The organism is Mycobacterium sp. NGS39 (assembly GCF_059812765.1).
Map to the genome: position 1 here is coordinate 1 of NZ_JCALDH010000013.1, position 57,671 is coordinate 57,671.

Consider the following 57,671-nt stretch of genomic DNA (forward strand, 5'->3'; position numbering starts at 1 on the left):
TACTCCGTCCGTTAGAGGCTTGAGCCAGCAGCTCAATAGGCATGAGAACACGGGGGCAGTTGCTCCTGTGGAGATACTCCAGGACGGCACGGGTGTTCCGTTGTGCTGTATCCATGACGGTCTAGGGCTCAGTTGGTCATATGCGTCATTAGGGCGTTATCTCGATTGCCCGATTATCGGAATCAACCAAGTCAACCGTGACGGCGAAGCTGACCCAAGATCAATCAACGCCATGGCGGCTCGCTACGCGGACAGGCTCCAAGCGGTGCACCCTTCGCCCGCATACAAGCTTCTGGGCTGGTCGTTCGGAGGTGTCGTGGCGCACGCACTTGCCGTCGAGCTGCAACGCCGGGGATGCACGGTCGAACGTCTGCTTTTGCTGGACCCGTCTTTCCCGGGCAAACGGATTTTGGCAGGGAATCAAGGCGCGGATGAAAGTCGAATCCTTGACCACATCTTGCGAAGTAACGGCATCGTGATCCCGAAGGACGTCCGACCGCTCACTTACGAGAAAGCGCAGCAACTACTTTCAGGGCAGGCAGCACTCGATTCCGCACTTCCGCCCCGTCACTTGGTGGAGTTCATGGTCGACAATATGAAAGCGAATCAACGCCATCTGCTCAGGCACAGACCGCCTCGCTTCGACGGTGACATGGTGATCTTCTCCGCATCGCGCATTCCCCGGGTGAGTGCGAGGTTCCCCGAGCTGCGAGCCAAACTCGCGATGCGTGCCCATCTGCAGAGGTGGCGGCGTCATGTTGCCGGCGAGATCACGACATACTCTGTCGACTGCACACATTACGAGATGCTCAACGCCACATCACTGACGATGTACGGCGAACGACTCAAGCGTGCATTAGAGACCTAGCGATCGAGCTCAATCTGACTGCTCAGAAGCTCCGCCCGCTTCAGTGGTCAAAGCTTGCTTATACCTTGAAGTATCAGCGACACCCCGACCAATAGGCAGATACCAAGAAGAATGCGGCGACGGTTCGCCAGCACCCAGTCGTGTACCCGGCGCAGTACCGCTTCTGTTCTCTCCGGTGCGATCAGGTATCCGACGAGGATCAGCTCGGCGACCGAATACATCACGAGGGCAAACGCGATTGCGCCGGCAACCTGCGTGCCGATCGCGACTCCGGAGGAGGCGATCATCGCAACGACAAACAGAGTGCCGTCCAATGGCATGGTCCAGAAGCCGATGAAAAACGCGATCCACAGAGAGCCGTTCTCCCATGCATTGCGGGCGCGACCGAGCAACCGCCGCATAGCAGATGCGCCGTCCAGCGTCTCGTCATGGGGGCGGCCAAGAATCCGCAAGATCGGAATCTGCCTGTGCGATTCGAGCGTCAGGGTAGAAGTGTTGGCTGCATGTGCCGGAACGGTTGTCCGCTGAGCAGCAAGGAAGCGCACGATGAGCAGTGCGGTGATGACCAGGGTCATAGATCCGAGGCCGATCTGAATGTGGGGGACAATCGAGCCCTTAGCGGGACTCGACAAATACTGCTCAAACGAGCGAAATGTCGGCATGAAATGCAGCAACATCAGTGGTACCAGCGAGTCGAACAGACAGACCGTCATGCTGCCCAGCCAGTAGGCGAGCAGGTTCTGCACAGGACGCGGCCGAGAAATCATCAGTAGCACCAGGCCGAGGCGTACTGGATTGAGCGCGGCAAGACATGCGAACCCCAGCACGGAACCCCACATGTCTAGCACCCTACCGTCTCCGGAGCATCCTTTTGCTGTTTTGGGGTCGGGCAGGGGTTCCAGGCCTGGTGCGGCAGTGGTTCGTAAAGATGGTGAGCGCTGGGCTCGAGCAGCGTACTGGAGCCTGTAGAACCGCACAAGCCAGTCTGCGGTGGCTGTACGGGGGTTCGTTCAGCGCTGCCGCGATGAAAGATGGTGATCGGTCAATCGAGGCAAAGGCACAGCTAGAACACTTATCAAGCTGATCAAAGCTAGTGGCTCCGCCAGGTCTGCGCCATGAGCGGTATAAACGTGTCCGCAAGACTTGTTGCGGCCTCAAATGAGTCGTAGGCTGCACCGCCTAGCTCGCGTGCGCCCCTCGCAACCGGCAGAGGTCCACGGTGGCGCTGGTGGGTGACCTTTGCTGACGGTTGAAGCGAAAGAGCCTCCGTAGGCGCTGCGAACCTACTCAGAACCAGGTCGGTCACCGACAAACCAGTCGGCCATCGCCACGGTCCACCCCGGCGACAACACAGCCGCACTGGGCCTGCCAACCGATGGCGTGAAGAATGGCCGCTAGTACAAAAAATTAGGTTCAAAACTAACCGAACCATCGTTTCCTCCTGCCATACTCCGGTGTATGACAGCAAATGCGCGTGTTGCTGGCCGTCCGACCGGAAAGTTCCGGGAAAAGGCGGTGACATTAATCCAGAAGGGCATGACCCGCACCCAGAAGTACATCTATCCCATCGTCACTCGCCGGTATGCCGGGGATGACATCTTGTTCATCAACTACGGGTACGAAGAAGACCCGCCCATGAACTTGCCGCTGGACCCTGCCGACGAGCGCAACCGGTACGCGATCCAGATGTACTACGCCACGGCAACGCAGGTCGACATTTCTGGCAAGCGGGTGCTGGAGGTCGGTTGCGGCCACGGGGGAGGCGCCTCGTTCATCATGCGAACCCTGCACCCGGCCTCGTACACAGGCCTCGACCTGAACCCGGCCGGCATCGAGTTCTGTCGGCGGAAGCATCAAATCGATGGCCTCGACTTCGTTCAAGGCGACGCCCAGAACCTGCCGTTCCCCGACGAATCGTTCGACGCGGTCATCAACATCGAATCCTCACAGCACTATCCCGACTTCCCACGTTTCCTTGCCGAGGTAGCCCGCGTGCTCAAACCCGGTGGGCACCTGCTCTACACCGATGCCCGCGGACCCGTAGGCCTTCCCAAGTGGGAGGCCGACCTGGCGGCCGCGCCGCTGCGGATCGTCTCGCAACGAGACATCAGCACCGAGGTCGCGCGCGCCATGGAACGAAACTGGCAGCAGGCGCAGGACGACGTCGACAAGCGGCTGCCGAAGCTTGTTCGCCCCATCAGCCACTCGATGCACCGCAAGATCTACGAGGGCTTCAAAACCGGTCAAACCCCGTACCGCATGTACTGCCTGGCCAAGGACTGAGCAGGCGGTTATCTCGCCGCGGGCGCGAAACCGCCTGCGCTCAGCCGGTTTTCGCTGGCGCCAGCTTCTCGCACAGTTGCCCCGCCAAATCCCGAATCGTCGTCGACATGTCGGTGGCACTGATGCGCACGCCCGTCTCGGTCTCGATGCGGGTACGTAGCTCCAGCGCACCCAGCGAGTCCATCCCGTACTCCGCGAGCGGACGGTCCGGGTCGATGCTGCGACGCAGGATCAGGCTCACCTGATCGGAGATCAGACGCCGCAGCCGGGTCGGCCACTCGTCGAGGGGCAGCTCGTCCAGCTCAGCACGCAGTTTGCTTGTGCCCGAACCTTTTTGGCCGGTGTCGCGGAACGCCTCGGCGAACGGGCTCTGCTGAGCGAACGCCGACAACCACGGCGCGTCGGTGATCGGCGCATAGCCGGTGTAGGCCCGCTCGTGGCGCAACAGCGTTTCGAACGCGTACGCCCCCTCATCGGGCGCAATCGCCGTACCCATTCCCTCGGCCAGCGCCGTGCCTACCCCGATCTGGCCCCAGGCGCCCCACGCGATCGCGGTGGCCGGAAGACCCTGAGCCCGCCGCCACAACGTGAAAGCGTCCAGCCAGCTGTTGGCCGCCGCGTACGCGCCCTGTCCCGGGGAGCCCACCAGTGCGGCCGCCGAGGAGAACGCGCAGAACCAATCCAACGGCTGGCCGTCGGTGGCGGCGTGCAGATTCCACGCACCGTACACCTTTGGCGCCCAATCTCTTTCGACCAGCTCGTCGGTGATGTTGGCCAGTGTCGCGTCCTCGATCACCGCGGCTGCGTGCAATACGCCTCGCAGCGGAAGACCCGTGTCCGTCGCCACCGACACCAAGCGCTCCGCCGTCGACGGTTCGGCGATATCGCCGCACTCCACCACCACGTCGGAGCCCATCGAGCGGATCATCTCGATGGTCTCCTGCGTCTTCTGATCCGGCTGGGAACGCGACGAGAGCACAATCCGACCGGCACCGCCCGAGGCCATCTTCTCGGCGAGGAACAAACCCAAGCCGCCCAGGCCGCCGGTGACGATGTAGGAACCGTCGGCGCGGAACACCGGAACCTGCTCCGGCGGCACCACAACCGTGCTCTGACCCGAACGCGGAACGTCCAGGATCAGCTTTCCGGTGTGCTGGGCGCCGCTCATCATCCGAATCGCGGTGGCGGCGTCGGCAAGCGGATAGTGCGTGGTCTCCGGCATCGGCAGCTTGCCCTGGGCGGTGAGCTCATAGACCGTCTTGAGCAGTTCGCGCACCCGATCGGGATGGCTCACTGACATCAACGCCAGGTCGACGGCATAGAACGACAGATTGCGCCGGAACGGGAACAAGCCCAACCGGCTGTCGCCGTAGATGTCGCGCTTACCGATCTCGATGAATCGCCCACCGAATGCCAGCAGCTCCAGGCCCGCGCGCTGGGCGGCACCGGTCACCGAGTTGAGCACGATGTCCACGCCGTACCCGTCGGTGTCGCGGCGGATCCCGTCGGCGAACTCCAGGCTGCGCGAATCGTAGACATGCTCGATTCCCATGTCCCGCAGCAACTGTCGACGCTGTTCGCTGCCGGCGGTCGCGAAGATTTCCGCGCCGGCGGCGCGAGCGATCGCAATCGCCGCCTTGCCCACACCGCCGGTGGCGGAATGGATCAGCACCTTGTCGCCGGCCCTGATGCGGGCCATATCGTTCAGCCCGTACCAGGCCGTGGCGGTCGCGATCGTCAGCGCGGCCGCCTCGGCGTCGCCCAGACCGTCGGGCAATGTGACGGCGAGGTTCGCGTCGCACGTGATGAACGTGCCCCAGCAGCCGTTGGCGGACAGACCGCCAACGCGGTCGCCGACCTTGTGGTCGGTCACGCCGGGCCCGACCGCGGTCACCACTCCGGCGAAGTCGATGCCAAGCTGTGGCAGCCGACCGTCGAAAGCGGGGTAACGGCCGAACGCCACCAGCACGTCGGCGAAGTTGATGCTCGACGCGGTGACCGCAACCTCGATCTCACCCGGCCCGGGCGGAACGCGGTCGCAGGCCACCAGTTCCAGCGACTCGAGGTCACCCGGCGTGCGGATCTGCAGCCGCATCCCGTCGCGCTCGTTGTCGGCGACCGCCGTCTTACGCTCCTCCGGGGACAGGGGAGTGGGGTACAGCCGCGCGGTGAACCACTCACCGCCACGCCAGGCGGTCTCGTCTTCTTCGGACTCGCTGATCAGCTGATGCGCCAGCTGCTCGGCGTCGCTGTCGTCGTCCAGGTCGATCTGAGTGGGACGCAAGTGCGCCTGCTCGGTGCCCATCACCCGGATCAACCCGCGCAGTCCGGCCTGCTCGAGGTTGGGCTGCTCGCCGGGCAGCACAGCTTGGGCATTTCGGGTGACGACGAACAAGCGGGGCGGCTCACCTGCAATCTCCGGCAGTTCACGCATGATGCGCACCAGATGCTGCACATACTCACGGCCGAGCGAAGGCGCTTCACTGTCCGCGTCGCCGTTCTTCGGTCCGGTGAGCACCACCACCCCGGTGAAGCCGCCGCCGCGCAGATGCGCCGCGAGCTGCTCGGTGTTGGCGGCGTGGTCGGCATTCAACGGCCAGCACATCGAGGTGCACTGCCCGCCAAGGTTTTTCAGCGCATCGGTCAACGCGGTGGCCACGTGGTCGGTGTTGACGGTGCTGATCAGCAACCACGATCCGGCCTCGGCGTGCTCGATCTCCGGCAGCTGTCGGTGCTGCCATTCGATGGTCAGCAACCGCTCGGCCAGCACCCGGTCGCGGCGGCCCTCCTCGGACACCGAGGTACCCAAGCGCAGCCCCTGCACCGACAGCAGCACGGCGCCGTGTTCGTCGAGCACGTCGATGTCGGCCTCGATACCGGAAGCGTCCGCCTTCGTCACCCGCGTGCAGCAGTAGTGCGCGTTGCGGGCAGCGGTGTAGGACCGCAGCCGGCGAATTCCCAACGGCAAGCCGAGCACCCCTTCACCCAACGCGCGAACCGCCGGATGGGCCTCGACCGACTGGAAGCAGGCATCCAGTAGCGCGGGGTGCACGGTGTAGGCGTCTTGCTGCGAGCGGATCTGGCGCGGCAGAGCGACCTCGGCCAGCACCACATCGGTCTGGTCGTCGCCGGTGTGGACCGCACCCAGTCCGCTGAATGCCAGGCCGTAATGCATACCCCGCTCGTCCATGCGCCGGCGGACCTCGTCGCCGTCTTCGCGTTCGGGGTTCTTCGCGAGAAGAGCGGCGATGTCGTGCGCAGAAGGCTGCTGGTCTTCGGCGACCGTGAGGGTCGCGCTGGCCTGCCGCGCAGTCTCCCCGCCCTGACTTGTCTCGACCGTGAACTCGACGACACCGGGTGCCGACGATGACGCCGACGCGCCGACGGTGGTCTGCTCGTCGAGCAGCAGCGCCTGCTCGAAACGGATGTCGCGAACTTCCGACGACTCGCCCAGCACCGCTCGTGCGGCCTCCAGCGCCATCTCGCAGTAGGCGGCGCCCGGCAGCACCGCGACGTTGCGAATCTGGTGATCGCCCAGCCACGGATGGGCGGCGGTACCGACTTCGCCCTGCCAGACGTGCCGTTCGGGTTCCTCCTGCAGGCGCACATGCGCACCGAGCAGCGGGTGGACCGTCAACGTGTAAGCGCCGTGCATCGGGGCGTCCTGCCCACCGCCGCTCAACCACAGGTGACGGTGCGTCCAGCTGGGCAGCGGCGCGTCCACCAGGCGGCCCGTCGGATACAGCACGGAGAAGTCGATCCGGGCGCCTGCGCTGTGCAGGTCCGCGACGACGCCACGCAGCCCGTGCGGCATGTTCTGTTCGCGGCGCATGCTCGCCACCGCAGCCAGCGGCACGTCGACGCTGCGAGCGATCTGGTCAAGCGCGCGGGTGAGCAGCGGATGCGGAGACACTTCCGCGAACACGCGGTACCCGTCCTCGAGCGCGGCCTGCACTGCCGTGGCGAACCGCACCATGCGGCGCACATTGTCGGCCCAGTAGCCGGCATCGAACACCGGCTCTTCGCGGGGGTCGAACAGGGTCGCCGAGTAGAACGGGACCTCAGGCTTGCGCGGCTGCAGATCCTTCAGGGCGTCGGTCAGATCGCCGAGGATCGGATCCACCTGCGGCGAGTGGAACGCGACGTCGGTGGGGACCTCGCGGGCCATCACGTCGCGCTGCTCCCACACCGCGATCATCTCGCGGACCTTCTGGGCGTCGCCGGCGATCACTGTGGACTGTGGCGAGGCCACCACCGCCACCACCACGTCGTTGATGCCGCGGGCCATCAGCTCTGAAAGCACTTGCTGTGCAGGCAATTCCACCGACGCCGTCGCGCCGTTGCCGGCGATGCGGTTCATCATCCGGGACCGGCGGCAGATGACCCGCAACCCGTCTTCCAGCGACAGCGCGCCCGCCGCGACGGCCGCCGCGGCCTCACCGAGGGAATGCCCGATCACCGCACCCGGCCGCACCCCGTATGACTTCAAGGTCTCGGCCATGGCGATCTGCATGGTGAACAGGGTCGGCTGGATGCGCTCCTGGCCGGTCACCACCTCTGGTGACGTCATCGCCTCAGTCACCGAGAACCCGGACTCGCTGGCGATCACCGGCTCGGCCTTGGCGACGGTCGCGGCGAACACCGGCTCCGTCGCGAGGAGCTGTGCTCCCATCGACTTCCACTGCGACCCTTGGCCGGAGAACACCCACACCGGGCCGCGATCGTCGTGGCCGACCGCGGGCTCATAGGGCGCGTCGCCCTCGGCGACCTCCCGCAGGGCCTCGACGAGCTCGGATTGGCTGCTCGCGATCACGCCGGTGCGCACCGGTCGGTGCACGCGGCGCCGCGAGAGCGTGTAGCCGAGATCCGGCAACGAAACATCGTGCGTTTGAACCCAGTTGGCGAGCCGGCCGGCGGTGCGGCGCAGCTCGTCGGGCGAGGTGGACGACAACGGGAACAGCAAAGACTCCGCCGACGGCTCGGTCTGCGGTGCCTGCGCAGCGGTCTCGGCCGTCTCCGGGGCCTGCTCCAGGATCGCGTGCACATTGGTGCCCGAAATGCCGTACGCCGACACGGCCGCGCGCCGCGGCCCCCGGCCGTTCGTCGGCCAGGGCGTATTCTCTTGCGGCACAAACAGATTGGTTTCGATCGTCGCCATCTTGTCAGGCAGGCGATTGAAGTGGAGGTTCTGCGGAACCACACCGTGCTGCAGGGCGAGCACGGCCTTCATCAGTCCCAGGGCGCCGGAGGCCGACTGGGTATGCCCGAAATTCGTCTTCGACGAGGCGAGGGCGCAGGGCCCGTCGACCCCGTATACCTCGGCGAGGCTGGCGTATTCGACGGGGTCGCCGGTGGGCGTTCCGGTGCCGTGCGCCTCCACCATGCCGACGCTCGCCGGGTCCACGTCCGCCGCAGCCAGCGCCTCCCGGTACGCCGCGACCTGGGCGGCCCGCGACGGGGTCGCGATGTTCACCGTGCGGCCATCCTGGTTGGCCGCGGTGCCGCGGATCACCGCCAGGATCCGGTCGCCGTCGCGCTGCGCATCCGCCAAGCGCTTGAGCAGCACGACGACGCAGCCCTCGCCGCCCACGAACCCGTCGGCGTCGACGTCGAACGCGTGGCAGCGGCCGGTGGGCGACAACATGCCCTCGGCCGAGCCGGCCGACCACTTGCGGGGGTCCAGCGCCAGCGTCACACCACCGGCCAGCGCGAGGTTGCTCTCGCCTTCGTGCAGGCTGCGGCAGGCCAGGTGCACCGCGGTCAGGCCTGACGAGCAGGCGGTGTCGACCGTCAGCGCGGGACCGTGCAGCCCGAGGACATACGCGATCCGCCCGGACGCCAAGCTGAAGCTGTTGCCGGTGAAGCCGTACGGCTGCTCGACGGCGTTGGCGTCGGCGGCCAGCAGCTGGTAGTCGCCGTGCGTGAGCCCCACGAATACGCCGGTGAGGGAGTCGGCCATCCGCTCGCGGGTCAGTCCCGCGTGTTCCATGGCCTCCCACGAGGTTTCCAGCAAGATCCGGTGCTGCGGGTCGGCGGCGGTGGCTTCGCGCTCGTTGATGCCGAAGAAGTCGGCGTCGAAACCGGCGACGTCGTCGAGGAAGGCGCCCCATTTGGAGACGGACCGGCCGGGCACCCCCGGTTCGGGGTCGTAGAAGTCGTCGGCGTCCCAGCGGTCGGCCGGGATCTCGGTGACCAGATCCTCGCCGCGCAGCAATGCGTCCCACAGCTTGTCCGGGGAGTCGATACCGCCGGGCAGCCGGCACGCCATGCCGATCACGGCGATCGGAGTGACCGGTGTGGTGCGCCCCGTCGACGACGTTACGGCTGACTCCGAGCCCGACGAATCATGCCCGGTCCCGACCGAAGCCATGTGCCCTCCTCATAGCAAACATTGAGTTGCCGTTGCCCCCCGCCAGGCTCGATACCCCCGCCCGCGCAAGATGGCCAAGATACCCGCGTTGCGATGGTCCCTTGCTCACCTCAGCAGCTTCGGGCGCGCCTCAGCAGGCAGTCACAACCGCCCACGTTAATTTCGCGCATGCCGAGTTGTCCCGAAATCCACCGAATCCGTCCCGGAAGTGACACTAGCAAAATGCCGTCGCTGTGTTTGCTGGACGGCGGTTTCTCGTGGCTACACGGTACGGGCTAGGCGCTGCGCGAGCAGGCCGGCGAACTTCGCCGGGTCTTCGGGGATGTCGCCTTCGGCGAGAAGAGCTGTGCCGTAGAGCAACTCCGCCGTCTCGGCCAGCTCCGACTGGTCAACGCCCGCCTTGTGCGCCTCGTGCAGACCCGTCACCAACGGATGGTTCGGGTTGAGTTCCAGGATTCGCTTGCCGACGGGCACCGACTGGCCGGATGCGCGGTACATGCGCGCCAGCGCCGGGGTGATGCCGAAGGTCGGAGTGATCAGGCATGCCGGTGACTCCGTCAGCCGCGAGGACAACCGCACTTCGGACACGTGCTCGCTCAGGGTTTCCTTCAGCCACGTCAGCAGGTCGGCGAACTCGCGCTGCTGCTCTTGGCGCTCGGCCTCGTGGGCCGCCTTCTCCTCCTCGGAGTCGAGGTCCACCTCGCCCTTGGCCACCGACTGCAGCGGCTTGCCGTCGAACTCGGGCACCGACCCCACCCACAGTTCGTCGACCGGGTCGGTCAGCAGCAGCACCTCATAGCCCTTGGCCTTGAACGCTTCCAGGTGCGGCGATTTCAGCAGCTGCTCGCGCGAGAGCCCGGTGGCGTAGAAGATCTGCGTCTGGCCGTCCTTCATCCGCTCCACGTATTCGGCCAGCGTGGTTAATTCCTCCTCGCTGTGCGTCGAGGCGAACGACGAGATGCGCAGCAGCGTGTCGCGGTTGTCGACGTCGGACATCAGGCCTTCTTTGACGACCGCGCCGAACTGCGTCCAGAACGTGCGGTAGTCATCCGGCCGCTCCGCCTGCATGTGCTGAATGGTCGACAGCACCTTCTTGGTCAGCCGCCGACGGATGGCCGTCACCTGCCGGTCCTGCTGCAGGATCTCCCGAGAAACGTTGAGCGACATGTCTTCTGCGTCCACCACGCCCTTGACGAAGCGCAGGTATCGCGGCATGAGCTGGTCGCAGTCAGCCATCACGAACACCCGCTTGACGTAGAGCTGCACCCCGATCTTGGCGTCCCGGGTGAACAGGTCGAACGGGGCGTGCGACGGAATGAAGAGCAGGGCCTGGTACTCGAAGGTGCCCTCGCCCTTCATCGCGATGATCTCGAGCGGATCGTCCCACGCGTGCGCGATGTGCTTGTAGAACTCCTTGTACTCCTCGTCGGAGACCTCGTCTTTGGGCTTGGCCCACAACGCCTTCATCGAATTCAGCGTCTGCGTTTCGACGGTGACGGTCTCTTCGCCGCCCTCCTCGGTGGCCGGGCTGCGCCGCTCCACCTGCATTCGGATCGGCCAGGAGATGAAGTCCGAGTACTTCTTCACCAGCTCCCGGATCTTCCACTCCGCGGTGTAGTCGTGCAGCTGGTCTTCTTTGTCTTCGGGCTTGAGGTACAGGGTGACCGACGTGCCCTGCGGAGCGTCCTCGACCGATTCGATGGTGTACGTGCCGTCCCCGCTGGACACCCACCGGGTGGCTTCGCTTTCGCCGGCCTTGCGGGTGAGCAGCTCCACTTTGTCGGCCACCATGAACGTCGAGTAGAAGCCGATGCCGAACTGACCGATCAATTCCGCTGAGGCGCTGGCATTTTGGGCCTCGCGCAGCCGCTGGCGCACTTCGGCGGTGCCCGACTTGGCCAGGGTGCCGATCAGGTCCACCACCTCCGCGCGCGTCATACCGATGCCGTTGTCGCGAACGGTGAGCGTGCGCGGATCCTTGCCCACCTCGATCTCGATGTGGAGGTCAGAGGTGTCGACGTCGAGGTCCTTGTTCCGCATCGCTTCAAGACGAAGTTTGTCCAGCGCGTCGGAGGCGTTGGAGATCAACTCGCGAAGAAAAGAATCCTTGTCGGAGTAGACCGAGTGCACCAATAAATCCAGCAGCTGGCGTGCCTCGGCCTGAAACTCCAATTGCTCGGCGTGTGCAGGCATGCGATTCCCCCACAACAGAAGTGTCGGTACCGCAACGAATAATACCGAGCGTCATTGATCGGCCGGACGCCGCCCGAGCCGCGGCTCGGCCCCTGCCGCCGCTTGCGCACGCAGGGCAGCCGGGCGCCGGGGCGACGGCAACTAAGGTAGCCAACTTGACTTTGCTGCCGGTTCCCGAGTGCACCGGCAACGGCCACTGTAGCCTGATACACGTGACACAGACTTCCCTCACTGACGTGCTGCGCGAGCGCGCCAGTCTGCAGCCCAATGAGAAGGCGTTCACGTACATCGACTACGACCAGGACTGGGAAGGCGTTGCCCAAACCCTGACCTGGTCGCAGTTGTATCGGCGTGTGCTGAATGTGGCGCGGGCGCTCGACGAGCACGGATCGCCTGGTGACAGGGTGCTGATCCTGGCACCTCAGGGCTTGGAGTACATCGTGTCGTTCTTCGGCGCCCTGCAGGCGGGCCAGATCGCGGTTCCGCTCGCGGTTCCGCTGGGCGGCGCCGCCGACGACCGCGTCGACTCCGTGATGCAGGACGCGTCGCCGTCGGTGGTCCTCACCACGTCGTCAGTCGCCGGGATCGTCACCGAACACCTCAAGGCGGTAGGCGGTCAATCCGCTCCGGCGGTCATCGAGGTGGATTTGCTGGATCTCGACGGGCCGACAGGGTCGGTCTCCCGCAAAGCCGACTACCCGGAGACCGCCTATTTGCAGTACACCTCCGGGTCCACCCGTTCGCCCGCGGGCGTCATGATGTCGCACAGAAATGTGCTGGCGAATTTCGAGCAAGTGATGTCCGACTACTTCGGCCATTACGGAAAAATTGCGCCGCCGGATACCACCATTGTGTCGTGGCTGCCGTTCTACCACGACATGGGTTTGTATTTGGGAGTCTGCGGGCCGGTGCTCTCCGGAATTCACGCGGTGCTCACCAGCCCGGTGGCCTTCTTGCAGCGGCCGGCGCGATGGATTCAATTGCTCGCCCGCAACAGCAAGGCCTACACGGCCGCACCGAACTTCGCGTTCGAGCTCGCGGCCAAGAAGACCTCCGACGACGACATGGCCGGCCTCGATCTGAGCGACGTGCTCGTCATCGCCACCGGCAGTGAGCGGGTACATCCGGCCACGCTTCGGCGCTTCACTCAGCGGTTCTCTCGCTTCAACCTGCCCGAGGCCGCGATCCGGCCGTCATACGGTCTGGCAGAGGCGACGGTGTATGTAGCCACGCGCGACGCAACCCAACCGCCGGCCATCGTGCGGTTCGACACCGAGAAGCTGACCGCCGGCAACGCTCAGCGCAGCGAAAACGGCGGTGGCACACCGCTTGTCAGCTACGGGGTGCCGCGCTCGCCGATGGTCCGCATCGTCGATCCGGACAAGCACACCGAGTGCGCGGCTGGAACTGTCGGCGAAATCTGGGTGTACGGCGACAACGTCGCGTTGGGCTACTGGGGCAAGCCGCAGGAGACCGAGAACACGTTCCGCGGAAACATCGTCGCTCCGTCGGCCGGCACGCCGGAGGGTCCGTGGCTGCGCACCGGCGACTCGGGTTTCCTCTTCGAAGACGAGTTGTTCGTCATCGGCCGGATCAAAGACCTCTTGATCGTCTACGGCCGCAACCACTCTCCGGACGACATCGAGGCGACCATCCAGGAGATCACCCGCGGCCGCTGCGCGGCGATCGCGGTTCCGGACAGTCACACCGAAAAGCTGGTCGTGATCATCGAGGCCAAGAAGCGAGGGGAGACGCCCGACGAGGTCGCCGAGCAGCTCGACTCGATCAAGCGGGAAGTCACGTCGGCGATCTCGAACTCCCACGGGCTTGCCGTCGCGGATCTGGTCCTCGTGGCGCCGGGCTCCATTCCGATCACCACCAGCGGCAAGGTGCGGCGGGCCACCTGCGTCGAGCATTACCGGCACGGCCAGTTCGAGCGGTTGGACGCGTAGCGCCTGCTCGCCCTCAGGGCTTCGGAAGGTGCTCAGCGCGACGCGCTGGTGAACCACTTCGTCTTGATGCGCCACGAGTGCGCCGACGCCAACGCGAAACCGGCGCCGCAGATGCACGCGAACAACCACACCAGTGTGCCGCCTTCGATGGACTGAAGCGGCGTCACGTACGCGGTGGTGATGCGCACGAGGCACGCCACGATGCCACTGGCCGACGCGGCGAGGTACACGTTGGCGATGCGGCGGGAACGCGGATCCTCGCGCAGCACCAACAGGGCCCGCGAGCCGTACGCGAGCAGGTAGATCAGCGTGCCGCACAGCAGCAGCCAGTAGGTGTCGAGCCAGAAATCGGTGGGCACCTCGAAGAAGTCGGCCCGGTAGATTGCGGCACCGTTGCCTATGGAGAACGTGGCCAGCAGCAGCGGGATGCACAGCGTGGCCGGGCGCTCGACGTACTGCTTGAACGAGGCCTGCATGGCGTCGTCGTCTTGCAGCCGCCCCAGCGCGTTGTAGACGATGGCCGATGCCGCGACGATGTAGCAGTCGTGGCCGATGTAGTCCTCGAGATTCCACTTGCCGGTCAGCGCGTGCAGGGCATGGCCGAGGGTGGCCGAGGCAAGCGGAGACATCAGTAGCACGGCGAGGCCCTGCAACGCGATGTTGAGGGTTGCCGCGACCTCCCAGCGGCATGACCAGGTGAGGCGGCGAATCCACAGACTCCAAGAAATGCACGCCAGCGTGATCGTGATGAGCGTTGCTAATGCCATGGGCTCTTGCCTTTGTGCCGGGCCAGTGTCAGCGAATGCTACAGCTAACCGGCGCTACAGCGGGGGTGCATCGGCGCGCGGTTTCAATTCAGACAGCTTCGGGCGCCGCCGAGTGGGGGGCGCCTGTCGCACGGTGGCAACTTGGAAAGGAGTGGACTGCAGGTAGCTGGCCACCTCGTCATGGCTCATCAACCCGAACCTGATCTGCAGATCTGGGTAGCTCAGGTGAAACCTGTCAGCCACGCGGCGCAGCTCCTCGGCGTCGGGGTAGTCGTCCTCCTTGATCCGCCGGTAGTAGGTGCTGCTGGAGATGCCGAGCGCGTCGTAGATTTCCTTGGCGTCGACATCCCCGTCGAGGAGGTAGCTGAGCAGGGCCTTCAATTGCCTGCCGTTCTCGTCTGTCCGTGGCACTCCCTCACGATAGACGCTTGGACCTCTTTTGGGCAGCCCCCAGCAAACATCGGACGGTGTTCTCGTTATTGACGCTGCCGTTGGAGTTTTGGCACAGGACTCCCAATTTTGGGACAGTGGCGTACGGTAAGCCCCATGTCTGAGATCTCCGTCGACAGCACTTTGCAGATCGCCGATCACGACGTTGCTGGCGCGGCCCGCCCCGAAGACTTGGCAAAGCTTTGCGCTCCGTTGACCAGCATGGTGACGGCAGAGCTCGACGAGGCCCAGAGCTATCTGTGCCTGAGAACCGACGAGCTACTGATCGCGGCGTTGGGCCGCGCCATCGCCAGAACGTTCGGAGACGGCGAGGTGGGCGTCGACGTCTTCGGCCTCGGTTCCTCGATTGCACTGGCCTGCCCGGCCGACCGGGAGCTGGACGCCACCAAGCTGCTGCGGAGCGTTCAGCGCGCGCTCGCGGGAGCGCCGCGCCGGATCGCGCCGCGGGCCGCGGTCTTCTTCTCCAACGTGGGCTTTGCGAATGTCAGTGCCTCGGCCGAATCGTCGTTCGCCGAGCTGCCGCCCGCCGAGACCCTTTCCGACACCGGTCACACACTGGCGCTTCGGGTGTACCGCAGCAACGATGTGCTGCAGATGGATTGGTGGTATGACAGTCGCCGGCTGGACGCAGCGACTGTCGAAGAGCTCGCCGAGCAGTTCCCGCTGGCGCTGATCGAGCTGACGTCGGAAGCGACGCCGCCACTTCACCGGGACAGCCAGCTGGCCATGGCCTGAACCGCGCACTGCGCGGATCAGCCGGCTCGGTAGAATCGGCCCAACGGCGTCGATCCGGCCATCACCGGGGAGCCTTCGGAAGAACAGCCCAGCAGGCCCAGTAGAACCGAACGGGTAGGCCCGTCACAGCCCACAACGAAGCGGCCACACCTCAACGTGGCAAGCGGGGTGGTACCGCGGCGCTCGCGCACCGGCGCGTCGTCGTCCCCGTGCCTAACGATCGACCATCGGGCACAGGAGAACACGCACCCGTGAGCCAATCCGCTTATCCGCGTACCGAACTCGGCGCTGACCAACGCGGCGGATCGCCCGACTTCCCGGCGCTCGAAAAGCAGGTGCTCGACTACTGGGCGGCCGACGACACATTTCGCGCCAGCATCGCCCGCCGCGACGGCGCACCCGAGTACGTCTTCTACGACGGGCCGCCCTTCGCCAACGGCCTGCCGCACTACGGCCACCTGCTCACCGGCTACGTCAAAGACATCGTGCCGCGCTATCGCACGATGCGCGGCTACAAAGTCGACCGCCGGTTCGGCTGGGACACCCACGGGTTACCGGCTGAACTCGAGGTCGAGCGACAGCTCGGCATCACCGACAAGTCGCAGATCGATGCGATGGGCATCGCCGAGTTCAACGACGCCTGCCGCGAGTCGGTGCTGCGCTACACCGACGAATGGCGCGAGTACGTCACCCGGCAAGCGCGCTGGGTGGACTTCGACAACGACTACAAGACGCTGGATCTAACGTTCATGGAGTCGGTGATCTGGGCGTTCAAGCAGCTGTGGGACAAGGGCCTGGCGTACGAAGGCTATCGGGTGCTGCCGTATTGCTGGCGCGACGAGACCCCGCTGTCCAACCACGAGCTACGCATGGACGACGACGTGTACCAGAGCCGGCAAGACCCGGCGCTGACCGTCGGGTTCAAGATCGTCGACGGTGGCGAGCTCGTCGGCGCCTACGTGTTGATCTGGACGACCACGCCGTGGACGCTGCCGTCGAACCAGGCCGTCGCGGTGCACCCGGACGTCCGGTACGTCGTGGTGCAGGCGGGCGGCCGCCGCTTCGTGCTGGCCGAAGGCCGGCTGAGTGCGTATGCGCGGGAGCTCGGCGACGAACCCGAGGTCGTCGAAACCTTCTTCGGCACAGAGCTATTGGGGCTGCGCTACCTGCCGCCGTTCCCGTACTTCATGGACGCGCCCAACAGCTTCCAGGTGTTGCCGGGTCAATTTGTGTCCACTGAAGACGGCACCGGGATCGTGCACATGTCACCGGCATACGGCGAAGACGACATGGTCACCGCCGATGCAGCCGGCATCGTGCCCGTCACTCCCGTCGACTCAAAGGGCCGCTTCGACGACACCGTGCCCGACTACGCGAATCTTCATGTGTTCGAAGCCAATCCGAGGATCATCCGCGACCTGAAGAACGGCACCGGCGCCGCGGCAGTCAACGGCGCGGTGCTGCTGCGCCACGAAACCTACGAGCACTCCTATCCGCACTGCTGGCGATGCCGCAACCCGCTGATCTACCGGGCGGTGTCGTCGTGGTTCATCCGGGTCAGCGAGTTCCGCGACCGCATGGTGGAGCTCAACCAGCAGATCACCTGGCATCCCGAGCACGTCAAGGACGGGCAATTCGGCAAGTGGCTGGAAGGTGCCCGCGACTGGTCCATTTCCCGGAACCGCTACTGGGGCACGCCGATTCCGGTGTGGGAATCCGACGACCCCGCCTACCCGCGTATCGACGTCTACGGCAGCCTCGACGAACTCGAGCGTGACTTCGGCGTGCGTCCGGACAACCTGCACCGGCCCTACATCGACGAGCTGACCCGGCCCAACCCGGACGACCCGACCGGCCAGTCCACCATGCGCCGCATCCCGGACGTCTTCGACGTCTGGTTCGACTCCGGCTCGATGTCATACGGGCAAGTGCACTACCCGTTCGAGAATGCCGAGTGGTTCGAAAGCCACTTCCCGGCCGACTTCATCGTCGAGTACATCGGCCAGACCCGCGGCTGGTTCTATACGTTGCACGTGCTGGCCACTGCGCTGTTCGACCGGCCCGCGTTCACCACGTGCGTGGCGCACGGCATCGTGCTGGGCAACGACGGGCAGAAGATGAGCAAGTCGCTGCGCAACTATCCCGACGTCAGCGAGGTGTTCGACCGCGACGGCTCCGACGCGATGCGGTGGTTTTTGATGGCGTCGCCGATTCTGCGGGGCGGCAACCTGATTGTCACCGAGCAGGGGATACGAGACGGCGCGCGGCAAGTGCTGCTGCCGCTGTGGAACGCATACAGCTTCCTGGCGTTGTATGCGCCGAAAGTGGCTGCGTGGCGGACGGATTCGACACATGTGCTGGACCGCTACATCTTGGCCAAGCTCGCCCAGTTGCGCGAGGACCTGACAGCCGCGCTGGACGTCTGCGACATCTCCGGCGCGTGCGAGCAGTTGCGGCTGTTCACCGAGGCGCTGACGAACTGGTACGTGCGGCGGTCGCGGCAACGGTTCTGGGACGAGGACCCCGACGCCATCGACACCTTGCATACCGTGCTGGAGGTGACCGCGCGGTTGGCCGCTCCGCTGCTGCCGTTGACCACCGAGGTGATCTGGCGCGGCCTCACCGGTGAGCGGTCCGTGCATTTGACCGACTGGCCCGCAGAAGGGGAGTTGCCCGCCGACCCGCAGCTGGTCGCCGACATGGACTTGGTGCGGGACGTGTGCTCGGCAGGGTCGTCGCTGCGCAAGGCCAAGAAGCTGCGGGTGAGGCTGCCGCTGCCGAAACTGACTGTGGCCGTGGAGGATCCGCAGCGGTTACAGCCGTTCGTCGGTCTGATCGCCGACGAGCTCAACGTCAAGAGCGTCGAGCTCACCGACGACATCGCCGAACATGGGCGCTTCGAGCTGACCGTGAACGCCCGCGTGGCCGGCCCGCGGCTGGGTAAGGACGTGCAGGCGGCGATCAAGGCCGTCAAGGCGGGCGAGGCCGTGGTCAATCCGGACGGCACGCTCACGGCGGGACCCGCGGTGCTCAAGCCCGAGGAGTTCTCGTCGCGGCTGGTGGCGGCGGACCCCGGCTCGACGGCGGCGCTGCCCGACGGCGTTGGTCTGGTGGTGCTCGACGGCACCGTCACCCCTGAGCTCGAGGCCGAGGGCTGGGCCAAGGACCGCATCCGTGAGCTGCAGGAATTGCGCAAATCGACCGGTCTGGAGGTGTCAGACCGGATAACCGTCGTCATGGCGGTCCCAGCCGCACGCGCCGACTGGGCCAGCACCCACCGTGAGCTGATCGCACGCGAAATCCTGGCTACCCGTTTCGATTTCGGTGAGCCCAGCGACGGCGTCGAAATCGGCGACGGGGTGCGGGTGGCCATCGCGAAGGCCTGACACCGGCTCGCAGGGATGTCTCCATAGCATGACTCGCATGAGCCGGTGGGTGCTCCACATGGACATGGACGCGTTCTTCGCGTCGGTCGAGCAGCTCACCCGGCCCACGCTGCGGGGACGGCCTGTCCTGGTCGGGGGGCTCGGCGGACGCGGCGTCGTCGCCGGCGCCAGTTACGAGGCCCGCGTTTTCGGCGCGCGCTCCGCGATGCCGATGCACCAAGCTAGGCGTCTGGTCGGCATCCACGCCGTGGTGTTGCCGCCGCGCGGCGTGGTCTACGGGGTGGCCAGTCGTCGCGTGTTCGACACAGTGCGCGTGATAATGCCTGTGCTGGAACAGCTTTCACACGACGAAGCGTTCGGTGAACCGGCCGAACTCGCCGGCGCGACCGCCGCTGACGTCGAACGCTTCTGCCAGGAACTTCGCGGTCGTGTACGGGACGCGACCGGGCTCGTCGCGTCGGTGGGCGCCGGTTCCGGGAAGCAAGTCGCGAAGATCGCCTCGGGCCTGGCCAAGCCCGACGGTGTGCGGGTGATCCGGCGCGACCAGGAGCGTGCGCTGCTCGGTGGGCTGCCGGTGCGCAAGCTGTGGGGGATCGGCCCCGTCGCGGAGGAGAAGCTGCACCGGCTCGGCATTCAGACCATCGGCCAGTTCGCCGACCTCACCGAGACCGAGGTTGCCGACGTCCTCGGTGCGACCGTGGGCCCCGCGCTGCACAAGCTGGCCCGCGGCATCGACGAGCGTCCCGTCGCCGAACGCGCGGAGGCCAAGCAGATCAGCGCCGAGTCGACGTTCCCGGCCGACCTGACGACGCTGGAGCAGTTACAGCAGGCGGCGGGGCCGATCGGCGAGCATGCGCATCGGCGGCTGCTCAAAGACGGCCGCGGTGCCCGCACAGTGACGGTCAAGCTGAAGCGCTCCGACATGAGCACGCTGACCCGGTCGCTGACCCTGCCGTATGCCACGACCGACGCCACCACGTTGATCGCCGCAGCGCGTCGGCTCCTTCTCGATCCAGTCGACGTCGGCCCGATTCGCCTTGTGGGCGTTGGCTTTTCGGGGCTGTCGGAGGTGCAGCAGGAGCCGCTGTTCCCGGACCTCGATGCGTGGGACGCGCCGACGGACACCCGCTCGGCCGGCACACCGGCCACCACGGCCGGCGGCTGGCGCGTCGGCGACGACGTCCACCACGCTCAGTGGGGGCACGGCTGGGTGCAGGGATCCGGACACGGCGTGGTGACCGTTCGGTTCGAAACCCGCGCCAGCGGTCCAGGCCCCGCCCGCACATTGCCCGCCGACGATCCCGAACTGACGCGCGCGAACCCCGTCGACAGTCTGGACTGGCCGCAATTCGTCAACGCCCTTGCCGACGAGTCAGCCCCAGCGGGCGACGACTTCGCCGACGGGTGACCCGGCGGCCAGCGCGGCCATCAGCAGCACCCGCGCCTGCGGAGGCCGCAGCCGCGGCATCTCGAACGCGCCCGCTTCCACCAGCTTCAGTCCGGGCCCGTACCGGGCGCTGACGCCGCCGAACGGGACCCGGGTCGACACCGCGACAGTGACGCCGGCTGCGCAGTGGCGGGCGACGGCGTCGACCATGGCGTCGCCGACATTGCCGGCGCCTAGGGCCTCGAGCACCACGCCGCGCGCACCGGCGGCCACGCAGGCGTCGAGCGCCACCGCGTCAGCGCCCAGGTAGCAGGCCACCACGTCGACACGCGGCGCCGACTCCGCGGCAACGGCGCCTACAAACGGCCGCTCCTTGACTGCGTCCAGCTGCAGCCGGCCGTCGGCGATCGCGCCGACGGCCGGACCGTCGAAACCCGCCCAGGGCCCGCTGCCCACTTTCCGCGTTCCGAGCGGGGCGAGGACGGCGCCGCCCAGGCACACCAGCACGCCGAGACCACGCGCATCGGGGCTCGCGGCCAGCGCGATCGCGTCACGCAAATTGCCCGGTCCGTCGGCTTGCGGGTGGTCGGCGCTCTTGGCGGCCCCGGTCAGCACCACCGGCGCCGCGCCGTCGTACGTCAGCTCCAGCCACAGCGCGGTCTCTTCCATCGTGTCCGTGCCGTGGGTGACGACGACGCCGTCGGCGCCGTCGTCGACCGCGCGGTGGATCGCGGCGGTGATGCGGTCCCAATCCGCAACGGTCAATTGCGAACTGTCTTTTGCCATCACGTCGACGACGTCCACGTCCTGGTCGCCAGCCCGGCACAGCAGTTCGGCTCCGCTGCGCACCGGCCGCAGAATGCCGCGCGCGTCGGCGACCGATGCGATGGTGCCGCCGGTGGTGACGACGGCGACGCGGCTCATGGCCGAATCATGCCCCAATCGGGCTTTGGGATGATGAAGGCGTGAGTGACGAGTCCGCGGGCGAACCGGCGACGGCAACCGAGGGTGCCGGGCCGCGGCCGCGCCGGCGGGTCCGGTTGCTGGTGTCGGTCGCCGCTGTGATCCTCGGCGTCGACGTCGTCACCAAGGTGCTGGCCGTGCACTGGCTGAACCCGGGGCAGCCGGTGTCGATCATCGGCGACACGGTGACGTGGACGCTGGTGCGGAACTCGGGCGCGGCGTTCTCGATGGCGACCGGGTACACGTGGATTTTGACGTTGGTCGCGACCGCGGTGGTGATCGGCATCGTCTGGATGGGGCGCCGGTTGGTGTCGCCGTGGTGGGCGCTCGGGCTGGGCATGATTCTCGGTGGCGCGCTTGGCAATTTGGTCGACCGGTTCTTCCGGTGGCCCGGGCCGCTGCGCGGGCATGTCGTCGATTTCCTGTCGATCGGCTGGTGGCCGGTGTTCAACGTCGCCGACGCGTCGGTGGTCGGCGGGGCGGTGCTGTTGGTGGCGCTGTCGGTGTTCGGCTACGACTTCGACACCGTCGGGAGGCGCAAGCCGGACGACGCATCGGGTGAAGTCGGGAGGCGCAAGCCGGACGACGCATCGGGTGAAGTCGGGAGGCGCAAGCCGGACGACGCATCGGGTGAAGTCAGGAGGCGCAAGCCGGACGACGCATCGGGTGAAGTCGGGAGGCGCAAGCCGGACGAGTCGGGCGGCGAAGCGCGCTGATGCCTGAGCGGTCGATGCCAGTACCCGAGGGGCTGGCCGGAATGCGCGTGGACGCCGGGCTGGCACGGCTTCTGGGACTGTCGCGCACCGCCGCGGCCGCGCTGGCCGAGGACGGCGCCGTCGACATCGACGGCACCCGCGCAGGCAAATCCGACCGGCTGACCGCCGGGGCGTGGTTGGAGGTGCGGTTACCGGAGCAGCCCGCGGCGCCCGAGAACCGGGTCGAAGAAGTGGTCGGCATGAGCGTGCTTTACGCCGACGACGACATCGTCGCAGTGGACAAGCCGCCCGGTGTGGCTGCGCACGCGACGGTCGGCTGGCACGGACCGACCGTGCTCGGCGGACTGGCCGCCGCCGGTATCCGGATCAGCACGTCGGGCATTCATGAACGTCAGGGCATCGTTCACCGTCTCGACGTCGGCACCTCAGGCGTCATGGTGGTGGCCCGCTCCGAGCGGGCGTACACAGTGCTCAAGCGTGCGTTCAAGCAGCGCACCGTCGACAAGCGCTATCACGCTGTGGTGCAAGGACATCCGGACCCGTCGAGCGGCACCATCGACGCGCCGATCGGCCGGCATCGCGGTCACGACTGGAAGTTCGCGGTCACCGAGCACGGCCGGCACAGCATCACCCATTACGACACGCTCGAGATGTTCCGAGCGGCAAGCCTTCTCGACATCCACCTGGAGACGGGTCGCACACACCAGATTCGGGTGCACTTCGCCGCGCTGCACCATCCCTGCGTCGGGGACCTGACCTACGGCGCAGATCCGACATTGGCGAAAAGGCTTGGGCTGCAGCGGCAGTGGCTGCACGCGCGGTCGCTGGCATTTGTCCATCCCGCTGACGGGCGCCGGATGGAGATCACCAGCCCGTACCCGCACGACCTACAGCACGCACTAGACCTGTTACTCAGCCAGTGACCGACCGGAATCGGTCGGGGCCGCTGTACGGCGTCGGCGCGTATGCCTGGTGGGGCCTGTTCCCGGGGTTCTTCCCCCTGTTGCTGCCCGCGGGTTCGCTGGAAATCCTGGCGCATCGGGTGGTGTGGACGGCGCTGGTGCTGGTCGTGATGCTGACCGTCGCGCGCCGCCTCGGCGACTTGGGCCGGCTCAGCCGCCGCACCTGGCTGCTGTTGGCGGCCGCGTCGGCACTGATCACGATCAATTGGGGCACATACATTTTCGCGGTGTCGCACGGCCACGTCGTCGACGCGGCGCTGGGCTACTTCGTCAACCCGCTGGTGTCGGTGACCCTCGGGGTGGTCATCCTGCGCGAACGGATCCGGCGGCTGCAACTCGTCGCGCTGGTGGTGGCGGTGGCTGCCGTCGTCGTGCTCACGGCTCAGGTGGGCGGGCCGCCGGTGATCGCGCTGGCGCTGGCTTTCTCGTTCGGATGCTACGGGCTGGTGAAGAAGGTGGTAGCTGTGGACCCGCGGGTGAGTGTGGCGGCCGAGTCGCTGATTGCGCTGCCGCTGGCCGCGGGCTATCTGATCGCACTGCAGTTCATCGGTGACGCCCACTTCGTCGGCCTGGGCGCCGGGCACGCCGCGCTGATGGTCCTCTCCGGGCCGGTGACCGCGATTCCGCTGCTGATGTTCGCCGCGGCCGCTCAGCGGCTCTCGTTGATCACGCTGGGTCTGCTGCAGTACCTCAACCCCGGCCTCCAGATGGCGTGGGGCGTGCTGATCAACCACGAGCCCATGCCGACTGCCCGCTGGGTCGGGTTCGGCCTCATCTGGGTGGCTCTCGCGGTACTGACGCTCGACGGCCTGCGCCGCGGACGCCGCAAGACACACGAGCACGACACGCCGAAACTCGTCGGTGGGCCGCCATAGACTGGCCTGCCTATGGACCGCTCGTTCGTGCACCTGCACAACCACACCGAATACTCGATGCTGGACGGTGCCGCGAAGATCGCGCCGATGCTGGCCGAAGCGCAGCGCCTGGAGATGCCCGCCATCGGCATGACCGACCACGGAAACATGTTCGGCGCCAGCGAGTTCTACACCAAGGCCACCGCCGCCGGCATCAAGCCGATCATCGGCATCGAGGCCTACATCGCGCCCGGCTCGCGGTTCGACACCCGCCGCGTCACCTGGGGCGATCCCAGCCAGAAGGACGACGACGTCTCCGGCAGCGGGTCCTACACCCACCTCACGATGGTGGCCGAGAACGCGACCGGTCTGCGCAACCTGTTCAAGCTGTCGTCGCTGGCGTCGTTCGAAGGCCAGCTGGGCAAGTGGGCCCGCATGGACGCCGAGCTGATCGCCGAGCACGCCGAAGGGATCATCGCCACCACCGGCTGCCCGTCCGGTGAGGTGCAGACCCGACTGCGGCTCGGCCAGCACCGCGAGGCGCTGGAGTCCGCGGCGCGGTGGCGCGAGATCTTCGGCCCCGACAACTACTTCCTCGAGCTCATGGACCACGGGCTGACCATCGAGCGCCGGGTCCGCGACGGGCTGCTCGAGCTGGGCCGCACGCTCGGGATCGCGCCGCTTGCGACCAACGACTGTCACTACGTCACCCGCGACGCCGCCCACAACCAAGAGGCGCTGCTGTGTGTGCAGACTGGCAAGACGCTGTCCGACCCCACGCGCTTCAAGTTCGACGGCGACGGCTACTACCTCAAGTCGGCGGCGGAGATGCGGGCGCTGTGGGACGCCGAGGTGCCCGGCGCCTGCGACTCCACCCTGCTGATCGCCGAGCGGGTCCAGTCCTACGAGCAGGTGTGGCAGCCGCGCAACCGGATGCCGGTGTTCGAGGTTCCCGACGGCCACGACGAGGCGTCATGGCTGCGCCACGAGGTGGAGGCGGGCTTGCGACGGCGCTTCCCCGACGGGCCGCCCGACGGTTATGAGCAGCGTGCCGCCTACGAGATCAAGGTCATCTGCGACAAGGGCTTCCCGTCGTACTTCCTGATCGTCGCCGACCTGGTCAGCTACGCCAAGTCGGTGGCGATCCGGGTAGGGCCCGGCCGTGGGTCGGCCGCGGGGTCGTTGGTGGCCTACGCGCTGGGCATCACCGACATCGACCCGATCGAGCACGGGCTGCTGTTCGAGCGGTTCCTCAACCCCGAGCGCGCGTCGATGCCCGACATCGACATCGACTTCGACGATCGCCGCCGCCCGGAGATGCTGCGGTACGCCACCGAGAAATACGGGCACGACCGCGTCGCCCAAGTGATCACCTTCGGCACCATCAAAACCAAAGCAGCCCTCAAAGATTCGGCCCGCATTCATTTCGGCCAGCCGGGCTTTTCGATCGCCGACCGGATCACCAAGGCGCTGCCGCCGCCGATCATGGCCAAAGACATTCCTCTGTCGGGCATCACCGACCCCAGCCATGAGCGGTACAAGGAAGCCGCTGAAGTTCGCGGGCTGATCGACACCGACCCCGAGGTGCGGACCATCTACGACACCGCCCTGGGTCTGGAGGGGCTGATCCGCAACGCCGGCGTGCACGCCTGCGCGGTGATCATGAGTTCCGAGCCGCTGCTCGACGTGATCCCGCTGTGGAAGCGCCCACAGGACGGCGCGGTGATCACCGGCTGGGACTACCCGTCGTGCGAAGACATCGGCTTGTTGAAGATGGACTTCCTCGGGCTGCGCAACCTGACGATCATCGGCGACGCGATCGACAACATCCGGGCCAACCGCGGCGTGGACGTCGATCTGCAGTCCCTGCCGCTCGACGATCCGGCCACCTACGAACTGCTGGGCCGCGGCGACACGCTGGGCGTGTTCCAGCTCGACGGCGGCCCGATGCGTGACCTGCTGCGGCGCATGCAGCCGACGAAGTTCGACGACATCATCGCGGTGATCGCGCTGTACCGGCCGGGCCCGATGGGGCAGAACGCCCACAACGACTACGCCGACCGCAAGAACGGCCGCCAGGCCGTCAAACCCATCCACCCGGAGCTGGCCGAGCCGCTGGAAGACATCCTCGCCGAGACGTACGGCTTGATCGTCTACCAGGAGCAGATCATGCGCATCGCGCAGAAGGTCGCCGGGTACTCGCTGGCCCGAGCCGACATTCTGCGCAAAGCCATGGGCAAGAAGAAGCGCGAGGTGCTCGACAAAGAGTACGAGGGCTTCGCAGATGGCATGCGCGCCAACGGCTTTTCCGCGGCAGCCATCAAGGCGCTGTGGGACACCGTGCTGCCGTTCGCCGACTACGCGTTCAACAAGAGCCACGCCGCCGGCTACGCGATGGTGTCGTACTGGACCGCCTACCTCAAGGCCAACTATCCGGCCGAATACATGGCGGGGCTGCTCACGTCGGTGGGCGACGACAAGGACAAGGCCGCGGTGTACCTGGCCGATTGCCGCAGGCTCGGCATCACGGTGCTTCCGCCCGACGTCAACGAGTCGGGCCTGAACTTCGCCTCGGTGGGCAACGACATCCGCTACGGTCTCGGCGCGGTGCGCAACGTCGGCGCCAACGTGGTGAGCTCGATCATCCGAGCCCGCAACGACAAGGGCAAGTTCACCGACTTCTCGGACTACCTCAACAAGATCGACATCACGGCCTGCAACAGAAGGGTCACCGAGTCGCTGATCAAGGCCGGCGCGTTCGACTCCCTCGGTCATCCGCGCAAGGGCTTGTTCCTGGTTCACACCGATGCCGTCGACTCGGTGCTGGGCACCAAGAAGGCCGAGGCGATGGGCCAGTTCGACCTGTTCGGCGGCGGCGACTCGAGCACCGACGCGGTGTTCTCGATCAAGATCCCCGACGACGAATGGGACGACAAGCACAAGCTTGCCCTCGAGCGCGAGATGCTGGGTCTGTACGTGTCCGGGCATCCCCTCAATGGGGTCGCCCACCTTCTTGCCACCCAGGTGGACACGCAGATCCCCGCGATCCTCGACGGCGATGTCGCCAACGACACGCAGGTGCGCGTCGGCGGAATCCTGGCCTCGGTGAACCGCCGGGTCAACAAGAACGGATTGCCTTGGGCCTCAGCGCAATTGGAGGATCTGACGGGCGGCATCGAGGTGATGTTCTTTCCGCACATGTACTCCACCGTCGGCGCGGAAGTGGTCGACGACGCGGTGGTGCTGGTCAGCGCGCGGGTGAAAATCCAGGACGACCGCATCTGCCTGATCGCCAACGACCTTGTGGTGCCGGACTTCTCGAACGCCGCGGCCAACCGGCCGGTGGCGGTGAGCCTGCCCACCCGCCAGTGCACGCTGGACAAGGTCACGGCGCTCAAGCAGGTGCTCGCCCGCCATCCGGGCACCGCGCAGGTGCATCTGCGGCTGGTCAGCGGCGACCGCATCACCACACTTGAGCTCGACCAGTCACTGCGGGTCACGCCGTCTTCGGCGTTGATGGGCGATCTCAAAGCGCTGCTGGGACCGGGCTGCTTGAGCTGAGGCCGTCGAACGGCCAGCGGCTCGCCGATGATGTGACCAGTTTCTGAACTCTGGAAGCACAACCGTCTCCCTCTGGCAAACTACCGATGGGAGTCGCGCCCGTCAGGCCACCATCGTGTCAGGCGCGGTCCTGATTGCGGAGGCGGTTTTTCATGCGGTGGGTGCGCTGGTGGTGGCGACAAAAGGACCGGTTCGACTGGTTCGCCAGCTACCTCGCCGAACGGCACCTGCAGGATGCGGCCCGCTACGCCGTCGCCATGGTCACGTTGACATTCGCGGCGGTCGCCGCGGCTATGCTCGCCAGCAAATCGGGGCCGCAGACCGACTGGCAGCGCGGCACATCCGCCGCCGCCGCCCTCGTCGGCGTGTGCCTCGCCGGGTTGTGGGCGTGGCGATGGCCGACGCTGACACAATCGCGGATCTTCGTCGCTGCCTGCGTCGCGTGCATCGCGGCGGCGTGCCTGAGCCAAGCCGATCCGCTAGCGGGCCTGACGGGCTGCTTCACCTTCGTCGTGTTGGGCGTCTACGCCGCGCTGATGCACTGCGCGAAGGCCACGAGCTTCAACTTCGCCGTCAGCGTCGCGGTCGCGGGGGTGCTGGCCTGGCGGGTGTACGAGGACCGGGGCGACGTCGTGTTTGCGCTGTGCGAGGTGGCAGTGCTGGGGCTGGCCAGCATCGGGGCGCCGGTGGCGCTGAACACACTGCTGCACGTCATGGCCACCGACATCCTGGGCTCCGACCGCGACCCACTGACCGGGCTGCTGAATCGACGCGGCTTCTACCGGCAGGCCAGACGGCTCCTCGAGGCGTCGGCCGACTCGCAAAGCAGTTACCTGACCGTCGCGATGATCGACCTGGACGACTTCAAACGGCTCAACGACCACCACGGTCATTCCGCAGGGGATCAGGCGCTCATCGACGTCGGTCATGCGCTCACCCAGCACACCAGCAAAACCGCGGTCGTCGCGCGGGCGGGCGGCGAGGAGTTCTTGGTCGCCGAGGTGTCCGACGATGCGATGCCCGCGGCGAGGCTGTGCCGGGCCGTCGCAGAAACACCGCACGACGTGACAGCCAGCGTCGGAACCACCAGTGTGCCGCTCGCAGCGCTGGACCACCAGAACCGCCTCGCCCTTCTGGATCGACTCATCGCACACGCCGACGCCGCCATGTATGCCGCCAAATCAGCCGGCGGCAACCGCCACTTCCACCACCGCGGGCCTCCTCTGTAGCGCAAATCTCAGCGCAGCACGTTCACCGCACGGGCGAACACCAGCGCGATCGTCGACACCGCGACGAGCGCCTGAAGCGTCATCATCGCCTTCGCGCGATGCGTCAAAGGCATTGTGTCCGTAGGGGAGAACGCCATCACATTGGTGACGCTGACGTAGAGGTAATCCAGGAACCGCGGCTCCCATTCCTCCGACGCCAGCTCGCGGGTGCCCGTCTGCGGGAACATGAAATCCGGATAGCACCGTTTCGGATTGCGCTCAGTGACGCCGGCCCGGGCGAACGGGCCACCGAGATCGATCTCCCAATACCAGATGCCGAACACGATGATGTTGGTGACGAACACCGCTGCGCCGCTGCCCAACAGCACGGCAGGATCGTTGCTCACCTCACCCGACAGAATGTGATAGTCCAGCACCACTGCTGAGGCCGTGTTGTCGATGGTGATCGCCGCCAGCAGCAGCACGCTTGCCGTCCTGCCGAGCGTGGTCGAGCGGGTGAGGTGGCGGGGGTTGATCACCAGCAACACCACGACCAGCAGCAGCTCCATCGCGATCAGCGGCCAGCGAGGCACCACGGTGTAGCGCTCGGGGATCGCGCGCTGCATAGCGATCGCGGCGATCAGCGCCACCAGCACCGGCCACCGGCTCTCCGGATTGCCGGGACGAAGCCACGCCGGCAGCCGCTGTTCGGCGTCGCGGGCCAGCTGTTCGGCTCTGCGCACCACGTCTTCCCTTGGGCGTTGCGGTTTTCCGCTGTCGTCGCTCATCCCCGCCGTACGCTACCCGTCATGACCGAGCGACCGACCACTCTTTGCGAGGCCTTTCAGCGAACCGCAAGCATCGATCCGGACGCCGTTGCGCTGCGCACCCCAGGTGACACCCAGACACTCACCTGGCGCCAGTACGCCGACCAGGTTCGGCGGGTGACCGCGGGACTGGCGGGGCTGGGTGTCAAACGCGGGGACACGGTATCGCTGATGATGGCCAACCGGATCGAGTTCTATCCACTCGACGTCGGAGCGCAACACCTGGGCGCGACCTCGTTTTCGGTGTACAACACCTTGGCGGCCGAGCAGTTGGCGTACCTGTTCGGCAACGCGGAAACCAACGTGGTGATCTGCGAACAGCAGTACGTCGACCGCATCAAAGCCAGCGGCGTGGCCCTGGACCACATTGTCTGCATCGACGGCTCGCCGCCGGGCTCCGTGCCGCTCGAGGACATGCTGGCCGCCGCGCCTGCCGACTTCGATTTCGAATCAGCCTGGCGCGCAGTCGAATCCGACGACATCGCGACATTGATCTACACCTCGGGCACCACGGGAAACCCGAAAGGCGTGGAGATGACCCACGCAAACCTGTTGTTCGAGTCGTTCGCAGTGGCAAGCGTGCTCGACGTCCATTTCGGCGATCGGATCACGTCGTTTCTGCCGTCGGCGCACATCGCCGACCGGTGGAGCTGCCTTTACAGCCAGGAGGTGTTCGGCACGCAGGTGACTGTCGTCTCGGACACGAAGGCGATCGCCGCGGCGCTGCCTGACGCGCGTCCCACGATTTGGGGCGCGGTGCCGCGGGTATGGGAAAAGCTCAAGGCCGCAATCTAATTCGCCGTCGCCAACGAGTCCGACGAGACTCGGCGCCAGGCCTTACAGTGGGCGATGGCCGTCGGCGCGAAGAAAGCCGCGGCACTGCTGGCCGGCACTGAAGTGCCCGACGATCTCGCCGCCGAGTGGGCACAGGCCGACGAACTGGTGTTGTCGAAGCTGCGGGCCAAACTCGGTCTGGACCAGGTGCGGTGGACGGTGTCGGGTGCGGCGCCGATCCCCAAGGAGACGCTGGCGTTCTTCGCCGGGCTCGGCGTGCCGATCGCGGAGGTGTGGGGCATGTCGGAGCTCAGTTGCGTCGCCAGCGTGAGCCATCCGCGGGAGGCAAAGCTCGGCACCGTCGGCAAGCTGCTGCCGGGTCTGGACTACAAGATCGCCGCCGACGGCGAGTTCCTGGTGCGCGGTCCGCTGGTGATGAAGGGCTACCGCAAGGAGCCGCAGAAGACGGCCGAGGCCATCGACGCCGACGGCTGGCTGCACACCGGAGACATCCTGGAAGTCGACGACGAAGGTTTTCTGCGGGTGGTCGACCGTAAGAAGGAATTGATCATCAACGCCGGCGGCAAGAACATGTCACCGGCCAATATCGAAAAACACGATCAAGGCCGCCTGCCCGCTGATCGGTGCGATGGTCGCCATCGGCGACGCGCGGCCGTACAACACCGCGCTGATCGTGCTCGACGCCGAGTCGGCGGCGCCGTACGCCGCGCAGCACGGGCTGGCGGACGCGTCGCCGCAGACGCTGGCCGGCCATCCGGGCGTGATCGCGGAGATCGCCGCGGGGGTGGCCGAAGGCAACAGGAAGCTGTCCCGGGTCGAACAGATCAAACGGTTCCGCGTGCTCCCGACCTTCTGGGAGCCGGGCGGCGACGAGGTCACGCTCACCCTCAAGCTGCGCCGGCGTCAGATCAACGAGAAATACGCCGCGGAGATCGAGGAGTTGTACGCCCCACGGCCGGGGGAGCAGGTCTACGAGCCGGCTGTCAGCGGGGTGCCTGCGTAATCGCGCCGACCACCAGCCAGGCGGCGGTGCCGGCGGCCGCACCTACGAGCACGGCTGACGCCACGTTCGTCGTCACCAGCCCGGCAACCACAGCGACCAGGAAGCCGACGAGCAGGCCCACGACCTTGTAAAGCGGCCACGGAACACCGGCGATCGTCACCTCCGGGCCCTTCGGAGAGGCGATCGCACGGATGCGCTCGGCCGTCGTCATAGGTTCAGGATACTCCCAGAGAAAGATTTCGGGCAACCGAAACACCGTGTGTCGCCGGCCTGCGCGTATGGTGGGGCGTATGCCCTTGTCTGGTGAATATCCCCGAGTCCGTGGGACTGGTCTCGCGAGCAGGCCGAGAAGTACATGGAATCCGGCGGCACCGAGGGCACCGACATGCAAGGCAAGCCGGTGGTCCTGCTGACCACGGTCGGCGCCAAGACCGGCAAGCTGCGCAAGACCCCGCTGATGCGCGTCGAGCACGACGGCCAGTACGCGATCGTCGCCTCGCTGGGCGGCGCACCGAAGAACCCGGTCTGGTACTACAACGTCAAGGCCAATCCCCGGGTGGAGTTGCAGGACGGCACCGAGACCCACGACTACGAGGCCAGGGAAGTCTTCGGTGACGAGAAAGCCGTCTGGTGGGAGCGTGCTGTGCAAGCCTGGCCGGACTACGCGAAATATCAGGAGAAGACCGACCGCCAGATCCCGGTGTTCGTGCTCACCCGAGTGGATTGACCTGCATGGTTGCTGGCACCATTGACCGGTGTCCGCTGAACCGAGCCTGACCCGCACCGATGGGCCGCTGTCCGCGGCCGACGTCGACGCGGCGGTGAAGCGAATCTCCGGCGTGGTGGCGCCGAGTCCTCTTCAGCTCAGCGAACGCCTGTCCGCGGCGACCGGCGCCACGGTGTACTTCAAGCGCGAAGATCTGCAGTCCGTCCGGTCGTTCAAGCTGCGCGGCGCGTACAACCTGCTGATGCAGCTGACCGACGAGGAGCGCAAGGCGGGTGTGGTGTGCTCGTCGGCCGGCAACCACGCGCAGGGTTTCGCCCACGCCTGCCGCTCGATGGGCATCAAGGGCCGCGTCTACGTTCCCCGCAAGACGCCCAAGCAGAAGCGTGACCGCATCCGCTACCACGGCGGCGAGTTCATCGAACTGATCGCCGTCGGCTCCACCTACGATCTGGCCGCCGAAGCCGCGCTCGAGGACGTCGCCCGGACCGGGGCCACGCTGGTGCCGCCGTTCGACGACGTGCGCACGATCGCCGGGCAAGGCACCATCGCCGCGGAAATCCTCGAACAGCTCGACGAAGAGCCCGACCTGGTGATCGTGCCCGTCGGCGGCGGGGGACTGATCGCCGGCATCACCACCTATCTGGCAGAGCGCACGTCGAACACCGCGGTGCTGGGCGTGGAGCCGGCGCGGGCCGCGGCGATGATCGCCGCGCTGGCTGCCGGCGGACCGGTGACGCTGGAGCACGTCGACCAGTTCGTCGACGGCGCGGCAGTCAACCGGGCCGGCACGCTGACCTACGCCGCGCTGGCCGCCGCCGGCGACATGGTGTCGGTGACGCCGGTCGACGAGGGCGCGGTGTCCACCGCGATGCTGGACCTGTACCAAAACGAGGGCATCATCGCCGAGCCGGCGGGTGCGCTGTCGGTGACGGCGCTGCTGGAAACCGATGTGGTGGAGCCGGATTCGACGGTGGTGTGCCTGATCTCCGGCGGCAACAACGACGTGTCACGCTACGGCGAGATCCTGGAACGGTCTTTGGTGCACCTTGGCCTCAAGCACTACTTCCTGGTGGACTTCCCGCAGGAGCCGGGTGCGCTGCGGCGCTTCCTCGATCAGGTCCTCGGGCCCAACGACGACATCACGTTGTTCGAATACGTGAAGCGCAACAATCGCGAGACCGGGGCGGCCCTGGTCGGCATCCAGCTCGGATCGGCGGAGGACTACGACGGACTGCTCACCCGGATGGCCGCGTCCGACATGGACGTCGAAGTGCTGGCGCCCGAATCGCCGGCGTATCGCTACCTGATCAACCCGTAGCGCTCACGCCGGCTGTGCCACCGAAATCCCATGATCATCAACAGCATCCGCTAGACGACTGTCGTAGGTGACGACAGCCCGAAGATCAGGCGCAGTGAGCGCGGCGGCGAGGTGGATAGCATCGAGCGTCCGCAGTCTTAGAGGCGGTAGAGTTGCCGCGTTTTCGAGGAGCCTGTTGCTCAGCGGTACGAGGTGAAGCGTAGCGATAACGTTTCGCGCGTTGTGAGCAGCTTCGCTGGACCCACGCAGCGCAGCGGCTCTGAGCAATTCCGTCCGAGCCAAGGCGGCGCTCATCTGGACATCGGAGCGGTATTGACGGAGATACGCTCTGAGCGCGGACGTCTCGGCTTCGACGACGGCGAGCTTTACCAGCGCAGAACTATCGAGGTACAGCTGCATCACCGTTCGTCAGCCCGCAATTCCGCCAGCGCCCCCGAGAGATCAATTCCACAGTCCAAAGGCTGCACGTCGAGCAGTTGGTCCGACGACTCCGGCGGAGTGATTTCGCCGCGAAGGATGAGGTCGCGCCATGGGTCTTCCACGGCCGGGACGATTCTGGCCACCAAACGACCTCGCTGAGTCACTTCGACAGTTTCTCCCTGCGCGACACGGGCGATGTAGCGGCTCGCGTTCTGGCGGAGTTCGCGAAGACCGATCCTGTCCATGTAGCACACCGTAGCACAATGCCGCTGCCCCGCGTTGACCAAGCCGTAGCCGCCTACGCCGCGCGCACGATCGCAAACGAGTGCCCCGCGAGACGTATCCGCGAGCCGTCGACCACCGGTTCCCCCCAGGCCAGCACCACCTCGCCGCTGACCGGCACCAGCGCCGGCTCGGCGCCGATGTTGCAGGCGATCGAAAGCGCCCCGCGCCGCATCACCAGCCAGCCCTGGTCCTCGTCGTAGTCGACGCGGAGGTGCTCGAGCCACGGGTCGGCGAGGTCAGGTTCGTTGTGCCGCAACGCAATCAGTTGCTGGTAGACGTGCCACAGCTGGGCGTGCTCACCGAGGCTCACCTCGTCCCAGTCCAGCTTGGACCGCAGGAACGTCTGCGGGTCTTGTGGATCGGGGATCTCGTCGGCATCCCAGCCGTGGTGAGCGAACTCCGCCTTACGGCCCTCGGCGGTGGCCCTGGCCAGCTCCGGCTCCGGGTGCGAGGTGAAGAACTGGAACGGATGCGACGAGCCCCACTCTTCACCCATGAAAAGCATTGCCGTATAAGGGGATCCGAGCGCCAGCGCGGCCTTGACCGCCAGCTGCCCGAAGTCGAGGTTCTGCGACGGCCGGTCACCGACGGCGCGATTGCCGACCTGATCGTGGGTGCAGGTATAGGCCAAGAGCCGGGTAGCGGGGATGGTCTTCTTGTCCAGCGGCCTGCCGTGCCGACGACCCCGGAACGACGAATACGTCGCCGCGTGAAAGTAGCCGTTGCGCAGCGTGGTGGCCAGCACTTCCAGTGTGCCGAAATCGCCGTAGTAACCCTGCCGTTCACCGGACACCGCGGCGTGGATGGCGTGGTGGATGTCGTCGTCCCATTGCGCGGTCATGCCGTAGCCACCCGCCTCGCGCGGGGTGATCAGCCGCGGGTCGTTGAGGTCGCTTTCGGCGATCAACGACAGCGGACGGCCGAGTTCGGCTGACAGAGCGTCGGTTTCGGCGGACAACTCCTCGAGGATGTGGATGGCCGTCGTGTCTACCAAGGCGTGCACCGCGTCCAAGCGCAGGCCGTCGGCGTGGAAGTCGCGCATCCAGCGCAGCGCGCAGTCGATGATGTAGCGGCGCACTTCGTCGGCGCCCGCGTCGGACAGGTTGAGACCCTCACCCCACGGGTTGCTGCCCGACGACAGGTACGGACCGAACCGGGGCAGGTAATTTCCCGACGGCCCAAGGTGATTGAACACCGCGTCGATCAGCACACCCAGCCCGTGCCGGTGGCAGGCGTCGACGAACCGCACCAGCGCGTCGGGTCCGCCGTAAGGTTCGTGCACTGCATACCAGAGCACGCCGTCGTAACCCCACCCGTGCGTGCCGGCGAACGCGTTGACCGGCATCAGCTCGACGAAATCCACGCCCAGGCGCACCAGGTAGTCGAGCTTGTCGATCGCCGAGTCCAGCGTGCCCTCAGGGGTGAACGTGCCGATGTGCAGCTCGTAGATCACCGCACCTTCGATGGAGCGGCCAGACCAGTTCTGGTCCGACCATGCGTCAGCCGCCGGCTGCCACAACTGCGAGCGCTCGTGTACGCCGTCGGGCTGCCGCGGTGAGCGGGGATCCGGCAGCACCTTCGGGTCGTCGTCGAGGACGAACCCGTACCGCGCGTCGGGCGCGGTGTCGACGGTCGCGCGCCACCAGCCGTCGTCGCTGCGTTGCATCGGATACAGGGTGCCTTCGACGTCGAGCTGCACCCGCTCGGGGATCGGCGCCCAGACCGCGAAGTCAGTCATCGGTGCGCTCCAACAACGCCACCGGCAACTCGCCGAACAACTCGACGGCCGACACGTCGCCCTCGAACAGCTTGCCCGTCAGGACATCGGTCCACCGACCGGCTGGCAGCGCGAGAGCCGTGTCATCCCAACCGGTTTCGGCTAATCGTAACGTCCAGCGGCTGACCGCCACCACGACGTCGTCGCCCCGGCCGAATGCGACCAGATGAGCGCGGGACCGCCCCGTCGCAAGCATCGGCGTGTAGCGGCCGGCGAGGAAGGTGTCGGGACGCCGGCGCCTCAGCCGCAGCGCGGATGCGGTCACGCGCATCTTCGGATGTTCGAGCGCCGCAAGGGCGGACCGCCGCACCGCATAGTCGACGGGCCGGCGGTTGTCCGGGTCGACCAGGCTGTCCTCCCACAGCTCTGTGCCCTGGTAGACGTCGGGCACACCGGGCGCGGTGAGCTGCACGAGTTTCTGGCCCAGTGCGTCGTTGCGGGCATGCGGGTCGAGGCGGGCCACCAAGCCGGTGAGCTCCGCGGCGATATCCCCGGAGATCACCGTATCGAGCCATCGGTGCACGGCGGATTCGAAGTCGTCGTCCGGGTCGTTCCACGACGTGCGGGTGGCTGCCTCGCGCATCGCCTTCTCGGCGTACCCGTGCAGCCGATCGCGCAACTCCTGCGTGACCACACCGTCTGCTGGCCATACGCCGAAGATGTTCTGCCACAGAAACATTCCCGTCGTCCGGTCCGGTGCCGGCGATCGCTGCTCCCAGCCGCCGACGAACTCCGCCCACAGCGACGGGACTTGCGACAGCACACCGATCCGGGCGCGCACGTCCTCGCCACGTTTGGTGTCGTGGGTCGACAGCGTCGTCATGGCCGATGGCCACAGCCGCGCCCGGTCGGCGGCTCGCTGGTGGAATTCGGCTGCGCTGACGCCGAAGCGGTCCGGTTCGCCGCCGACTTCGTTGAGCGACACCAGCCGGGCGTCGCGGTAGAACAAGCAGTCCTCCACCGACTTGGCTGTCGCGGCACCGCAGAGCTGCTGCAGGCGCACCGCGGGCTCGTCGTGCGCGAGAGCAGCCGTCACGATCGCCAGCGCCTCGGCCAACTGCGGTTCCGCGGTGACGGTTTCGGCCAGGGCGGCGGGCAGCACCGCCGCCAGGCACAGGTAATCGGAGCGGTACAACGGAATTCGGCTGACCAGCGCGGCCACCGCATCGGCCAACTGCGGATGACCAGTGCCGGTGACCCGGACGATCGCGCGGCACAACCGGCGCAACTCGCTGGCCAGTGTGCGAGTGACGGTGGTGGCTTTGAGTGTGCGGGCCAGCTCCGGCATGGTCGCGTAGTCGGTGCCTGCGGTCTCGAACAATGTGGTGAGAGCGGGCTCGCCGGTGGGGTCGACGAACAGGCCGCCGATTTCGCGCAACGCGTCATAGCCGGTGGTGCCCGCGATCGGCAGCGTTGGATCAAGCGCCTCGTCGACGGCGAGGATCTTCTCGATGACGATCCACGCGTCCGGGCCGGCGATTTCGCGCAGCCACGCGAGATATCCCGTCGGGTCGGACAACCCGTCGGGATGGTCGACCCGCAAGCCGTCGACCAGGCCGTCGGCGCACCACCGCCGGACCTCGACGTGGCTGGCGTCGAACACTTCGCGGTCTTCCTGTCGCAGCCCGGCCAGTGAGGTGATCGCGAAAAACCGTCGATAGCCGCACAATCCGCGCCGCCAGCCGATCAGCCGGTAGTGCTGGCGGTCGTGCACCTGAGGTCCGGTGCCGTCACCGGTGCCCGGTGCGATCGGGAACGCCAGGTCGCCGAGGCGCAGCAGGTCGCCGTCGACGGTCAGCTGGTCGACGTCCTCGTCGGAGCCCAGTACCGGCAGCGCCAGCTTGCCGTCGACACCGTTGTCCGGGGCCCAGTCGATGTCGAAGTACGTGGCGTACTGTGATTCCCGGCCGTGGCGCAGCACATCCCACCACCACGGATTCTGTTGTGGCGCATCGACACCGAGATGGTTGGGGACGATGTCGACCACCAGTCCCAGTCCACGCGTGCGAGCGGCGGCGGACAGCTGCGCGAATTCGTCGGCGCCGCCCAACTCGTCGAAAACCGACGTCGGATCGGTCACGTCGTAACCGTGCGTGGAGCCTTCGACCGCGGTGAGGATCGGCGACAGGTAGACGTGGGTGACGCCGAGGTCGTCGAGGTAGTCGAGCAGGCCTTCGGCGTCGGCGAAGGTGAACGCCTCGCCGCTGGCCGGCCCGCGCATCTGCAGCCGGTAGGTGGACACCACCGGGTGGGGACTCACGCTGCTCTTCTCAACACGATCACCGAACGCGCCTCCATTGTGATTTTCTCGCCGGCCCGCACTGTCAGATCGGTGTTTCCCACCGGGTCCGCGGTATCCAGGCATCCCTGCCACAGGCTGCCATAAATACCTTGCGGCACAACGACATCTAAGTCATGGCCATGTGCGTTAAAGCACAGCAGAAAGGAGTCGTCGACGACCGGATATCCCCGCGCGTCGGGCTCGGGAATGGCCGCACCGTTGAGGAACACTGTGACGGCTTTGCCGAATGCACTGTCCCAGTCTTCGAGTGTCATCTCCTGGCCGGCCGGGGTGAGCCACGCGATGTCGCGGATCTGCGCGCCGGTGCGGATCGGCGTGCCCGCGAAGAAGCGGCGCCGGCGGAATACCGGGTGGTCCTTGCGAAGCTTGGTCACCTTGCGCGCGAACGCCAGCAGTTCGGCGTTCTTCTCCGTCAGCGACCAGTCGATCCAGGACAACTCGGAATCCTGGCAGTAGACGTTGTTGTTGCCCCGTTGTGTGCGGCCCATCTCGTCGCCGTGCGCGATCATCGGCGTGCCTTGGGAAATCATCAGCGTGGCAAGGAAATTGCGCATCTGCCGGCAGCGCAGCTTGATGATCTCCGGGTCGTCGGTGGGTCCTTCCACGCCGCAGTTCCACGACCGGTTGTGGCTTTCGCCGTCGCGGTTGTCCTCGCCGTTGGCCTCGTTGTGCTTCTCGTTGTAGGACACCAGATCGTGCAATGTGAACCCGTCGTGCGCGGTCACGAAGTTGATGCTGGCGCTGGGCCGGCGCCCGGTCGCTTCGTAGAGGTCCGACGATCCGGTCAACCGCGATGCGAACTCGCCGAGAGTGGCCGGCTCACCGCGCCAGTAGTCGCGCACCGTGTCGCGGTACTTGCCGTTCCACTCCGTCCACAGACCCGGGAAGTTGCCGACCTGGTAGCCGCCCTCGCCGACGTCCCACGGCTCGGCGATCAGCTTCACCTGGCTCACCACGGGGTCCTGCTGCACCAGGTCGAAAAACGCGGAAAGCCGGTCCACGTCGTGTAATTCCCGCGCCAGCGTCGCCGCGAGATCGAACCGGAAGCCGTCGACGTGCATCTCCAGCACCCAGTAGCGCAACGAATCCATGATGAGCTGAAGAGTGTGGGGGTGACGCGCGTTGAGGCTGTTGCCTGTGCCGGTGTAGTCCCTGTAATAGCGCAAATCCTCGTCGACGAGCCGGTAATAGGCGGCGTTGTCGATGCCGCGAAAGTTGATGGTGGGCCCCAGCTGATTGCCCTCGGCGGTGTGGTTGTAAACCACGTCGAGAATCACCTCGATACCCGCCTCGTGAAACGTGCGCACCATGGTCTTGAACTCGGCGACGGCGGCACCGGGCTGGCGGACCGACGCGTAGGCGTTGTGCGGCGCGAAGAAGCCGAAAGTGTTGTAGCCCCAGTAGTTCCGAAGGCCGAGGTCGAGCAGCCGGAAGTCGTGCATGAACTGGTGCACCGGCATCAGCTCGATCGCGGTGACGTTCAACGACAGCAGGTGCTCGATGACCGCGGGATGGCACAGGCCCGCGTAGGTGCCGCGCAGCTCCTCGGGCAGGCCGGGATGGGTCTGCGTCATGCCCTTGACGTGGGCCTCGTAGATGATCGTCTCGTTGTACGGCCGCCGCGGCGCGCGGTCGGAGCCCCAGTCGAAGAACGGGTTGACCACGACGCTGGTCATCGTGGAGCCCAGTGAGTCGAGCATCGGGCCCTTGACCGACGCGGAGTCGTCGTGTTCGGCGGCGGCAAGGTCGTAGGAGAACAGCGCCGGGCCCTTGGTGAACTCGCCGTCGAAGGCCTTACCGTACGGGTCGAGCAGAAGCTTGCTCGGATCGCAGCGGTGCCCGGCGGCCGGCTCCCACGGCCCGTACACCCGGAATCCGTAGCGCTGGCCCGGGGTGACGCCCGGCAGGTAGGCGTGCCAGACGAACCCGTCGACCTCGTCGAGCCGGATCCGGTCTTCGGTTCCGTTCCGTTCGATCAAGCAGAGCTCCACTTTCTCGGCGACTTCGGAGAACAGCGAGAAGTTGGTGCCAGCGCCGTCGTAGGTTGCGCCGAGCGGATACGGAGTGCCGGGCCACACTGTCGCCAGGATCGGCCCGGTGTTCGGATTCGAGTCACTCGTGGCCACGATTCGACCCTATCGGCCCGCGTCCGTACTCTCAGTCTTCGTGCCGTTGACTCCCGACGAGATCGGCGCGATCGACGCAGCGCACATCTGGCATCCCTACAGCCCCATCGGCGCGCAGGCGCTGGCGCCGACGGTCGCGGTGGGCGCCCACGGCGCGGCGCTGACAGTGGTGCGCGACAGGCGCCGGGTCGAGGTGCTGGACGCGATGAGCTCGTGGTGGACGGCGATCCACGGTCACGGCCATCCGGTGCTGGACAAGGCGATCGCCGACCAGCTGGCCACGATGAACCACGTGATGTTCGGTGGCCTCACCCACGAGCCGGCGGCGCGGCTGGCGCAGCTTCTGGTCGACATCACCCCGCCCGGATTGGAGACCGTGTTCTTCAGCGACTCGGGCTCGGTGTCGGTGGAGGTGGCGGTCAAGATGGCGCTGCAGTATTGGCGCAGCCTCGGCCGGCCGGCCAAGCACCGGCTGATGACCTGGCGCGGTGGCTACCACGGCGACACGTTCACCCCGATGAGCGTCTGCGACCCGGACGGGGGCATGCATTCGTTGTGGACGGACGTGCTGGCCAGGCAGGTGTTCGCGCCGCAGGTGCCGACCCAGTACGACGCTTCCTACAGCGCCGCGTTCGAGGAGCAGCTGGCCGGCCACGCCGACGAGCTGGCCGCGGTGATCGTGGAGCCGGTGGTCCAAGGCGCCGGGGGGATGAGGTTCCACGACGCCCGCTATCTGGCCGACCTGCGCGACATGTGCCGGCGCTACGGCGTCCTGCTGATCTTCGACGAGATCGCGACCGGGTTCGGGCGCACCGGAGAGCTGTTCGCCGCTGACCACGCCGGGGTTGCGCCGGACGTCATGTGCGTGGGCAAGGCGATGACCGGCGGTTACCTCACCCTGGCGGCGACGCTGTGCACGGGCGAGGTGGCGCAGACCATCAGCAGCCACGAACCGGGCGCGCTGATGCACGGCCCGACGTTCATGGCCAACGCGCTGGCGTGTGCGGTCTCGGTGGCGTCGGTGGAGCTGCTGCTCGGCCAGGACTGGCGGTCGCCGGTGGGGGAGATCGAAGCGGGTTTGCGGTCAGGTCTGGAGCCGGCGCGACGGCTCGACGGCGTCGCGGACGTCCGGGTACTCGGCGCGATCGGGGTGATCGAGATGCGTGAGCCGGTGGATCTCGCGGTCGCCACGCCTGTCGCGCTGGACCACGGCGTGTGGCTGCGGCCCTTCCGCAACCTCGTCTACGCGATGCCGCCCTACATCTGCTCACCCGACGAGATCGACCGCATCACCACCGCGATGGTGGCCGTCGCCGGTTCAGTCGGCAAAGGGTCTGCGGTCAGTTGATCAGTGCGCGCGCTCGCGCCACGTCAGACAACTCGCAGTCCACAGCGAAGCGGTCGACTACAGTTGCCAGGGTTGCGCGGGCAGGCGCGCCCCGCGACACGAAATCGTCTGTGGCAGAACGTAATTCGAACAGCGGCGCGTCCTGACGGTGGGCGAGTTGAATTGCCGTGGCCAGATCGGCAGCCCGCTTGTCGTCGTCGGGCTGCGTGCGGGCGCGTACCCGAAGAAGCTCAGCGTCATAGAAATGCATCCCGGTGTCCTCGGCGATCTGAAGCCCGGTGCGGATCCGGTCTCGCGCCTCATCGGTGCGCCCCGCCGCGATCAACAGCTCCGCGAGTCGGCAGTCGTAGTGGGTCTGATAAGCGACCAGACCGAGCGCGCGCCAGAGTTCCACCCATTGCGTCATCGCCTCGATCGCAGCGGAAAGGGCAGCCGAATCCGGCTCGTCTGAGGACAGCAACCGGTAGGCCTGCACCAGCGATTGCTCCGTCATGCCGAACATCTGCCAGAAGTCGAAGCCGTGCCGCTCCGACCTCTCGAGCATCTCGTCGACGAGCGTCTCGGCGCGGTCGAGCTGACCGGCCTCCACCCGCATCCAGATCTCCATATCGACGGCGTAGGTGTAGTTGTACGGGCCCGTCGGAAATGCCAGCCGCTCCGATCGGCGCTTGGCTTTCTCCATCTCGGCCTCTGCTGCGGCGATATCGCCGTGCAGGACCCGGTCGATGGCCAAATGCTCATGGCTTATCGCCACGGAGTCGTGCGGGATGAACCACAGCGCCTCGAGGTGGGGCGCCTCTGCTTCGGCGACACCTGCCGCCGCGGTGGTGAACCACGAACGGGCCGTGGGGAAGTCGCCCCGCTGAAACGCCACCATGCCGAAGAACCCGTCGATCACCGGCCGGAACCAAGGCCTGTCGGCGTCCTGGCCGGTCTGGACCAGCTCTATGAGTTCTTCGGTTCGTCGCAGTTCGGCGCGCGAACAGTGAAACGACGCGACGGCCAACAGCGTTGCGAGCGCCTGGTCGTCGCTCATGTCAGCGCCGACCAACTCCCGACAGCGCTCGAAGTCGGTGACGACCGCCGGACTCATGTAGCCCTCGGCGGCTGACGCCAAGAATCCGCGATCGAGCCGCAGCCCGATTTCCCGCCGGTCTCGCTCGGGGCTCGGCGAACACTTCTCGAGCTGCGTCAGGCCATGCGTCAAGTAGGTGCGGGCCTCCATCAGCGCTCCCCGGCGCCGCGCGTCGGCGGAGGCTCGCTGGTAAGCCGACGCGGCGTCGTCGTAACGCTCGGCTCGTTCGTAATGGGCGGCGACCAATCGCCAATCAGGATCGGCGCCGCTACCGGCGACCAGCGTGTCGGCCACCCGTGCGTGCAAGCTGCGGCGCACGCTCGGCGGAGCAAGTTCAGCGGCGACTTCGCGGAGCAATTCGTGGCGGAACCGCCAGCCGTCGGCGCCCCACGGCTCGAGCACCGCGGCTTCTTCCAGTTCGTCGAGTACGTCGTCGACCTCTTCGGAGGACAACCCGGAGACCGCGATCAACAACGACCGCTCGACGTGCCGTCCGATCACCGCGGCGGCCTCGACCACAGGTACCACGTTGCGGCTCGCCAGCAGCCGGGAGAAGAGCGGCTCGTAGAGCGGGTCGGGCACTACCGGTCCGTGTCCGTCGCCGGCCATGCCCAAGCCGGCAGTCACCTGCTCGATGTAGAACGGCACGCCGTCGCAGCGTTCTCGCACTGACGCGCATTCATCGGCTGACACCGCCGGATTGAGAGAGACGATCAGCTCCTCCGACTCCTCGGGAGTCAACGCGGCCAGGTCGAATGTTTTCACCGCCCAGTCGGGCGACAACCAATTCCCGTCGCGGCCCGTGAGCACCAGCATCATTCGCTCGCCGGAAGGCCGCAGCAGCGCACCGAGGATCTCGAGAGTCGAGGGGTCGAACCAGTGCACGTCTTCGGCGATCAAGAGGCCAGGGGAGCCGTCCAGGCATGCGTACAGGTAGCGCTGCACCGCATCGGCGATCAGTTCTTGCAGCCTCCGGCCTTCAACGGGCATCACCTGGTAGCCGTGTTCGGGGCCGATGGCGAGCACCGGTGCCAACAACGGCAGCGCGGTGGGCGAATCGAGTCCCACCGCGTTGATCTCGGCGCCCAGCAGTTGAAGTCGTTGTTCGGGGGTGCTGTGGCGATTGATGCCGCATCGCCGCTCCAACAACGACCGGACCGGGTGCAGCCCGACCTCCGGGTGGAACGGGGACCCGACCAACTCGAGGACGATCCCGCCGTCGGCTCGGACCAGCTCGGCCGCCGCTGCTGCCAACCGGCTCTTGCCGATGCCGGCCTCACCGCGAAAGACCACGCCCGGCGTTGTCAGTGTGCCTGTCTGCGCGCGGGTCCAGGTCTTGCGCAGCCGCGCCATCTCCCGCTCGCGACCCACCAGCGGGGCCAGAGTGTTTGCGCTCCGTCCGTCCGCTCGCAGACCACTCGGAAGTGGGTGATCAGCCCGTCGACGCCCTTCACGGGCGCTGGAGTCAGGGCCTCCAGTTCGAACGTCTGCCGGATCAACGGCTCGACGGTGTCGGAGACAACAAGGGATCCGGGTGGCGCCAGGCCTGATACGCGTGCCGCCAGGTTGGCGGCCAAGCCGTAGACATCGTCCTGTGCGGTGTCGAGGTACACCGGGCCGCGGTGGATTCCCACCCGCACGTTCAGCTGTGCGCCGAAGCGGCGCTGGGCGTGAGCGCTCAGCCGCGCCACCTCACGCGTGATGTCCAAGCCGGCCTGCACTGCCCGGCGCACGTCGTTTTCGTGGGGATGCGGATGTCCGAAGACCACCAGCAGACCGTCGCCCTTCGTCGAGCCGATGTGTCCTTCATAGCGGTTGACCACCCGCAGCACTTCGTCGCGATAGCGACCCACAAGCAGTCGGTAGACCTCGGGTTCGACTGTCGTCGACAGCACGGTCGAGTCGACAAGGTCGGCGAACATGATCGTCAGGCGCCGGATCTCGCCGGCGACTGCCGGCGTCGAGAACACATCCTCTGCGTCCGCCTCGGAGCCGCCGGTAGCCAGCGTCGCGTGCGTGGGGAAAGTTTGGGCAACGCCGGCGACGGCCACCTCCACCGGCACCGCGACCGGCGCGAGAATGTCGTCGATCTCTCTGGCAACCGCGAAGGTCACGTCTGCGCGGGAGCGCAATTCGCGCAGCAACTGCCGGATGTCGTTGCGGACCGAGTCCTCCCTCTCGGAGTCGAGAGCGGCGCGGAGCTCGTGCAGCAGCGCTACCTGTTCTGATGCAGCGATCTCCTGCTGACCGCAGATGAAGGTGCCGCATCGGAGCAGATATGCGTAGGGCGTCGGCGGCGGCTCCGGCAGCGGATCGGGCAGCGGCGAACGCTGACTCGAGCATTCGTGCAGGGCCGAGATCAGAGCGATTCCGGTGTCTTTCGTCGATTCTCGGTAATCGACCTGCTGCGCCGAGGAGACCGGCCCGGCCGAGCTACTCACACGCCCGATTTGCGCTGAAAGCACAGGAATTCCAAGGGCTTTGGCGTATGCCAGTTCGGCCCGGCAGAGCCTGGACGAAAGTGAATTGTCCGACAGCGCGAACAAGAACACGGTGCAGTTGCGAATTTCCCTGAGAACGTCCGCCCACCACGCTTCGCCACCTGTGCGCTCCTGGTCGAACCAAAGGTCTTGCCTCGCGCGAGTCAGGTCGGCGACGAGGGAGTTCTCGACCGCGGGCTGGTCGAGACTCGAGTAGCTGATGAAGACCTTCACGCGCAGCGCACCCCTGCCGGGCTTCGAGGCTGATCTGTGGACTTGCTGTGAGAGTAGCCGCGTGCGCTCTCTGTCGAGGTGCCATTTTTCGAACACGTCAATGTTTGCTGCGAGGGTGCAGGGCGCTGCAGCGCGCAGGGCTGGCTTAGGGTAAGTCGGAATGACGCCACTGAACCGCACCGACATTTCTCCCCTGGCGTGGCTCGACGAGGTCGAAGCGCAACGCCGCAGCGCGGGGCTGCGGCGGTCGCTTCGCCGCCGCTCACCGGTGGGCGCCGAGGTGGACCTGGCCTCCAACGACTATCTGGGTCTGTCGCAACACCCCGCGGTGATCGACGCCGGTGTGCAGGCGCTGCGCACCTGGGGCGCGGGGTCCACCGGCTCGCGGCTGGTCACCGGCAACACCGAACTGCACGAGGAATTCGAGGCCGCGATCGCCGAATTCGTCGGTGCGCAAGCGGCTTTGGTGTTCTCGTCGGGATACACGGCGAACCTCGCGGCGGTGGTCGCCCTCTCCGGCCCCGGCTCGCTGGTGGTGTCGGACGCGCACAGCCATGCCTCTCTGGTGGACGCGTGCCGGCTGTCGCGGGCGCGTGTGGTGGTGAGCCCGCACCGCGATGTCGACGCAGTGGACGCCGCACTGGCCTCGCGATCCGAAGAACGCGCGGTGGTGATCACCGACTCGGTGTTCTCAGCCGACGGCGCGCTGGCGCCGCTGCTGTCGTTGCACGAGGTGTGCCGACGCCACGGCGCGCTGCTGATCGTGGACGAGGCGCACGGGCTTGGCGTGCGGGGTGACGGCGGCCGGGGCCTGCTGCACGAGGTCGGCCTGGCCGGAGTCCCTGACGTGGTGATGACGACGACGATGTCGAAGGCGCTGGGCAGCCAGGGCGGCGTCGTGCTCGGCCCGGTCGCGGTCCGCGACCATCTGATCGACGCGGCCCGGCCGATGATCTTCGACACCGGACTGGCGCCCGCCGCCATCGGTGCGGCGCTGGCGGCGCTTCGCGTGCTGATTGCCGAGCCGCAGCGGCCGCGGGAGGTGCTGCACACCGCGGCGCTGCTCGCCGAGACCTGCGGGGTGGCGGAGCGGCCGGAATCGGCCGTGGTGTCGGTGATCCTCGGCGCGCCGGAGGTGGCGGTGGCCGCGGCCGCGGCGTGCCTCGAACGAGGCGTGCGAGTCGGCTGCTTCCGGCCGCCGTCGGTGCCGGCGGGCACGTCGCGGCTGCGGCTGACAGCCAGGGCGTCGCTCTCCGGTGACGAACTGGACACCGCGCGCCGTGTGCTGGCAGACGTGCTCGGTGCGGCTCGCAGCCGCTCGACACGCGCGTGAGCCATCTCTTCGTCACAGGCACCGACACGGGCGTCGGCAAGACCGTCGCGACCGCCGCGCTCGCATGCCGTGCCCGGCTGGCGGGCATCGACGTGGTGGTGTGCAAGCCGGTCCAGACCGGCACCATCGACGGCGATGACGATCTCGCGGAGGTCGCCCGGCTGTCGGGCGTCGAGAAGACGTTCGGGTCGTGGCGCTACCCCGAGGCGCTGGCGCCCGCTGCCGCAGCGCAACGGGCGGGTCTTGCGCTGCCCAACCGCGTCGAGCTCGACGTGTTCCTGCGCGTGGTCGACCACAGCCACCAGCTCACGCTCGTCGAGGGCGCCGGCGGGCTGTTGGTCCAGCTGGGGGAGGACGGCGCCACGCTGCGGGATCTGGCCTGGGATTCGCACGGGTCCGTGCTCGTCGTCGTCAGGGCCGCATTGGGCACGCTGAACCACACCGCACTGACACTGGAAGCCCTTCATTCGCAAGGGGTTTCGTGCGCCGGACTGATCATCGGCGCGTGGCCCGCCGAGCCGGGACCCGTCGAACTCGGCAACCGCGAGGCCTTGGCGAAGATGGCGCCGCTGCGTGCGGTGCTGCCGGCCGGCGCTGCTCGGCTCTCCCCGCAGGAGTTCGAGCAGATGAGCGCTTCGGCGCTCGACAGCGACTGGTTGGCGGAGCTGACCGCCTGACATGGTGCACTCGATCGAGCTGCTGTTCGACCAGGACACCGAAGCGGCGATCCGGCGGGTGTGGGTGGCGCTGGCCGACCTCGGCTTGCGGACCCCGGCCTCGACCAGCAGGCCGCACGTGACATTGCTTGTGGCCGACGGCATTTCGGCTGACGCCGACGAACCGCTCCGGGAGGTGCTGCAACGGCTGCCGCTGGACTGCCTGATCGGTGCGCCGATGGTGTTCGGGCGCTCTCCGTTCGTCCTGGTGCGTCAGGTGGTGCCCTCAGCGCAGCTGCTGGCGGCCCATGCCGACGTGGTGCAGATCTGCTCGCCGTACCTGGAGCCCGGTCCCGCGCCCAATACCGTTGTGGGGCAATGGAGTCCGCACACCACACTGGCGCGGCGCGTGGAGGCGTCGCAGCTGGCCGAGGCGCTGGCTATGCGCACGACGACCCGCGACATCGGCGGGCAGTTCGTCGGGCTACGGCACTGGATCGGCAACAAGCGCGTCGAGCACCTCATCACCTGACGCCGAAACGGTATTCCGCGTGGCCCTTACTCGGCATTCTCCGCGGCAGTTACCGCCTCGGCGCAAGCCGCCATCCCGTCGACCAGCAGCCGCAACCCGAACGCGAACCGGGCGCTCGGATCCGTCGTCAACACCGACTGCGCCTCGGGCAACGCACCGGCGGCGTCCCACTGCAGCCGGGACTGTTCGTCGGCTGTGAAGCCCAGCACGTAGTACACGGCGGTGCGGGCCGCCAGCTCGGCTTGGGCCGCCGGGACGCCGGCCTCGGCGGCAGCGCACGTCAGACGCATCACGACAGAGGTCATCGCCGCAGACTGGCCGGCGGCGAAGCTGGCCGACACAAGCTCCGCACCATCGGTGTGGGAAAGCAGCGCCTCACGCAACTGCCCGCAGAGCCCGGCCACGCGCTCGCGCCAGCTGCCGGCAACGTCGCCGACGGGCAGCAAGATCCGGTCGGCGACCGCACCCAGAAGTGCCTGCTTGCTGGGAAAGTGCCAGTAGAGGGCTCCAGGTGTGACGTCGAGTTCCCGGGCCAGCCGGCGCATGGTCAGGTCGGCGATGCCGTAGCTATCCAGGAGAGCGGTCGCGGCGTCGACCACGTCGCTTTTGTGCAGCTGCACCCACGTACCCTAACCTGAACACCGTTCAATGGTCGGCCCGCAGACGTGTTCAAGTGGCGGCGTGACGAGTAGAGGCACAAGGAGGCCTACATGACGGACATCCTGGCCGAGGCCCGCGAGCAGGTGCTCGAGCGTGGTGAGGGCCTGACGCAGGATCAGGTGCTTGCGGTGCTACGACTCGACGACGACCGGCTCGACGAACTGCTGGCGCTGGCGCACGAGGTGCGGATGCGTTGGTGCGGCCCAGAGGTGGAGGTCGAGGGAATCATCAGCCTCAAGACCGGCGGCTGTCCCGAAGACTGCCACTTCTGTTCGCAGTCCGGGTTGTTCAGCTCGCCGGTCCGCAGCGCATGGCTGGACATCCCGAGCCTCGTCGAAGCCGCCAAGCAGACGGCGAAGACCGGCGCCACCGAGTTCTGCATCGTCGCGGCGGTACGCGGACCCGACGAGCGGCTGCTGGCACAGGTGGCCGCCGGGATCGAGGCGATCCGCAACGAGGTCGACATCCAGATCGCGTGCTCCCTGGGCATGCTGACCCAAGAGCAGGTCGACCAGCTCTCCGCGATGGGCGTGCACCGCTACAACCACAACCTGGAGACCGCACGGTCCTACTTCACCAACGTCGTCACCACCCACACCTGGGAAGAACGCTGGCAGACGCTGGAGATGGTGCGTGACGCCGGCATGGAGGTGTGCTGCGGCGGGATTCTCGGGATGGGTGAGACGCTCGAGCAGCGGGCCGAATTCGCCTGCCAGCTAGCCGAATTGGAGCCCGACGAGGTTCCGCTGAACTTCCTCAACCCGCGGCCCGGCACGCCGTTCGGCGACCTCGAGGTGCTGCCCGCTACGGAGGCGCTCAAGGCCGTCGCCGCGTTCCGTCTCGCACTGCCGCGGACCATGCTGCGCTTCGCCGGCGGCCGCGAGATCACGCTCGGCGACCTCGGCGCCAAGCAGGGGATCCTCGGCGGCATCAACGCGGTGATCGTCGGCAACTACCTCACCACGCTGGGCCGTCCGGCGGAGGCCGACCTGGATCTGCTCACGGATCTGCAAATGCCGATCAAGGCCTTGAACGCGACGCTGTGACGTCATGCAGGGCAAGTTCAACGTCTACACCGGCGAACCGGCCGGCACCGCGGTGCCCACGGCTGCGCAGCTGGGCCTGGAGCCGCCGCGTTACTGCGGCGAGTGCGGCCGGCGGATGACCGTGCAGGTGCGTCCCGACGGCTGGTCGGCCCGCTGCTCACGGCACGGGGTCACGGATTCCAAGGACGTGGAGACCGCCCGGTGAGAGCTGCCCTGACCTTCGCCGCAGGCATTGCCGTCGCTGGCGCGGCGGCGGGCGCGCTGTGGGCGTGGCTTGCTCCGCCGATCCGCAGCGCGGTCGCGGTGACCAAGTCCGGCGATCCGGTTCAGCAGTACCTCGGTCACGAGGCCGACCACTACTTCGACGCGGCGGTGATGATGGCCGGGCTGTTGGTGGGGCTCGCGGTGATCAGCGCGGTGCTGGCCTGGCAGTGGCGACGAACCCGCGGACCGGAGATGGTCATCGGCGTCACGGCGGGCGGCATCGCGGCAGCCGCCGCAGCGGCCGCAGCCGGTGCCTGGCTGGTCCGAATTCGCTACGGGCACATCGACATCGACGCAACCCCACGGGACCACAAGATCCACTACCTCACCGAGGCGCCGGCAGTGTTCTTCGGGCATAGCCCGCTGCAGATCCTGACGAGCCTGCTGCTGCCCGCGGCGTCGGCGGCGTTGACCTACGCCGTCATGGCCGCCGCATCGGCCCACGACGATCTCGGCGTATCACCGCAAGCCGTGCAATCCTCAGTCTCCGAGGCTGTTCTGTAGGCGCTCGGCGGCCGCGAGATAGTCCTGTGCGAACTCGTAGACCACCTGCCGCGCGGGTTTGACGGAGTTCATCAGGCCGACACCCTGACCCACCCAGTAGGTGGCCAGCGCGCGGGCGCCTTCGTCGCCCTTGGCTGCGAGCGTGTCGATGCGCCGCAGCACCGGTTCGCTGATGATCGACTGCAACGGCATCGGCAGCGGCTTGGGGCCCCGCCCGGATTCCCACGCTTCGGTCCAGTCCGACTTCAGTTGCCGCGTCGGCTTGCCGGTCCGGCATGTCGAGCGGACGGTGTCGCGCGACGTCGCGGTCAGCATCCGCTGCTTGGTGTAGGGCGCGGTTTCGGCTTCTTCGGTTGTCAGCCAGACCGATCCGGTCCACGCACCGGCCGCGCCCATCGCCACCGCGGCGGCCATCTGCCGGCCGGTCACGATGCCGCCCGCGGCGAGCACGGGCACCGGCCGTAGCGGTGCGATGGCCTCGATGACTTCGGGCACCAGCACCATCGTCGTCACCTCGCCGCAGTGTCCGCCGGCCTCGGTGCCCGCGGCGACGATCACGTCGACGCCGGCGTTGACGTGTTTGATCGCATGCTCTTTTGCACCCGCCAGCGCGGCGACGGGCACACCGTGGGCCTTGGCGGCGTCGAGCATGGACTGCGGCGGACGGCCCAACGCGTTGGCGATCAGCTTGATCGGGTGCTTGAACGCGACCTCCATCAGACTCTCGCTCGCGTCGTCGGTGGTCGACACCCGCGGCGTCTTGGAGGTCGTCACCGGCGGGAGGCCGTGCTCGGCCAGCAGCGCGTCGACGTAGGCGCGGTGCTCGGCCGGGATCATCTCCGCGAACTGTTCAGAGGTCAGTCGTTGTCCCTTGCCCACTGACGTCTCCGGGACGATCAGGTCGACGCCGAACGGCTTGCCCCTGACTTCGGCTTCGATCCAGCTCAGCTCCTGCTCCAGCTGCTCGGGGGTGAGCGTCACGGCACCCAGCACGCCGAACCCGCCGGCGTTGGTCACGGCAGCGACCACGTCGCGGCAGTGGCTGAACGCAAGCAGCGGAATGTCGATGTCCAGCATGTCGCAGATCGCTGTTCTCATGGCCACTCCTCGTCCCGCCAGCGTGAAACCGCCCACGGCAACCGTGTCACAACTCCACGTTCGACGGCGACGGGCCGCGCCGCGTCAGGCGTCTGAGTACGACAGCGGCTTGCGCCGCAGTTTCCTGCCCGTCATCACCCGGCCGGCAATGGTCAACAGCTTCAGCATGCCCGTGTAGGTGGACGGGTTGAACATCGTCGGCCATGTGGTGCGCACCAGGTGCTCGGCGAGTGGCCGACCGGCGAATCGGTCGCGCAGCCAGCGCAGCGTCATCGGCGCCGACATCGGATGCAGCAGCATGTGTTCGCTGAACATGTCGCGGTGGTAGGTCACCGGCGCCCCGCCGGCGCGATAGCTCTCGGTGAGTGCGTCGATGTCGTCGACGGACACGATCTTGTCGTGTACGGCCTGAACGATCAGCACCGGCCGGCTGGGTGCGGCCGTGCCGAGTTTGATGTCGTCGAAGACGTATTGAAGATCGGGCTCGGCCAAGATGTCTTCGAGGGGACGATCGACGTAGTGGTCGATGTCCTTGCGCATCAGCCGAAGCACTGCGATGGCCGTCGTCATCTTCTCCGCCGACTTCAGCAGCGCGCGGCCCTCTTCGGTGGCATGCCGATCGATGACCCGCTGCAGTTCGGGATAGATGTGCCACAGCGCGGCAATCACCATGGTCGGCAGCCCCGCCCAGATGGAGCCGTTGAGCCGCTTGAATGCGCTTCCCAGATCACCCACGGGCGAGCCGAGCACCGCGCCCACGATGTTGAGCTCGGGCGCGTAGTCCGCGCAGGTCTCCACGGCCCAGGCGGTAGCCAGTCCGCCGCCGGAATAGCCCCACAGGCCGATAGGGGAGTCGGCCGAGATGTCCAGACGCTCACAGCTCGTTGCTGCGCGCAGCCCGTCGAGGATCCGGTATCCCGGCTCGTAGGGCGCGCCCCACATGCCTCGGGTGCCCTCGTGGTCGGGCACCGAGACCGCCCAGCCTTCGGCGAGCGCGGCGGCGATCAGCAGGAATTCGAACTGCGCCAGCGCGCCGGGCGCGAACGCTCCACGCCGCATCGCATACGACGGGAAGCATCGAGACGTGACCGCGTCGATCGCGCACTGGTAGGACACCAGCGGGCAGACCCTCTCCGGCCCACGCTCGGTGGGCACCAACACGGTCGTCACTGCGGCTTCAGGTAGGCCGTTGCGATCGCTGCTGCGGTACAACAGTTGGGTCGCGTGGAACTTCTGCCGGACGACGCCTAAAAAGCCCAGCTCAACATCACGACTGCGCAGCACGGTGCCGGGATCGGCGTGTTCGAAGCCTGGCGGGGGCTCGTAGAACGGGTCGTTATCAGGCAATACCGGCCGGCCCCGCCGCAGCTCTTCGTGCGGTACCGCGCCGATCCACTCAGCGCGGGCCGCGTGGGCCAGGCCGGCAGGATCCATGTGAGCACTCCTTCGTGATCAACCAACCGGCAGGTTACTTTAAGAGAGCGATAAGAATCCAATCGGCGCGCCGGTTTGTTGCCGACTCGGGTCAGCCCGGTGGGCGTAGCGCCGCGAATTCGTCGGTTACCCGGTACTGCGAGTCGGTGAACCGGTACAACGCGGCCGGGCGTCCGCCGCTGCGGCCGCTACGGGCGATCGTGCCGGTCCGGGTGATGACGTTGCGCCGCGCGAGCACCCGTTGCAGGTTGGTGGCGTCCACCTGATAACCCAGCGCGGCGCTGTAGATGTCGCGCAGCGTGGAAAGCGCGAATTCCGTTGGGGCAAGGGCGAACCCGATGTTCGTGTAGGACATCTTGGCGACCAGCCGGCTGTGCGCGTGGGTGACCATCGGCCCGTGGTCGAAAGCCATCGGCGGCAGCGCGTCGACCGGATGCCAGCGGGTGTCCGGGGGCAGCGCCGGCGTCGCGGGGGAGGGCACCAGTCCCAGAAACGTCGAGGCGATGGTGCGGGTGCCCGGTACTCGGGCCGGATCTGAGAAGACGGCCAGCTGCTCCAAGTGAGCAATCTCACGTACGTCGACCTTCTCGGCCAGTTGGCGACGAATCGAACTGGTCATGTCCTCGTCGTTGCGCAGCTTTCCGCCCGGCAGCGCCCACGCGCCGCGCTGCGGATTCATTGCGCGTTCCCACAACAGCACACTGAGCTGCGGTTTCGGCGTGCCCAGCTGGCGAACCTGGAACACGACGGCGAGCACCTCGTGCTCGGTGCTAGTATGAACCATGTTTTCGATTGTAAGTCGAAAACCGATCGGGCTGAAGGAGACGGCGATGACGGTCCTGGACGACGGCGTTTACACAGGCGTCGAACCCGATGCCGAATGGGCCGCCGAGGTCCGCCGACTCGCCGAACAGCGCAATGCGACCCTCCTGGCGCACAACTATCAGATCCCCGCAATCCAGGACGTGGCCGACCATGTCGGCGACTCGCTGGCGCTGTCACGCATCGCCGCGGAAGCGCCCGAACAGACGATCGTGTTCTGCGGCGTGCACTTCATGGCCGAGACCGCCAAAATCCTCAGTCCCGACAAGACCGTGCTTATTCCGGACCAGCGGGCCGGCTGCTCGCTGGCCGACTCGATCACCGCCGAGGAGCTGGCGGCCTGGAAGGCCGAGCACCCCGACGCGGTCGTGGTCTCGTACGTCAACACCACCGCAGCGGTCAAAGCGCTCACCGACATCTGCTGCACGTCGGCCAACGCCGTCGACGTCGTGGCGTCCATCCCGGAGGACCGCGAGGTGCTGTTCTGCCCCGACCAGTTCCTCGGCGCACACGTCCGGCGCGTGACCGGGCGCAAGAACCTGCACGTCTGGGCCGGCGAATGCCACGTGCACGCTGGCATCAACGGCGACGAACTCGCAGCCCAGGCGCGCTCACATCCGGACGCCGAGCTGTACGTGCATCCAGAGTGCGGCTGCGCCACGTCGGCGCTGTACCTGGCCGGTGAGGGCGCCGTGCCCGCCGACCGGGTCAAGATCTTGTCGACCGGCGGCATGCTCGAGGCGGCGCACAGAACTCGCGCCCGCCAGGTTCTGGTCGCCACCGAGGTCGGCATGCTGCACCAATTGCGCAGGGCTGCACCGGAAGTCGACTTCCGCGCGGTCAACGACCGGGCGTCGTGCAAGTACATGAAGATGATCACGCCGGCCGCGCTGCTGCGGTGCCTGGTCGAAGGCGCCGACGAAGTCGACGTTGATCCCGAGACCGCACGGCTGGCCCGGCGCAGCGTGCAGCGGATGATCGAGATCGGCAAGCCGGGCGGCGGCGAATGAGCCGCTGGCACGCCCGAGCCGACGTGGTCGTCATCGGCACCGGTGTCGCGGGTCTGGCCGCCGCGCTGGCCGCGCACCGCCGCGGCCGACGCGTGCTGGTGCTGAGCAAAACCTCGGACACCGCAACGTTTTACGCGCAGGGCGGCATCGCGGTGGTGCTCCCGCGTACCGACGATTCGGTCGATGCGCACGTCGCCGACACGCTTGCCGCCGGCGCCGGGATGTGCGACCCGGACGCGGTGCGCTCGATCGTCGCCGACGGGTATCGCGCCGTAGCCGAATTGGTCTCTGCCGGTGCCCGATTCGACGAGGCCGAACCCGGCCGCTGGCATCTGACCCGCGAAGGCGGCCACTCTCGGCGGCGGATCATCCACGCCGGCGGTGACGCAACCGGCGCCGAGGTGCAGCGCGCCTTGGACCATGCCGCCACGCTGCTCGACATCCGCCGCAATCATGTTGCGCTTCAGCTGATTCACGACGGCGACGCCATCACCGGCGTCGAGGTGATCAACGAAGACGGTGCTGGGATCGTGCACACGCCGGCGGTGATTCTGGCCACCGGCGGACTGGGGCACCTTTACCGAGCCACCACGAACCCAGAAGGCTCCACGGGCGACGGAGTCGCGCTGGCGCTGACGGCGGGTGTGGCCGTGAGCGACATCGAGTTCATCCAGTTCCACCCGACCATGCTCTATGACGCCCGCGTTGGGGGGCGCCGACCGCTGATCACCGAAGCGCTGCGAGGTGAGGGCGCGAAACTGGTTGACGCGCAAGGAAATTCCGTGACCGCAGGTGTGCACGTGATGGGCGATCTCGCCCCACGCGACGTGGTGGCCGGTGCCATCGACGCGCGGCTGCGCGAGACCGGCGATGCGTGTGTCTACCTCGACGCCCGCTCGGTAGCCGATGTCGCAGCCCGATTCCCCACCGTCACCGCGGCCTGCCGCGCCGCGGGACTCGACCCGGCACGCGACCTGATTCCCGTTGTCCCAGGCGCGCATTACAGCTGTGGCGGTGTGGTCGCCGACGTCCACGGCCGCACAGAGCTTCCGGGACTGTTCGCAGCCGGCGAGGTCGCGCGGACCGGTATGCACGGTGCGAACCGGCTGGCTTCCAACAGCCTGCTCGAGGGATTGGTGGTCGGCGGCCGCGCCGGCCGGGCCGCCGCTGAGCACGCGGTAGCCCGCGGGCCCGTCGTCGCCACGCCACCCGACCTTGGGGCCCGCGCCGCGATGCCACGCCGCGAACTGCAAGCTTTGATGTCCGCCCACGCGTCGGTGGTGCGTGACGCCGAGGGACTGCGCCGGCTGACACAACACCTCGAGGACGCGCCCGTGCGGACGGCGTTCACCCGCGCCGACATCGAAGACACCGCGTTGACGGTCACGGGCCGGGCGGTCGCCGCGGCAGCGCTGGCGCGCGCAGAGACGCGCGGCTGCCATCACCGTGGCGACCATCCCGACACCGATCCACAGCAGACGCGCAGCAGCATTGTGCGTCTGGGATCTGACGGGCGGGTGGTCGTCGACGCGCCGGTGCCGGTGGGGGCCTGCCACTGATGTGGCTGAGCGAACACGAGGTCGCCGAGGCCCGTGCGGTGATCAGACGAGCGCTCGACGAGGACTTGCGCTACGGACCGGACGTCACGACGCAAGCGACGGTGCCTGCCGACGCCACCGCCACCGCGGCGCTGGTCACTCGTGAACCGGGTGTCATCGCCGGGTGCGACGTCGCGCTGCTGGTGCTCGACGAAGTGCTGGGTATGGGCGGCTACCGCGTGCTCGACCGCGTTGCCGACGGCGAACAGGTCGGCGCGGGAGCCGCGGTGCTGCGGGTGCAAGCCCCGACACGGGGCCTGCTGACCGCCGAGCGCACGATGCTGAACCTGGTCTGCCACCTGTCGGGGATTGCGACCACGACGCGCGCATGGGTGGACGCCGTGGCCGGCACACAAGCGGTCGTGCGCGACACCCGTAAGACACTGCCCGGGCTGCGGGCGCTGCAGAAGTACGCAGTGCGCGTGGGCGGCGGCCAGAACCATCGGATGGGCCTTGGCGACGCGGCGCTGATCAAAGACAACCATGTCGCTGCGGCAGGCTCGGTTGTCGCGGCGCTGCGGGCGGTGAGCGCTGCGGCACCTGGGCTGCCGTGCGAGGTCGAGGTCGATTCGCTCGAGCAGCTCGACGAGGTGCTGGCCGAGCCGGTGGAGCTGGTTCTACTGGACAACTTCTCGGTGTGGCAGGCGCAGATGGCGGTGCAGCGGCGCAACGCCCGCGCTCCGGGCGTGAAACTGGAGGCCTCGGGCGGCCTGTCACTCGAAAACGCCCACGCCCACGCGTCAACGGGCGTCGACTACCTGGCCGTCGGCGCGCTCACCCACTCCGTGCGCGTGCTCGACATCGGCCTGGACGTCTAGCCCGTTCAATCAATTTTTCTTCGCGTGCGTCGATCAGGGACAATCGACGTAATGCACGCATTCGAAATGACCCGGATCGACCTGCGCAACCGCACCCTCAGCGCTGCGCAGTTGCGTGCTGCGCTGCCTCGCGGTGGCGTCGACGTCGACACGGTGCTGCCCCTCGTGCGCCCGGTCGTCGACGCCGTGGCACAGCGTGGAGTAGATGCCGCTCTCGACTACAGCGAGACGTTCGACGGTGTCCGGCCCGCAACCGTGCGGGTGCCGGCCGACCGGCTCGACGACGCCCTCGCCGAGTTGGCGCCCGATGTGCGGGCGGCGCTGGAAGTTGCCATCGAGCGGGCCAGGACCGTGCACGCCGATCAGCGCCGCACCGACACCACGACGAGGCTGGCGCCGGGCGCGACGGTCACCGAGCGCTGGGTGCCGGTCGCGCGGGTCGGGCTGTACGTGCCGGGGGGCAACGCGGTCTACCCGTCGAGCGTGGTGATGAATGTCGTGCCCGCGCAGACCGCGGGCGTCGA

42 protein-coding genes and 2 pseudogenes (1 of these 44 running past the window's edge) are annotated in these 57,671 nt (G+C 67.1%); 25 read left to right on the plus strand and 19 right to left on the minus strand.

What is annotated here, in order from left to right; genetic code table 11:
• A partial coding sequence (locus AC5Y39_RS17570) for a thioesterase domain-containing protein (RefSeq protein WP_500020381.1) occupies nucleotides 1–868 on the plus strand: 868 nt, incomplete at its 5' end.
• A 47-nt stretch (nucleotides 869–915) separates the two neighbouring features.
• On the opposite strand, the gene AC5Y39_RS17575 is transcribed toward AC5Y39_RS17570, so the two are convergent.
• Entirely contained in the window at nucleotides 916–1,707 is a 792-nt protein-coding gene (locus tag AC5Y39_RS17575) for a GAP family protein (RefSeq protein ID WP_500020383.1), read from the minus strand.
• A 697-nt stretch (nucleotides 1,708–2,404) separates the two neighbouring features.
• Between AC5Y39_RS17575 and AC5Y39_RS17580 the strand changes: the two genes are divergently transcribed.
• The gene (locus AC5Y39_RS17580) at nucleotides 2,405–3,151 is read left to right on the plus strand and encodes a phthiotriol/phenolphthiotriol dimycocerosates methyltransferase (protein ID WP_500020385.1); all 747 of its coding nucleotides are present in this window, start codon (nucleotides 2,405–2,407) and stop codon (nucleotides 3,149–3,151) included.
• 40 nt (nucleotides 3,152–3,191) lie between these two features.
• On the opposite strand, the gene pks2 is transcribed toward AC5Y39_RS17580, so the two are convergent.
• Together pks2 and htpG are read right to left on the minus strand one after the other, a co-directional pair.
• A complete protein-coding gene (gene pks2, locus AC5Y39_RS17585) occupies nucleotides 3,192–9,521 on the minus strand; it encodes a sulfolipid-1 biosynthesis phthioceranic/hydroxyphthioceranic acid synthase (RefSeq protein WP_500020387.1) in 6,330 nt (2,109 codons plus the stop codon).
• Between the two features lie 261 nt (nucleotides 9,522–9,782).
• Entirely contained in the window at nucleotides 9,783–11,714 is a 1,932-nt protein-coding gene (htpG, locus tag AC5Y39_RS17590) for a molecular chaperone HtpG (protein WP_500020389.1), read from the minus strand.
• Nucleotides 11,715–11,926: 212 nt separating this feature from the next.
• On the opposite strand from htpG, the gene AC5Y39_RS17595 reads away from it, so the two are divergent.
• Nucleotides 11,927–13,666, plus strand: a complete 1,740-nt coding sequence (locus tag AC5Y39_RS17595) for an AMP-binding protein (protein ID WP_500020391.1) — start codon at nucleotides 11,927–11,929, stop codon at nucleotides 13,664–13,666.
• Between the two features lie 32 nt (nucleotides 13,667–13,698).
• Here AC5Y39_RS17595 and AC5Y39_RS17600 read toward each other — a convergent pair whose 3' ends face one another.
• Nucleotides 13,699–14,433: a hypothetical protein gene (locus AC5Y39_RS17600; RefSeq protein WP_500020393.1), complete on the minus strand. Its 735-nt coding sequence runs from the start codon at nucleotides 14,431–14,433 to the stop codon at nucleotides 13,699–13,701.
• 54 nt (nucleotides 14,434–14,487) lie between these two features.
• Nucleotides 14,488–14,844, minus strand: coding sequence for a helix-turn-helix domain-containing protein (locus tag AC5Y39_RS17605; RefSeq protein ID WP_500020395.1), 357 nt, complete (start codon nucleotides 14,842–14,844; stop codon nucleotides 14,488–14,490).
• Between the two features lie 135 nt (nucleotides 14,845–14,979).
• On the opposite strand from AC5Y39_RS17605, the gene AC5Y39_RS17610 reads away from it, so the two are divergent.
• The 3 genes from AC5Y39_RS17610 (at nucleotide 14,980) to AC5Y39_RS17620 (ending at nucleotide 20,412) form a co-directional block, all read left to right on the plus strand.
• On the plus strand, nucleotides 14,980–15,618 hold the full coding sequence (locus AC5Y39_RS17610) for a hypothetical protein (RefSeq protein ID WP_500020397.1): 639 nt from the start codon (nucleotides 14,980–14,982) through the stop codon (nucleotides 15,616–15,618).
• Between the two features lie 251 nt (nucleotides 15,619–15,869).
• Entirely contained in the window at nucleotides 15,870–19,004 is a 3,135-nt protein-coding gene (gene ileS / locus AC5Y39_RS17615; RefSeq protein WP_500020399.1) for an isoleucine--tRNA ligase, read from the plus strand.
• Nucleotides 19,005–19,041: 37 nt separating this feature from the next.
• On the plus strand, nucleotides 19,042–20,412 hold the full coding sequence (locus tag AC5Y39_RS17620) for a DNA polymerase IV (protein ID WP_500020401.1): 1,371 nt from the start codon (nucleotides 19,042–19,044) through the stop codon (nucleotides 20,410–20,412).
• Here the strand turns inward: AC5Y39_RS17620 and AC5Y39_RS17625 are convergent.
• Entirely contained in the window at nucleotides 20,377–21,315 is a 939-nt protein-coding gene (locus tag AC5Y39_RS17625) for an asparaginase (protein ID WP_500020403.1), read from the minus strand. The two genes, AC5Y39_RS17620 and AC5Y39_RS17625, sit on opposite strands and share 36 nt — an antisense overlap.
• 41 nt (nucleotides 21,316–21,356) lie before the next feature.
• Between AC5Y39_RS17625 and lspA the strand changes: the two genes are divergently transcribed.
• The 5 genes from lspA (at nucleotide 21,357) to AC5Y39_RS17650 (ending at nucleotide 28,676) form a co-directional block, all read left to right on the plus strand.
• On the plus strand, nucleotides 21,357–22,070 hold the full coding sequence (lspA, locus tag AC5Y39_RS17630; RefSeq protein ID WP_500020405.1) for a signal peptidase II: 714 nt from the start codon (nucleotides 21,357–21,359) through the stop codon (nucleotides 22,068–22,070).
• On the plus strand, nucleotides 22,070–22,993 hold the full coding sequence (locus AC5Y39_RS17635; protein ID WP_500020407.1) for an RluA family pseudouridine synthase: 924 nt from the start codon (nucleotides 22,070–22,072) through the stop codon (nucleotides 22,991–22,993). Before lspA ends, AC5Y39_RS17635 begins: the two co-directional genes overlap by 1 nt.
• A complete protein-coding gene (gene rarD / locus AC5Y39_RS17640) occupies nucleotides 22,990–23,907 on the plus strand; it encodes an EamA family transporter RarD (protein ID WP_500020409.1) in 918 nt (305 codons plus the stop codon). The genes AC5Y39_RS17635 and rarD overlap by 4 nt, the downstream gene beginning before the upstream one ends.
• Nucleotides 23,908–23,919: 12 nt before the next feature.
• Entirely contained in the window at nucleotides 23,920–27,447 is a 3,528-nt protein-coding gene (gene dnaE / locus AC5Y39_RS17645) for a DNA polymerase III subunit alpha (RefSeq protein ID WP_500020411.1), read from the plus strand.
• A 152-nt stretch (nucleotides 27,448–27,599) separates the two neighbouring features.
• Nucleotides 27,600–28,676, plus strand: a complete 1,077-nt coding sequence (locus tag AC5Y39_RS17650; RefSeq protein WP_500020413.1) for a GGDEF domain-containing protein — start codon at nucleotides 27,600–27,602, stop codon at nucleotides 28,674–28,676.
• Between the two features lie 8 nt (nucleotides 28,677–28,684).
• Here the strand turns inward: AC5Y39_RS17650 and AC5Y39_RS17655 are convergent, their stop codons facing one another.
• The gene (locus AC5Y39_RS17655; RefSeq protein ID WP_500020415.1) at nucleotides 28,685–29,443 is read right to left on the minus strand and encodes a hypothetical protein; all 759 of its coding nucleotides are present in this window, start codon (nucleotides 29,441–29,443) and stop codon (nucleotides 28,685–28,687) included.
• Nucleotides 29,444–29,464: 21 nt separating this feature from the next.
• Here AC5Y39_RS17655 and fadD11 point away from each other — a divergent pair.
• Nucleotides 29,465–31,280, plus strand: a pseudogene (gene fadD11, locus AC5Y39_RS17660) (fatty acid--CoA ligase FadD11).
• Here the strand turns inward: fadD11 and AC5Y39_RS17665 are convergent.
• Nucleotides 31,261–31,491 (minus strand): hypothetical protein, encoded by a 231-nt coding sequence (locus AC5Y39_RS17665; protein WP_500020417.1) that lies wholly within the window; start codon nucleotides 31,489–31,491, stop codon nucleotides 31,261–31,263. The pseudogene fadD11 and the gene AC5Y39_RS17665 overlap by 20 nt on opposite strands.
• A 79-nt stretch (nucleotides 31,492–31,570) precedes the next feature.
• On the opposite strand from AC5Y39_RS17665, the pseudogene AC5Y39_RS17670 reads away from it, so the two are divergent.
• Both AC5Y39_RS17670 and ilvA read left to right on the plus strand, forming a co-directional pair.
• A pseudogene (locus AC5Y39_RS17670) lies at nucleotides 31,571–32,007 on the plus strand (nitroreductase family deazaflavin-dependent oxidoreductase).
• 28 nt (nucleotides 32,008–32,035) lie between these two features.
• A complete protein-coding gene (gene ilvA / locus AC5Y39_RS17675; RefSeq protein WP_499909921.1) occupies nucleotides 32,036–33,325 on the plus strand; it encodes a threonine ammonia-lyase IlvA in 1,290 nt (429 codons plus the stop codon).
• A 3-nt stretch (nucleotides 33,326–33,328) separates the two neighbouring features.
• Here the strand turns inward: ilvA and AC5Y39_RS17680 are convergent, their stop codons facing one another.
• The 5 genes from AC5Y39_RS17680 to glgX are packed head-to-tail and all read right to left on the minus strand — an operon-like array spanning nucleotide 33,329 to nucleotide 40,235.
• The gene (locus tag AC5Y39_RS17680) at nucleotides 33,329–33,724 is read right to left on the minus strand and encodes a type II toxin-antitoxin system VapC family toxin (RefSeq protein ID WP_500020419.1); all 396 of its coding nucleotides are present in this window, start codon (nucleotides 33,722–33,724) and stop codon (nucleotides 33,329–33,331) included.
• Nucleotides 33,724–33,990 carry a type II toxin-antitoxin system Phd/YefM family antitoxin gene (locus AC5Y39_RS17685; protein WP_499909925.1) on the minus strand — a complete coding sequence of 89 codons (267 nt, stop codon included), beginning with the start codon at nucleotides 33,988–33,990 and terminating at the stop codon, nucleotides 33,724–33,726. The genes AC5Y39_RS17680 and AC5Y39_RS17685 overlap by 1 nt, the downstream gene beginning before the upstream one ends.
• A 53-nt stretch (nucleotides 33,991–34,043) precedes the next feature.
• Nucleotides 34,044–35,768, minus strand: a complete 1,725-nt coding sequence (gene treZ, locus AC5Y39_RS17690; protein ID WP_500020421.1) for a malto-oligosyltrehalose trehalohydrolase — start codon at nucleotides 35,766–35,768, stop codon at nucleotides 34,044–34,046.
• The gene (gene treY, locus AC5Y39_RS17695; RefSeq protein WP_500020423.1) at nucleotides 35,761–38,067 is read right to left on the minus strand and encodes a malto-oligosyltrehalose synthase; all 2,307 of its coding nucleotides are present in this window, start codon (nucleotides 38,065–38,067) and stop codon (nucleotides 35,761–35,763) included. Before treY ends, treZ begins: the two co-directional genes overlap by 8 nt.
• On the minus strand, nucleotides 38,064–40,235 hold the full coding sequence (gene glgX / locus AC5Y39_RS17700; protein WP_500020425.1) for a glycogen debranching protein GlgX: 2,172 nt from the start codon (nucleotides 40,233–40,235) through the stop codon (nucleotides 38,064–38,066). The genes treY and glgX overlap by 4 nt, the downstream gene beginning before the upstream one ends.
• Nucleotides 40,236–40,275: 40 nt before the next feature.
• Between glgX and AC5Y39_RS17705 the strand changes: the two genes are divergently transcribed.
• On the plus strand, nucleotides 40,276–41,583 hold the full coding sequence (locus tag AC5Y39_RS17705; RefSeq protein ID WP_500020427.1) for an adenosylmethionine--8-amino-7-oxononanoate transaminase: 1,308 nt from the start codon (nucleotides 40,276–40,278) through the stop codon (nucleotides 41,581–41,583).
• Here the strand turns inward: AC5Y39_RS17705 and AC5Y39_RS17710 are convergent.
• Together AC5Y39_RS17710 and AC5Y39_RS17715 are read right to left on the minus strand one after the other, a co-directional pair.
• On the minus strand, nucleotides 41,576–44,029 hold the full coding sequence (locus AC5Y39_RS17710; RefSeq protein ID WP_500020429.1) for an ATP-binding protein: 2,454 nt from the start codon (nucleotides 44,027–44,029) through the stop codon (nucleotides 41,576–41,578). The genes AC5Y39_RS17705 and AC5Y39_RS17710 overlap by 8 nt on opposite strands.
• On the minus strand, nucleotides 43,963–45,372 hold the full coding sequence (locus tag AC5Y39_RS17715) for an adenylate/guanylate cyclase domain-containing protein (protein WP_500020431.1): 1,410 nt from the start codon (nucleotides 45,370–45,372) through the stop codon (nucleotides 43,963–43,965). The genes AC5Y39_RS17710 and AC5Y39_RS17715 overlap by 67 nt, the downstream gene beginning before the upstream one ends.
• Before the next feature lie 160 nt (nucleotides 45,373–45,532).
• On the opposite strand from AC5Y39_RS17715, the gene AC5Y39_RS17720 reads away from it, so the two are divergent.
• From AC5Y39_RS17720 to AC5Y39_RS17730, 3 genes are read left to right on the plus strand one after another with little or no spacing between them, the layout of a single operon-like run.
• Complete coding sequence (locus AC5Y39_RS17720) at nucleotides 45,533–46,705, plus strand: 8-amino-7-oxononanoate synthase (protein ID WP_500020433.1); 1,173 nt, start codon at nucleotides 45,533–45,535, stop codon at nucleotides 46,703–46,705.
• Nucleotides 46,702–47,382, plus strand: a complete 681-nt coding sequence (gene bioD / locus AC5Y39_RS17725) for a dethiobiotin synthase (protein WP_500020435.1) — start codon at nucleotides 46,702–46,704, stop codon at nucleotides 47,380–47,382. Before AC5Y39_RS17720 ends, bioD begins: the two co-directional genes overlap by 4 nt.
• 1 nt (nucleotide 47,383) lies before the next feature.
• Nucleotides 47,384–47,893 (plus strand): 2'-5' RNA ligase family protein, encoded by a 510-nt coding sequence (locus AC5Y39_RS17730; protein ID WP_500020437.1) that lies wholly within the window; start codon nucleotides 47,384–47,386, stop codon nucleotides 47,891–47,893.
• A gap of 26 nt (nucleotides 47,894–47,919) precedes the next feature.
• Here AC5Y39_RS17730 and AC5Y39_RS17735 read toward each other — a convergent pair whose 3' ends face one another.
• The gene (locus AC5Y39_RS17735) at nucleotides 47,920–48,513 is read right to left on the minus strand and encodes a TetR/AcrR family transcriptional regulator C-terminal domain-containing protein (RefSeq protein WP_500020439.1); all 594 of its coding nucleotides are present in this window, start codon (nucleotides 48,511–48,513) and stop codon (nucleotides 47,920–47,922) included.
• A gap of 90 nt (nucleotides 48,514–48,603) precedes the next feature.
• Between AC5Y39_RS17735 and bioB the strand changes: the two genes are divergently transcribed.
• From bioB to AC5Y39_RS17750, 3 genes are read left to right on the plus strand one after another with little or no spacing between them, the layout of a single operon-like run.
• A complete protein-coding gene (gene bioB / locus AC5Y39_RS17740; protein ID WP_500020441.1) occupies nucleotides 48,604–49,599 on the plus strand; it encodes a biotin synthase BioB in 996 nt (331 codons plus the stop codon).
• 4 nt (nucleotides 49,600–49,603) lie between these two features.
• A complete protein-coding gene (gene bsaP / locus AC5Y39_RS17745) occupies nucleotides 49,604–49,804 on the plus strand; it encodes a biotin synthase auxiliary protein BsaP (RefSeq protein WP_499909944.1) in 201 nt (66 codons plus the stop codon).
• On the plus strand, nucleotides 49,801–50,367 hold the full coding sequence (locus AC5Y39_RS17750; RefSeq protein WP_500020443.1) for a DUF2567 domain-containing protein: 567 nt from the start codon (nucleotides 49,801–49,803) through the stop codon (nucleotides 50,365–50,367). Before bsaP ends, AC5Y39_RS17750 begins: the two co-directional genes overlap by 4 nt.
• Here the strand turns inward: AC5Y39_RS17750 and AC5Y39_RS17755 are convergent.
• The 3 genes from AC5Y39_RS17755 to AC5Y39_RS17765 all read right to left on the minus strand — a co-directional run bounded on the left by AC5Y39_RS17755 (nucleotide 50,344) and on the right by AC5Y39_RS17765 (nucleotide 53,683).
• Nucleotides 50,344–51,465: an NAD(P)H-dependent flavin oxidoreductase gene (locus tag AC5Y39_RS17755; protein ID WP_500020445.1), complete on the minus strand. Its 1,122-nt coding sequence runs from the start codon at nucleotides 51,463–51,465 to the stop codon at nucleotides 50,344–50,346. The genes AC5Y39_RS17750 and AC5Y39_RS17755 overlap by 24 nt on opposite strands.
• Before the next feature lie 84 nt (nucleotides 51,466–51,549).
• Nucleotides 51,550–52,899 (minus strand): lipase family protein, encoded by a 1,350-nt coding sequence (locus tag AC5Y39_RS17760; RefSeq protein ID WP_500020447.1) that lies wholly within the window; start codon nucleotides 52,897–52,899, stop codon nucleotides 51,550–51,552.
• Between the two features lie 91 nt (nucleotides 52,900–52,990).
• Nucleotides 52,991–53,683 (minus strand): NUDIX hydrolase, encoded by a 693-nt coding sequence (locus AC5Y39_RS17765; protein WP_500020449.1) that lies wholly within the window; start codon nucleotides 53,681–53,683, stop codon nucleotides 52,991–52,993.
• A gap of 46 nt (nucleotides 53,684–53,729) precedes the next feature.
• Here AC5Y39_RS17765 and nadA point away from each other — a divergent pair, with 46 nt between their 5' ends.
• From nadA to hisD, 4 genes are all read left to right on the plus strand, one after another.
• Nucleotides 53,730–54,731, plus strand: a complete 1,002-nt coding sequence (gene nadA / locus AC5Y39_RS17770) for a quinolinate synthase NadA (protein ID WP_500020451.1) — start codon at nucleotides 53,730–53,732, stop codon at nucleotides 54,729–54,731.
• Complete coding sequence (locus tag AC5Y39_RS17775; protein ID WP_500020453.1) at nucleotides 54,728–56,290, plus strand: L-aspartate oxidase; 1,563 nt, start codon at nucleotides 54,728–54,730, stop codon at nucleotides 56,288–56,290. Before nadA ends, AC5Y39_RS17775 begins: the two co-directional genes overlap by 4 nt.
• Nucleotides 56,290–57,147, plus strand: a complete 858-nt coding sequence (nadC, locus tag AC5Y39_RS17780; protein WP_500020455.1) for a carboxylating nicotinate-nucleotide diphosphorylase — start codon at nucleotides 56,290–56,292, stop codon at nucleotides 57,145–57,147. Before AC5Y39_RS17775 ends, nadC begins: the two co-directional genes overlap by 1 nt.
• 66 nt (nucleotides 57,148–57,213) lie before the next feature.
• Nucleotides 57,214–57,671 carry the 5' portion of a histidinol dehydrogenase gene (gene hisD / locus AC5Y39_RS17785; protein ID WP_500020590.1) on the plus strand. 856 nt of this gene lie beyond the right edge of the window, so the window shows 458 of its 1,314 coding nt (coding positions 1–458); the start codon lies at nucleotides 57,214–57,216; the stop codon falls past the right edge of the window.

Coding starts and splice junctions, on each gene's coding strand:
- AC5Y39_RS17575 (WP_500020383.1), bottom strand. CDS start 1,707: ATGTGGGGTTCCGTGCTGGGGTTCGCATGTCTTGCCGCGCTCAATCCA.
- AC5Y39_RS17580 (WP_500020385.1), top strand. CDS start 2,405: ATGACCCGCACCCAGAAGTACATCTATCCCATCGTCACTCGCCGGTAT.
- pks2 (WP_500020387.1), bottom strand. CDS start 9,521: ATGGCTTCGGTCGGGACCGGGCATGATTCGTCGGGCTCGGAGTCAGCC.
- htpG (WP_500020389.1), bottom strand. CDS start 11,714: ATGCCTGCACACGCCGAGCAATTGGAGTTTCAGGCCGAGGCACGCCAG.
- AC5Y39_RS17600 (WP_500020393.1), bottom strand. CDS start 14,433: ATGGCATTAGCAACGCTCATCACGATCACGCTGGCGTGCATTTCTTGG.
- AC5Y39_RS17610 (WP_500020397.1), top strand. CDS start 14,980: ATGTCTGAGATCTCCGTCGACAGCACTTTGCAGATCGCCGATCACGAC.
- AC5Y39_RS17620 (WP_500020401.1), top strand. CDS start 19,042: ATGAGCCGGTGGGTGCTCCACATGGACATGGACGCGTTCTTCGCGTCG.
- AC5Y39_RS17625 (WP_500020403.1), bottom strand. CDS start 21,315: ATGAGCCGCGTCGCCGTCGTCACCACCGGCGGCACCATCGCATCGGTC.
- AC5Y39_RS17635 (WP_500020407.1), top strand. CDS start 22,070: ATGCCTGAGCGGTCGATGCCAGTACCCGAGGGGCTGGCCGGAATGCGC.
- dnaE (WP_500020411.1), top strand. CDS start 23,920: ATGGACCGCTCGTTCGTGCACCTGCACAACCACACCGAATACTCGATG.
- AC5Y39_RS17650 (WP_500020413.1), top strand. CDS start 27,600: ATGCGGTGGGTGCGCTGGTGGTGGCGACAAAAGGACCGGTTCGACTGG.
- AC5Y39_RS17655 (WP_500020415.1), bottom strand. CDS start 29,443: ATGAGCGACGACAGCGGAAAACCGCAACGCCCAAGGGAAGACGTGGTG.
- AC5Y39_RS17665 (WP_500020417.1), bottom strand. CDS start 31,491: ATGACGACGGCCGAGCGCATCCGTGCGATCGCCTCTCCGAAGGGCCCG.
- AC5Y39_RS17680 (WP_500020419.1), bottom strand. CDS start 33,724: ATGCAGCTGTACCTCGATAGTTCTGCGCTGGTAAAGCTCGCCGTCGTC.
- AC5Y39_RS17685 (WP_499909925.1), bottom strand. CDS start 33,990: ATGGACAGGATCGGTCTTCGCGAACTCCGCCAGAACGCGAGCCGCTAC.
- treZ (WP_500020421.1), bottom strand. CDS start 35,768: ATGACTGACTTCGCGGTCTGGGCGCCGATCCCCGAGCGGGTGCAGCTC.
- AC5Y39_RS17720 (WP_500020433.1), top strand. CDS start 45,533: ATGACGCCACTGAACCGCACCGACATTTCTCCCCTGGCGTGGCTCGAC.
- AC5Y39_RS17730 (WP_500020437.1), top strand. CDS start 47,384: ATGGTGCACTCGATCGAGCTGCTGTTCGACCAGGACACCGAAGCGGCG.
- bioB (WP_500020441.1), top strand. CDS start 48,604: ATGACGGACATCCTGGCCGAGGCCCGCGAGCAGGTGCTCGAGCGTGGT.
- bsaP (WP_499909944.1), top strand. CDS start 49,604: ATGCAGGGCAAGTTCAACGTCTACACCGGCGAACCGGCCGGCACCGCG.
- AC5Y39_RS17755 (WP_500020445.1), bottom strand. CDS start 51,465: ATGAGAACAGCGATCTGCGACATGCTGGACATCGACATTCCGCTGCTT.
- AC5Y39_RS17760 (WP_500020447.1), bottom strand. CDS start 52,899: ATGGATCCTGCCGGCCTGGCCCACGCGGCCCGCGCTGAGTGGATCGGC.
- AC5Y39_RS17765 (WP_500020449.1), bottom strand. CDS start 53,683: ATGGTTCATACTAGCACCGAGCACGAGGTGCTCGCCGTCGTGTTCCAG.
- nadA (WP_500020451.1), top strand. CDS start 53,730: ATGACGGTCCTGGACGACGGCGTTTACACAGGCGTCGAACCCGATGCC.
- AC5Y39_RS17775 (WP_500020453.1), top strand. CDS start 54,728: ATGAGCCGCTGGCACGCCCGAGCCGACGTGGTCGTCATCGGCACCGGT.
- nadC (WP_500020455.1), top strand. CDS start 56,290: ATGTGGCTGAGCGAACACGAGGTCGCCGAGGCCCGTGCGGTGATCAGA.